58 protein-coding genes, 2 tRNA genes and 1 pseudogene (2 of these 61 running past the window's edge) are annotated in these 54,775 nt (G+C 65.9%); 51 read left to right on the top strand and 10 right to left on the bottom strand.

The window, feature by feature from the left end; translation table 11 throughout:
* From AC3WMR_RS22160 to AC3WMR_RS22040, 25 genes and pseudogenes are all read left to right on the top strand, one after another.
* Window positions 1-46 carry the 3' end of a tripartite tricarboxylate transporter substrate binding protein gene (locus AC3WMR_RS22160; RefSeq protein WP_175193307.1) on the top strand. It extends 932 nt beyond the left edge of the window, so only the last 46 of its 978 coding nucleotides appear in the window; the start codon falls outside the window, past its left edge; its stop codon occupies window positions 44-46.
* 18 nt (window positions 47-64) lie between these two features.
* The gene (locus tag AC3WMR_RS22155; protein WP_492264956.1) at window positions 65-1,126 is read left to right on the top strand and encodes an NAD(P)H-dependent flavin oxidoreductase; all 1,062 of its coding nucleotides are present in this window, start codon (window positions 65-67) and stop codon (window positions 1,124-1,126) included.
* Between the two features lie 263 nt (window positions 1,127-1,389).
* A complete protein-coding gene (locus AC3WMR_RS22150; RefSeq protein WP_025139925.1) occupies window positions 1,390-2,226 on the top strand; it encodes an ABC transporter ATP-binding protein in 837 nt (278 codons plus the stop codon).
* Complete coding sequence (gene mlaE / locus AC3WMR_RS22145; RefSeq protein ID WP_025139926.1) at window positions 2,223-3,011, top strand: lipid asymmetry maintenance ABC transporter permease subunit MlaE; 789 nt, start codon at window positions 2,223-2,225, stop codon at window positions 3,009-3,011. The genes AC3WMR_RS22150 and mlaE overlap by 4 nt, the downstream gene beginning before the upstream one ends.
* A gap of 12 nt (window positions 3,012-3,023) precedes the next feature.
* Window positions 3,024-3,524 carry an outer membrane lipid asymmetry maintenance protein MlaD gene (mlaD, locus tag AC3WMR_RS22140; RefSeq protein ID WP_025139927.1) on the top strand — a complete coding sequence of 167 codons (501 nt, stop codon included), beginning with the start codon at window positions 3,024-3,026 and terminating at the stop codon, window positions 3,522-3,524.
* 84 nt (window positions 3,525-3,608) lie between these two features.
* The gene (locus AC3WMR_RS22135; RefSeq protein ID WP_492264955.1) at window positions 3,609-4,418 is read left to right on the top strand and encodes an MlaA family lipoprotein; all 810 of its coding nucleotides are present in this window, start codon (window positions 3,609-3,611) and stop codon (window positions 4,416-4,418) included.
* Window positions 4,419-4,455: 37 nt separating this feature from the next.
* Window positions 4,456-5,085 (top strand): MlaC/ttg2D family ABC transporter substrate-binding protein, encoded by a 630-nt coding sequence (locus AC3WMR_RS22130; RefSeq protein WP_492264954.1) that lies wholly within the window; start codon window positions 4,456-4,458, stop codon window positions 5,083-5,085.
* Window positions 5,086-5,258: 173 nt separating this feature from the next.
* Window positions 5,259-6,062, top strand: a complete 804-nt coding sequence (locus AC3WMR_RS22125; protein WP_025139930.1) for an ABC transporter ATP-binding protein — start codon at window positions 5,259-5,261, stop codon at window positions 6,060-6,062.
* A complete protein-coding gene (locus AC3WMR_RS22120) occupies window positions 6,059-6,871 on the top strand; it encodes an ABC transporter permease (RefSeq protein ID WP_006392336.1) in 813 nt (270 codons plus the stop codon). The genes AC3WMR_RS22125 and AC3WMR_RS22120 overlap by 4 nt, the downstream gene beginning before the upstream one ends.
* Window positions 6,872-6,876: 5 nt before the next feature.
* Window positions 6,877-7,122: a BolA family protein gene (locus tag AC3WMR_RS22115; protein WP_025139931.1), complete on the top strand. Its 246-nt coding sequence runs from the start codon at window positions 6,877-6,879 to the stop codon at window positions 7,120-7,122.
* A 2-nt stretch (window positions 7,123-7,124) separates the two neighbouring features.
* On the top strand, window positions 7,125-8,393 hold the full coding sequence (gene murA, locus AC3WMR_RS22110) for a UDP-N-acetylglucosamine 1-carboxyvinyltransferase (RefSeq protein WP_492264953.1): 1,269 nt from the start codon (window positions 7,125-7,127) through the stop codon (window positions 8,391-8,393).
* Entirely contained in the window at window positions 8,390-9,064 is a 675-nt protein-coding gene (gene hisG / locus AC3WMR_RS22105) for an ATP phosphoribosyltransferase (RefSeq protein ID WP_025139933.1), read from the top strand. The genes murA and hisG overlap by 4 nt, the downstream gene beginning before the upstream one ends.
* A 55-nt stretch (window positions 9,065-9,119) precedes the next feature.
* Window positions 9,120-10,424, top strand: a complete 1,305-nt coding sequence (gene hisD / locus AC3WMR_RS22100) for a histidinol dehydrogenase (protein ID WP_492264952.1) — start codon at window positions 9,120-9,122, stop codon at window positions 10,422-10,424.
* On the top strand, window positions 10,421-11,512 hold the full coding sequence (hisC, locus tag AC3WMR_RS22095) for a histidinol-phosphate transaminase (RefSeq protein WP_492264951.1): 1,092 nt from the start codon (window positions 10,421-10,423) through the stop codon (window positions 11,510-11,512). The genes hisD and hisC overlap by 4 nt, the downstream gene beginning before the upstream one ends.
* A 12-nt stretch (window positions 11,513-11,524) precedes the next feature.
* On the top strand, window positions 11,525-12,112 hold the full coding sequence (hisB, locus tag AC3WMR_RS22090; RefSeq protein WP_006388056.1) for an imidazoleglycerol-phosphate dehydratase HisB: 588 nt from the start codon (window positions 11,525-11,527) through the stop codon (window positions 12,110-12,112).
* Window positions 12,113-12,149: 37 nt separating this feature from the next.
* Window positions 12,150-12,848, top strand: coding sequence for an imidazole glycerol phosphate synthase subunit HisH (hisH, locus tag AC3WMR_RS22085; RefSeq protein ID WP_492264950.1), 699 nt, complete (start codon window positions 12,150-12,152; stop codon window positions 12,846-12,848).
* Window positions 12,849-12,904: 56 nt separating this feature from the next.
* Window positions 12,905-13,645 (top strand): 1-(5-phosphoribosyl)-5-[(5-phosphoribosylamino)methylideneamino]imidazole-4-carboxamide isomerase, encoded by a 741-nt coding sequence (gene hisA, locus AC3WMR_RS22080; RefSeq protein WP_025139938.1) that lies wholly within the window; start codon window positions 12,905-12,907, stop codon window positions 13,643-13,645.
* Entirely contained in the window at window positions 13,642-14,460 is an 819-nt protein-coding gene (hisF, locus tag AC3WMR_RS22075; protein ID WP_492264949.1) for an imidazole glycerol phosphate synthase subunit HisF, read from the top strand. The genes hisA and hisF overlap by 4 nt, the downstream gene beginning before the upstream one ends.
* 2 nt (window positions 14,461-14,462) lie before the next feature.
* Window positions 14,463-14,867, top strand: coding sequence for a phosphoribosyl-AMP cyclohydrolase (gene hisI / locus AC3WMR_RS22070; protein ID WP_492264948.1), 405 nt, complete (start codon window positions 14,463-14,465; stop codon window positions 14,865-14,867).
* A complete protein-coding gene (locus AC3WMR_RS22065; protein WP_025139941.1) occupies window positions 14,864-15,214 on the top strand; it encodes a phosphoribosyl-ATP diphosphatase in 351 nt (116 codons plus the stop codon). Before hisI ends, AC3WMR_RS22065 begins: the two co-directional genes overlap by 4 nt.
* A 16-nt stretch (window positions 15,215-15,230) precedes the next feature.
* Window positions 15,231-15,599 carry a histidine triad nucleotide-binding protein gene (locus AC3WMR_RS22060; RefSeq protein ID WP_492264947.1) on the top strand — a complete coding sequence of 123 codons (369 nt, stop codon included), beginning with the start codon at window positions 15,231-15,233 and terminating at the stop codon, window positions 15,597-15,599.
* 14 nt (window positions 15,600-15,613) lie between these two features.
* On the top strand, window positions 15,614-15,841 hold the full coding sequence (gene tatA, locus AC3WMR_RS22055; RefSeq protein ID WP_492264946.1) for a Sec-independent protein translocase subunit TatA: 228 nt from the start codon (window positions 15,614-15,616) through the stop codon (window positions 15,839-15,841).
* A 72-nt stretch (window positions 15,842-15,913) separates the two neighbouring features.
* Window positions 15,914-16,390, top strand: a pseudogene (gene tatB, locus AC3WMR_RS22050) (Sec-independent protein translocase protein TatB); the annotation flags it as partial.
* A gap of 218 nt (window positions 16,391-16,608) precedes the next feature.
* Window positions 16,609-17,400 carry a twin-arginine translocase subunit TatC gene (gene tatC, locus AC3WMR_RS22045; RefSeq protein WP_025139945.1) on the top strand — a complete coding sequence of 264 codons (792 nt, stop codon included), beginning with the start codon at window positions 16,609-16,611 and terminating at the stop codon, window positions 17,398-17,400.
* A gap of 122 nt (window positions 17,401-17,522) precedes the next feature.
* Window positions 17,523-17,960, top strand: a complete 438-nt coding sequence (locus AC3WMR_RS22040; protein WP_492264945.1) for a helix-turn-helix domain-containing protein — start codon at window positions 17,523-17,525, stop codon at window positions 17,958-17,960.
* A 120-nt stretch (window positions 17,961-18,080) separates the two neighbouring features.
* Here AC3WMR_RS22040 and AC3WMR_RS22035 read toward each other — a convergent pair whose 3' ends face one another.
* Window positions 18,081-19,235, bottom strand: a complete 1,155-nt coding sequence (locus AC3WMR_RS22035; RefSeq protein WP_492264944.1) for a trypsin-like peptidase domain-containing protein — start codon at window positions 19,233-19,235, stop codon at window positions 18,081-18,083.
* A 19-nt stretch (window positions 19,236-19,254) separates the two neighbouring features.
* On the opposite strand from AC3WMR_RS22035, the gene AC3WMR_RS22030 reads away from it, so the two are divergent.
* Window positions 19,255-20,031 carry a Nif3-like dinuclear metal center hexameric protein gene (locus AC3WMR_RS22030; RefSeq protein WP_492264943.1) on the top strand — a complete coding sequence of 259 codons (777 nt, stop codon included), beginning with the start codon at window positions 19,255-19,257 and terminating at the stop codon, window positions 20,029-20,031.
* Window positions 20,032-20,100: 69 nt separating this feature from the next.
* Here the strand turns inward: AC3WMR_RS22030 and mscL are convergent, their stop codons facing one another.
* On the bottom strand, window positions 20,101-20,550 hold the full coding sequence (gene mscL / locus AC3WMR_RS22025) for a large conductance mechanosensitive channel protein MscL (RefSeq protein ID WP_025139949.1): 450 nt from the start codon (window positions 20,548-20,550) through the stop codon (window positions 20,101-20,103).
* Window positions 20,551-20,690: 140 nt separating this feature from the next.
* Between mscL and petA the strand changes: the two genes are divergently transcribed.
* The 8 genes from petA to AC3WMR_RS21985 all read left to right on the top strand — a co-directional run bounded on the left by petA (window position 20,691) and on the right by AC3WMR_RS21985 (window position 26,590).
* Window positions 20,691-21,332, top strand: a complete 642-nt coding sequence (gene petA, locus AC3WMR_RS22020) for a ubiquinol-cytochrome c reductase iron-sulfur subunit (protein ID WP_492264942.1) — start codon at window positions 20,691-20,693, stop codon at window positions 21,330-21,332.
* A gap of 74 nt (window positions 21,333-21,406) precedes the next feature.
* Window positions 21,407-22,795, top strand: coding sequence for a cytochrome b (locus AC3WMR_RS22015; RefSeq protein WP_025139951.1), 1,389 nt, complete (start codon window positions 21,407-21,409; stop codon window positions 22,793-22,795).
* 24 nt (window positions 22,796-22,819) lie between these two features.
* Window positions 22,820-23,671 (top strand): cytochrome c1, encoded by an 852-nt coding sequence (locus AC3WMR_RS22010; protein ID WP_025139952.1) that lies wholly within the window; start codon window positions 22,820-22,822, stop codon window positions 23,669-23,671.
* Between the two features lie 151 nt (window positions 23,672-23,822).
* Window positions 23,823-24,434 (top strand): glutathione S-transferase N-terminal domain-containing protein, encoded by a 612-nt coding sequence (locus AC3WMR_RS22005; protein WP_006388039.1) that lies wholly within the window; start codon window positions 23,823-23,825, stop codon window positions 24,432-24,434.
* A 12-nt stretch (window positions 24,435-24,446) separates the two neighbouring features.
* On the top strand, window positions 24,447-24,890 hold the full coding sequence (locus tag AC3WMR_RS22000; protein ID WP_025139953.1) for a ClpXP protease specificity-enhancing factor: 444 nt from the start codon (window positions 24,447-24,449) through the stop codon (window positions 24,888-24,890).
* 466 nt (window positions 24,891-25,356) lie between these two features.
* Window positions 25,357-25,432: transfer RNA gene (locus tag AC3WMR_RS21995), tRNA-Thr, on the top strand.
* A 192-nt stretch (window positions 25,433-25,624) separates the two neighbouring features.
* On the top strand, window positions 25,625-26,383 hold the full coding sequence (locus AC3WMR_RS21990; protein WP_492264941.1) for a GAF domain-containing protein: 759 nt from the start codon (window positions 25,625-25,627) through the stop codon (window positions 26,381-26,383).
* Window positions 26,384-26,590, top strand: coding sequence for a sulfatase (locus tag AC3WMR_RS21985; RefSeq protein WP_492264940.1), 207 nt, complete (start codon window positions 26,384-26,386; stop codon window positions 26,588-26,590).
* A 74-nt stretch (window positions 26,591-26,664) separates the two neighbouring features.
* Here AC3WMR_RS21985 and AC3WMR_RS21980 read toward each other — a convergent pair whose 3' ends face one another.
* The gene (locus AC3WMR_RS21980; RefSeq protein ID WP_492264939.1) at window positions 26,665-28,053 is read right to left on the bottom strand and encodes a GntP family permease; all 1,389 of its coding nucleotides are present in this window, start codon (window positions 28,051-28,053) and stop codon (window positions 26,665-26,667) included.
* Window positions 28,054-28,309: 256 nt separating this feature from the next.
* Between AC3WMR_RS21980 and AC3WMR_RS21975 the strand changes: the two genes are divergently transcribed.
* The 4 genes from AC3WMR_RS21975 to AC3WMR_RS21960 all read left to right on the top strand — a co-directional run bounded on the left by AC3WMR_RS21975 (window position 28,310) and on the right by AC3WMR_RS21960 (window position 31,265).
* Window positions 28,310-28,385 (top strand) — tRNA-Asn (locus AC3WMR_RS21975).
* A 137-nt stretch (window positions 28,386-28,522) separates the two neighbouring features.
* Entirely contained in the window at window positions 28,523-29,425 is a 903-nt protein-coding gene (gene gcvA / locus AC3WMR_RS21970; protein ID WP_492264938.1) for a transcriptional regulator GcvA, read from the top strand.
* Window positions 29,426-29,536: 111 nt separating this feature from the next.
* On the top strand, window positions 29,537-30,010 hold the full coding sequence (locus AC3WMR_RS21965) for a RidA family protein (protein ID WP_492264937.1): 474 nt from the start codon (window positions 29,537-29,539) through the stop codon (window positions 30,008-30,010).
* Window positions 30,011-30,056: 46 nt separating this feature from the next.
* Window positions 30,057-31,265, top strand: a complete 1,209-nt coding sequence (locus tag AC3WMR_RS21960; RefSeq protein ID WP_492264936.1) for an aminotransferase class V-fold PLP-dependent enzyme — start codon at window positions 30,057-30,059, stop codon at window positions 31,263-31,265.
* Between the two features lie 18 nt (window positions 31,266-31,283).
* Here the strand turns inward: AC3WMR_RS21960 and AC3WMR_RS21955 are convergent, their stop codons facing one another.
* Window positions 31,284-32,177 carry a DMT family transporter gene (locus AC3WMR_RS21955; RefSeq protein ID WP_492264935.1) on the bottom strand — a complete coding sequence of 298 codons (894 nt, stop codon included), beginning with the start codon at window positions 32,175-32,177 and terminating at the stop codon, window positions 31,284-31,286.
* A 171-nt stretch (window positions 32,178-32,348) separates the two neighbouring features.
* Here AC3WMR_RS21955 and AC3WMR_RS21950 point away from each other — a divergent pair, with 171 nt between their 5' ends.
* The 8 genes from AC3WMR_RS21950 to AC3WMR_RS21915 all read left to right on the top strand — a co-directional run bounded on the left by AC3WMR_RS21950 (window position 32,349) and on the right by AC3WMR_RS21915 (window position 43,054).
* Window positions 32,349-33,236, top strand: coding sequence for a helix-turn-helix domain-containing protein (locus AC3WMR_RS21950; protein WP_492264934.1), 888 nt, complete (start codon window positions 32,349-32,351; stop codon window positions 33,234-33,236).
* Window positions 33,237-33,324: 88 nt separating this feature from the next.
* Window positions 33,325-34,755 (top strand): DUF2868 domain-containing protein, encoded by a 1,431-nt coding sequence (locus AC3WMR_RS21945; RefSeq protein WP_492264933.1) that lies wholly within the window; start codon window positions 33,325-33,327, stop codon window positions 34,753-34,755.
* A complete protein-coding gene (locus AC3WMR_RS21940; RefSeq protein ID WP_492264932.1) occupies window positions 34,748-36,136 on the top strand; it encodes a GTPase/DUF3482 domain-containing protein in 1,389 nt (462 codons plus the stop codon). The genes AC3WMR_RS21945 and AC3WMR_RS21940 overlap by 8 nt, the downstream gene beginning before the upstream one ends.
* A gap of 275 nt (window positions 36,137-36,411) precedes the next feature.
* Window positions 36,412-38,019 carry an ABC transporter substrate-binding protein gene (locus tag AC3WMR_RS21935; RefSeq protein ID WP_025139964.1) on the top strand — a complete coding sequence of 536 codons (1,608 nt, stop codon included), beginning with the start codon at window positions 36,412-36,414 and terminating at the stop codon, window positions 38,017-38,019.
* Window positions 38,020-38,174: 155 nt separating this feature from the next.
* Entirely contained in the window at window positions 38,175-39,146 is a 972-nt protein-coding gene (locus tag AC3WMR_RS21930) for an ABC transporter permease (RefSeq protein ID WP_025139965.1), read from the top strand.
* An 11-nt stretch (window positions 39,147-39,157) separates the two neighbouring features.
* A complete protein-coding gene (locus AC3WMR_RS21925; RefSeq protein ID WP_492264931.1) occupies window positions 39,158-40,084 on the top strand; it encodes an ABC transporter permease in 927 nt (308 codons plus the stop codon).
* Window positions 40,085-40,091: 7 nt separating this feature from the next.
* On the top strand, window positions 40,092-41,819 hold the full coding sequence (locus tag AC3WMR_RS21920) for a dipeptide ABC transporter ATP-binding protein (RefSeq protein WP_492264930.1): 1,728 nt from the start codon (window positions 40,092-40,094) through the stop codon (window positions 41,817-41,819).
* A gap of 26 nt (window positions 41,820-41,845) precedes the next feature.
* Window positions 41,846-43,054: a metal-dependent hydrolase family protein gene (locus AC3WMR_RS21915; protein ID WP_492264929.1), complete on the top strand. Its 1,209-nt coding sequence runs from the start codon at window positions 41,846-41,848 to the stop codon at window positions 43,052-43,054.
* Window positions 43,055-43,094: 40 nt separating this feature from the next.
* Here AC3WMR_RS21915 and AC3WMR_RS21910 read toward each other — a convergent pair whose 3' ends face one another.
* Window positions 43,095-44,531, bottom strand: a complete 1,437-nt coding sequence (locus tag AC3WMR_RS21910) for a YdgA family protein (RefSeq protein ID WP_492264928.1) — start codon at window positions 44,529-44,531, stop codon at window positions 43,095-43,097.
* 120 nt (window positions 44,532-44,651) lie between these two features.
* Entirely contained in the window at window positions 44,652-46,124 is a 1,473-nt protein-coding gene (locus AC3WMR_RS21905) for a YdgA family protein (protein WP_492264927.1), read from the bottom strand.
* 306 nt (window positions 46,125-46,430) lie between these two features.
* Here AC3WMR_RS21905 and AC3WMR_RS21900 point away from each other — a divergent pair, with 306 nt between their 5' ends.
* The 4 genes from AC3WMR_RS21900 to AC3WMR_RS21885 all read left to right on the top strand — a co-directional run bounded on the left by AC3WMR_RS21900 (window position 46,431) and on the right by AC3WMR_RS21885 (window position 51,067).
* Window positions 46,431-47,948 (top strand): DEAD/DEAH box helicase, encoded by a 1,518-nt coding sequence (locus AC3WMR_RS21900; protein WP_492264926.1) that lies wholly within the window; start codon window positions 46,431-46,433, stop codon window positions 47,946-47,948.
* 45 nt (window positions 47,949-47,993) lie between these two features.
* Window positions 47,994-48,623 (top strand): LysE family translocator, encoded by a 630-nt coding sequence (locus AC3WMR_RS21895; RefSeq protein WP_006386996.1) that lies wholly within the window; start codon window positions 47,994-47,996, stop codon window positions 48,621-48,623.
* Between the two features lie 110 nt (window positions 48,624-48,733).
* Window positions 48,734-50,341, top strand: coding sequence for a peptide chain release factor 3 (locus AC3WMR_RS21890; protein ID WP_492264925.1), 1,608 nt, complete (start codon window positions 48,734-48,736; stop codon window positions 50,339-50,341).
* Between the two features lie 24 nt (window positions 50,342-50,365).
* The gene (locus AC3WMR_RS21885; RefSeq protein ID WP_492264924.1) at window positions 50,366-51,067 is read left to right on the top strand and encodes a hypothetical protein; all 702 of its coding nucleotides are present in this window, start codon (window positions 50,366-50,368) and stop codon (window positions 51,065-51,067) included.
* 81 nt (window positions 51,068-51,148) lie between these two features.
* Here AC3WMR_RS21885 and bfr read toward each other — a convergent pair whose 3' ends face one another.
* Window positions 51,149-51,625, bottom strand: a complete 477-nt coding sequence (gene bfr, locus AC3WMR_RS21880; protein WP_025139974.1) for a bacterioferritin — start codon at window positions 51,623-51,625, stop codon at window positions 51,149-51,151.
* Window positions 51,626-51,992: 367 nt separating this feature from the next.
* Complete coding sequence (locus tag AC3WMR_RS21875) at window positions 51,993-52,856, bottom strand: DMT family transporter (RefSeq protein WP_492264983.1); 864 nt, start codon at window positions 52,854-52,856, stop codon at window positions 51,993-51,995.
* A 179-nt stretch (window positions 52,857-53,035) separates the two neighbouring features.
* Here AC3WMR_RS21875 and AC3WMR_RS21870 point away from each other — a divergent pair, with 179 nt between their 5' ends.
* Complete coding sequence (locus tag AC3WMR_RS21870) at window positions 53,036-53,953, top strand: LysR substrate-binding domain-containing protein (RefSeq protein WP_492264923.1); 918 nt, start codon at window positions 53,036-53,038, stop codon at window positions 53,951-53,953.
* Here AC3WMR_RS21870 and AC3WMR_RS21865 read toward each other — a convergent pair.
* A complete protein-coding gene (locus tag AC3WMR_RS21865; protein WP_006392288.1) occupies window positions 53,923-54,204 on the bottom strand; it encodes a (2Fe-2S)-binding protein in 282 nt (93 codons plus the stop codon). The two genes, AC3WMR_RS21870 and AC3WMR_RS21865, sit on opposite strands and share 31 nt — an antisense overlap.
* 121 nt (window positions 54,205-54,325) lie before the next feature.
* A protein-coding gene (gene rpoN / locus AC3WMR_RS21860) for an RNA polymerase factor sigma-54 (protein ID WP_492264922.1) crosses the window boundary here: on the bottom strand, window positions 54,326-54,775 show its end. Its footprint extends 978 nt past the window's final position; the window shows 450 of its 1,428 coding nt (coding positions 979-1,428); its start codon lies off the right edge, out of view — the gene reads right to left on this strand; its stop codon occupies window positions 54,326-54,328.

The raw sequence follows: 54,775 nt of genomic DNA, 5'->3' as shown, positions 1-54,775 counted from the left end.
CAAGTGGGCCCACGTCATCAAGGCTGGAAACATCCAGCTTCAGTAAACCAACCAGGAGACTTCCATGGCATCCCGCCTTCTCGATCAGCTCAAGCTCGACCACCCCATCATCCAGGCGCCCATGGCAGGCGGCGCGACGACGGTCGAGCTGGTGTCCGAGGCGTCGAAGGCGGGCGTCCTGGGGTCCCTTGGGGCGGCTTACCTCACCCCCGAACAGATTGACGCGGCCGCGCGCGCGATCCGCGAACGTACCGACCGGCCATTCGCGATCAATCTGTTCGCCTCGGTCCCCGAGCAGCCCTACCACGGCGATGCCGCCCGCATGCTGGACCTGATGGCCCGCTACCACGCGCAGTTGGGCCTGCCGACGCCCGCGGCCCCCGGCCCCCAGGCCGACCCGTTGCCCGGCCAGATCGACGCGGTGCTGCGCGCGCGGCCGGCGGTCTTCAGCTTCACCTTCGGCCGCATGCCCGCCGATGCACTGGCTCGCTGCCGCGAGCTGGGCATTCTGACGGTCGGCACCGCCACCACGGTGCGCGAGGCCGTGGCGCTGGAGCAGGACGGGGTAGACGCCATCGTGGCCCAGGGCGCCGAAGCGGGCGGCCATCGGGGCACTTTCCTGGACGATTTCGAGCATTCGTTGATCGGCACCATGGCGCTGGTACCGCAGATCGCCGACGCGGTGTCGGTGCCTGTGATTGCGTCCGGCGGCATCATGGACGGCCGCGGCATTGCGGCCGCGCTGGCCCTGGGCGCCCAGGTCGCACAAATGGGGACGGCCTTCCTGACCACCGACGAAGCCGGCATCAACGACGCCTACAAGGCGGTGCTACCCGCCTCGCGCGCCGAGCAATCCCGGGTGACCCGGGCGTTTTCCGGACGTCCGGCCCGGGGGATCGTCAATTCCTTCATGCGCGACGCGGACCAATTATCAGACGACATCCTGCCGTACCCCCTGCAGAATGCGCTGACGCGTCCGATGCGCACGGCGGGCGGCAAAGCCGGCAACGTGGCCGTTCTGTCCCTTTGGGCCGGCCAGGGCGCCCCGCTGGCCCGGCGCGAAAGCACGGCCGCGCTGGTCGCCCGGCTGGTCCGCGAGACCGCAACGGCGCGCTCTGGCGGCTGACGCGGGGGACCGCCGGCGGCCCGTCGATTGTTCCCCGGGGCGAAAACACTGTTCCACGGACAGCCATACCGCACTGCGGTGACAAATCATCGGGCTACAATGGCCCCTCGCCGCTGGGTGCAACAGTTTGTCTTCCTGCACCCGGCATATGAGTAACAGGGCGCTTCCCGACGCAGCCTGTCTCGCTCGCGCCGGCCGCTCTTTGCGCCCGCCCACGAGCGCGGCAGCAGGGCATTCGCCACCGAAACACCCGTTCGTTGCCCATGCCCGCTCAAACCAGCAGCCCCCCGGAATTTGCCCTGCACCTGCAAGGCGTGGCGCTCGGCTACGGTGATTTCACCGTCCTGCGCGACATTTCCATGGAAGCGCGCCCGGGCCAGGTGGTCGCCATCATGGGCGGCTCCGGTTCCGGCAAGACGACCCTGCTGCGTGCCGCCACCGGACAGCTCGTGGCCAAGGAAGGCACGGTACTGGCCTTCGGCCAGGACATCGCCCGCGCCACGCCCGCCGAACTGCAAGCCCTGCGCAAGCGCATGGGGGTGCTGTTCCAGCAAGGCGCGCTGTTCACCGACCTGAATGTCTTCGAAAACGTGGCGTTTCCGCTACGCGAGCACACGCGGTTGACCGAATCCGACATCACCGAACGCGTGCTGGACAAGCTCGATGCCGTGGGCCTGCGCGCCGCGGCCCACCTGAAGGTGGCCGAGGTGTCTGGCGGCATGGCCCGCCGAGTGGCGCTGGCCCGCGCGGTGGTGCTCGAACCCGAACTCATCCTGTACGACGAGCCCTTCGCCGGGCTGGACCCGATCTCGCTGGGCATCACCGCCCGCCTGATCCGCAGCCTGGCCGACCGCCTGGGCTGCGCCTCGGTGCTGATCACCCACGACGTGCACGAATCCTTCGCCATCGCCGACCAGGTCTACCTGGTGGGGCAGGGCGAACTCAAGGCCGCCGGCAGCCCCGAGAGCCTGTCGGCCTCGCAAGACCCCTACGTGCAGCAATTCCTGAAAGGCGAACCCGACGGCCCGGTCGCGTTCCAGTACCCCGAGACGCCGGCTTTCCAGAAATGGCTGTCGCAACAACAAGGGCGCCGCGCATGAACGCATCGAACAACGCCATCGGCGCGCTGGGCGGCTGGCTGCGCAACCGCATCACCGGCATCGGCGGCTTCACCCGTTTCTTCGGCGCCATGCTGGCGCGCAGCGGCATCGCGCTGTCGCGTCCCCGGCTGGTGTCGCAGCAGGTCCATTTCATCGGCAACTACTCGCTGCTGATCATTGCCGTCTCCGGCATGTTCGTGGGTTTCGTGCTGGGCCTGCAGGGCTACTACACGCTGAACCGCTATGGCGCCTCGGAATCGCTGGGCCTGCTGGTCGCGCTATCGCTGGTGCGCGAGCTGGGCCCCGTGGTCACGGCGCTGCTGTTCGCCGGCCGGGCCGGCACCTCGCTCACCGCTGAAATCGGCCTGATGAAGGCCGGTGAACAACTATCCGCCATGGAAGTCATGGCGGTCGACCCCGTGCGGCGCGTCCTGGTGCCGCGCCTGTGGGGCGGCATCATCGCCATGCCGATCCTGGCCGCCGTGTTCTCCATGGTCGGCATCCTGGGCGGCTGGGTCGTGGGCGTCCTGATGATTGGCGTTGACGCAGGCGCCTTCTGGTCGCAGATGCAGGGCGGCGTCGATGTCTGGAACGACGTCCTGAACGGCGTCCTCAAAAGCCTGGTGTTCGGCGTCACGGTGACGCTGGTTGCGCTTTACGAAGGCTGGCAGGCCAAACCCACTCCCGAAGGCGTCGCCCGCGCCACCACCCGCACGGTCGTGGTGGGCTCGCTGGCGGTGCTGGGGCTGGACTTCCTGCTTACTGCCTTGATGTTTGGAAACTGATACGGATCGATCATGTCACGCGAAAAAACCGACTTCTGGGTAGGCCTGTTCGTATTGCTGGGCGCGGCCGCGCTGGCGTTCCTGGCGTTGCGCGCCGGCAACTTGAGCACCTTTTCTTTTGCCCCCACCTATACGCTCACGGCCAATTTCGATAACGTAGGCGGCCTCAAGGTCCGCGCGCCCGTGAAAAGCGCGGGCGTGGTGGTCGGCCGGATTGCCAAGATTTCCTTCGACGACAAGACCTTCCAGGCCGTCGTGGCGATCAACCTGGAAACGGCCTACCAGTTCCCCAAGGACTCGTCCGCGGCCATCCTCACGTCCGGCCTGCTGGGCGAACAGTACCTGGGCTTGACCCCGGGCAGCGAAGAAGACAACTTTGCCGATGGCGGAAAAATCCGCTATACCCAAAGCGCCGTCGTGCTGGAACAGCTGATCAGCAAGTTCCTGTACGGCTCGGCCGAGAAAGAAGGCTCGAATGCGGCCGCCGCCCCTGAAGCGAAAGCCCCGAATTAAAGACCATCCGTCGCGTGCGGCCATCGCCGCGCGAGGCATGCGCTGCAATAAGAATAGAACTCTGCTGATAGGGATGCCCTGATCATGAACACGAAAGCTCTTTCCCGTATCGCCACCGTGGCCGCCGCCGGCGCGCTGATGGCGGGTTGCGCCGCCCCGCAGCATCCGGACCCGCGCGACCCCTGGGAAGGCTTCAACCGCGGTGTCTACAAGTTCAACGACACCGTCGACCGCGCCGTCTTCAAGCCGGTGGCGCAGGCCTACACCTACGTCACGCCGCAACCGGTGCGCAGCTGTGTCCACAACATCTTCAGCAACGTCGGCGACCTCTGGTCGGGCACCAACAGCTTCCTGCAAGGCCGTGGCCACGACTTCGTCAACACGCTGGGCCGCTTCCTGTTCAACACCACCATGGGCGTGGGCGGCTGCTTCGACGTCGCCTCGGCCAACGGCGCCCGCAAGATCCCGAACGACTTCGGCACCACGCTGGGCGTGTGGGGACTGGGCCAGGGTCCGTACCTGGTGCTGCCGTTCTTCGGCTCGTCCAGCGTGCGCGACGGCGTCGGCCTGATCGGCGACTGGCAAGGCCGCCAGTACGGCTACATGGGCGTGAGCGCCATCGACAACGTGCCGCTGCGCAACTCGCTGTGGGGCCTGGAAGTGGTTGATACCCGCGCCAGCCTGCTGAGCGCCACCGACACCATCGACCGCGTCGCGCTCGACCCCTACAGCTTCATTCGCGACGCCTACCTGCAACGCCGTGCCGCCATGGTCAACGGCCAGCGCGTGGACGACGAATCCAGCCTGCCCAACTACGAAGACGACGAGGGCGACGCCCCCACCACCAAGGACAAGGGCGCCGCCGCGCCTGCACCGATGCCCGCAACCAAGTAAGCTGTTGGATTGCGTTTCAGTACAGCAAGGAGTTTCCATGCGGTTTTCTTTCTTTTCCCTGCTCCAGCGCCTGGCCTTGGCCGGCCTGCTGGGCCTGGCGGCATCCGCCGCCGTGCAGGCGCAACCCGACGCCAACGGTGCGCCCGACCAGTTCGTGCTGGGCGTGGCCAATGAAGCCCTGGACGTCCTGAAGGCCGACGGCGCGATCAAGGCGGGCAATACCACCCGCATCAACCAGGTCGTCAACGAGCACATCCTGCCCTACGTCAACTTCCAGAAGACCACGCGCCTGGCCGCCGGCCGCTACTGGCGCCAGGCCAGCGACGCCCAGAAAAAGGCCCTGGCCGATGCCTTCCGCGGCACGCTGGTGCGCACGTACAGCGGCGCGCTGACCCGCGTCACGTCCAGCACCAAGGTCACGGCGTTGCCGTTCCGCGGCGACGCCAAGGCCGACGACGTGGTCGTGCGCACGCTCATCAGCCAGGCCAACGGTCAGCCGACCGGCGTGGACTACCGCCTGGAAAAAACGCCCCAGGGCTGGAAAATCTACGACATGAACGTCGAAGGCATCTGGCTGATCGAGAACTACCGCAATCAGTTCGCCCAGCAGATCAACCAGAACGGCATTGACGGCCTGATCCAGGCCCTGAACCAGCGCAACCAGTAACGTCCTGTCCGGTTGCCTGCCGGCCCGGCGCGCCCTTGCGGCCCGCCGGGCCTGTTATTTTGGGGACACATTACAGCTCATGCCCTACGGTCGCCGGGGCTATCAGCGTGCCGCAAGGCGGGCCGCTTATATAATGATCAATTCGCTCTTTTCCGGGCAACCTCCCCGCCGTCATGTCTGCCGTTAGTCTAGAGAACGTCTCCAAAATCTACTCGCCGCGCCGTAGCGGCTGGGGCAAGCTCACCGGCCGCGCGCCTGGGGCCGGCTTCCAGGCGCTCGACAACGTCAGCCTGAACATCGAGCACGGCGAGTTCTTCGGCCTGCTCGGCCCCAACGGCGCGGGCAAGACCACCCTGATTTCCATCCTGGCCGGATTGGCGCACGCCAGCGCCGGCCGAGCCACCGTCTGTGGGTACGACGTCGTGGCCGACTACAAGTCGGCACGGCGGGCCCTGGGCGTGGTGCCACAAGAGCTGGTCTACGACCCGTTCTTCACGGTGCGCGAAACGCTGCGCATCCAGTCGGGTTATTTCGGCCTGCGCAAGAACGATGACTGGATCGACGAAATCCTCTTCAATCTCGGGCTGGCCGACAAGGCCAATTCGAACATGCGGGCGCTATCCGGCGGCATGAAGCGCCGCGTGCTGGTGGCGCAGGCGCTGGTGCACCGCCCACCGGTGATCGTGCTGGACGAGCCCACCGCGGGCGTGGACGTCGATCTGCGCCGCACGCTGTGGGAATTCATCTCGCGCCTGAACAAGGCCGGCCACACCATCATGCTCACCACCCACTACCTGGAAGAAGCGGAAGCCCTGTGCGGCCGCATCGCCATGCTCAAGGGTGGCCGCATCGTGGCGCTGGACACCACCCAGGCGCTGCTGGCGCGCGTCGGTGGCGTCGACCTCGAAGACGCCTTCGTGCGCATCATGCACCAGGACGACAAGCCCGCCCCGCAACCCGAAGAGATGTCCCAATGACGCAGCCCGCCGCCAACGCCAGCCAGCCGCTGGTGCAACCCCGCCTGGATGCGGGGTCGGGCTTTCCGACCCTGCTGCGCAAGGAATTGCTGCGCTTCTGGAAGGTCAGCTTCCAGACCATCGCCGCGCCCGTCATCACCGCGCTGCTGTACCTGCTGGTGTTCGCCCACGTGCTGGAAGGGCGCGTCATGGTGTACGGCAGCGTGCCCTACACCGCGTTCCTGATCCCCGGGCTCATGATGATGAGCATGCTGCAGAACGCCTTCGCCAACCCGTCCTCGTCACTGATCCAGAGCCGCATCACCGGCAACCTGGTGTTCATGCTGCTGCCGCCGCTGTCGCACCGCGACATCTTCGCCGCCTACGTACTGGCGGCCGTGGTGCGCGGCCTGGCGGTGGGCCTGTGCGTGTGGGTCGTGGCGCTGTTCTTCGTGTCGCTGGTGCCCGCCAACCCGCTGTGGCTGCTGGTGTTTGCCGTGCTGGCTTGCGGCATCATGGGCGTGCTGGGCCTGATCGCCGGCCTGTGGTCCGAGAAATTCGACCAGCTCGCGGCCTTCCAGAACTTCCTGATCATGCCGGCCACCTTCCTGTCCGGCGTGTTCTATTCCATCCATACGCTCCCCGCCTTCTGGCAGGGCGTGTCCCACTGGAACCCCATTTTCTACACCATCGACGGCTTCCGTTACGGATTCTTCTCGGTGTCGGACGTCTCCCCCTGGCGCAGCCTGGCGGTGGTGACGGGGGTGTTCCTCGCACTGTCGATCTATGCGCTGCGGCTTCTGGCCAGCGGCTACAAACTCAGGAACTGACGTCCATGCTTCCCACTCCCGCGCAAGTCCGCCAATACATCGCGGACGGCCTGCCCTGTGAACATCTCGACGTGCAAGGCGACGGCTCGCATTTCGACGCGGTCATCGTCAGCGCCGCTTTCGAAGGCAAGCGCCTGATCCAGCGCCACCAACTGGTCTACGCCGCCCTGGGTGACCGCATGAAAGCCGAGATCCACGCCCTGTCGATGCGCACGCTGACCCCTGGCGAGTACACCCAGGCGGGCAAGTGACCATGGACAAGCTACGTATTACCGGCGGCGCGCAACTGCACGGCGAAATCACCATTTCCGGCGCCAAGAACTCGGCCCTGCCGATCCTGTGCGCCGGCCTGCTGACGGCCGACCCGCTGTCCCTGTCCAACGTACCGCACCTGAACGACACGGCCACCATGCTGCGCCTGCTGGGCCGCATGGGTGTGCGCGCCGAACGCGCCACCGACGGCATGGTCACGCTGCAGGCCGACCGCGTCGACAGCCTGGAAGCGCCGTACGACCTGGTCAAGACCATGCGCGCGTCCATCCTGGTGCTGGGTCCGCTGGTGGCGCGCTTCGGCGAAGCCCGCGTCAGCCTGCCGGGCGGCTGCACCATCGGCCAACGGCCGGTGGACCAGCACATCAAGGGCCTGGCCGCGCTGGGCGCTGAAATCAGCATCGAACATGGCTTCGTGGTGGCGCGCGCCAAGCGCCTGAAGGGCGCCTCCATCCGCACCGACATGGTCACCGTCACCGGCACCGAGAACCTGCTGATGGCCGCCGTGCTGGCCGAAGGCCGCACCGTGCTGGAAAACGCCGCCCGCGAGCCCGAGGTGGTGGACCTGGCCGAGCTGCTCATCAAGATGGGTGCCCGCATCCAGGGCCACGGCACCGACCGCATCGTGATCGAGGGCGTCGAGCGCCTGCACGGCGCCGAGCACCGCGTCATTTCCGACCGCATCGAAGCCGGCACCTTCCTGTGCGCCGTCGGCGCGGCCGGTGGCGACATCCTGCTCAAGAACGCCGACGCAAGCATCCTGGGCGCCACGCTGGACAAGCTGGTCGAGGCCGGCCTGACCATCGAAACCGGCCCCGACTGGATTCGCGGCGCCATGTCCACGCGGCCCAAGGCCGTGGGGTTCCGCACCCACGAGTACCCAGGTTTCGCCACCGACATGCAGGCCCAGCTCATGACCCTGAACACCGTCGCCGACGGCACCAGCGTCATCGTCGAGAACATCTTCGAAAACCGCTACATGCACGTGCAGGAACTGCGCCGCATGGGCGCCGACATCGACATCGACGGCCATACCGCCGTCGTGCGCGGCATCAAGCGCCTGTCGGGCGCCACGGTCATGGCGACCGACCTGCGGGCCTCGGCCAGCCTGGTCATTGCCGGCCTGGCCGCCGACGGCGAAACCGTGGTCGACCGCATCTATCACCTGGACCGCGGCTACGACCGCATGGAAGTCAAGCTGCGCGCCCTGGGCGCCAACATTCAACGCGCAACCGGCAAGGAATCGGCATGAGCAATGCCCAACTCGCGCCCCTGACCCTGGCTTTGTCCAAGGGGCGAATCTTCGAAGAAACCATGCCGTTGCTGGCGGAAGCCGGCATCGAAGTGCCCGAGAACCCCGAAAGCTCGCGCAAGCTGATCCTGCCCACCAGCGATCCCGGCCTGCGCCTGATCATCGTGCGCGCCTCCGACGTGCCGACGTACGTGCAGTACGGCGCGGCCGACCTGGGCATCGCCGGCAAGGACGTGCTGATCGAGCATGCCGCGGAACAGCCCGGCGGCCTGTACCAGCCCATCGACCTGAACATCGCCAAGTGCCGCCTGGCCGTGGCCGTGCGCAACGGTTTCGACTACCAGGCCGCGGTGCACCAGGGCGCGCGGCTGCGCGTGGCCACCAAGTACGTGCAGTCAGCCCGTGAACACTTTGCGTCCAAGGGTGTGTACGTCGACATCATCAAGCTGTATGGTTCGATGGAACTGGCGCCGCTGGTAGGCTTGGCCGACTGCATCGTGGACCTGGTCTCCACCGGCGGCACGTTGCGCGCCAACGACCTGGTCGCCGTCGAAGACATCATGCCGATCTCATCGCGCCTGATCGTCAACCAGGCCGCCCTGAAAACCCGCGGCGACCGCCTGCAGCCGCTGCTGGATGCCTTCGCAAGAGCCGCCACCCGCAACGCCTGACTCCCGCCCGCCGCGCCCCGCGCGGCGGCCGCTCCTTTGCTTGAACCATGACGCCATGGCCCTGATCAACCGTCTCGATTCCCGCGATCCCGGATTCCAATCCGCCCTGTCCAAGCTGCTGGCCTTCGAGGCCACCGAAGACGAATCCATCGACCGCGCCGCCGCCAGCATCCTGGCCGACGTGCGTACCCGCGGCGACGCGGCGCTGGTGGAATACACCCAGCGCTTTGACCGCATGCCCGGCGCCTCGGCGGCCACGCTCGAAATTCCCAAGGCCGAATGGCACGCCGCCCTGGCCGCACTGCCGGCGGCCCAGCGCCATGCGCTGGAAGCCGCCGCCGAACGCGTGCGCAGCTACCACGAGCGCCAACGCGCCGAGACCTGGACCTACACCGATGCCGAAGGCACGATGCTGGGCCAGCAGGTCACGCCGCTGGACCGCGTCGGCCTGTACGTGCCGGGCGGCAAGGCGGCCTACCCGTCGTCGGTGCTGATGAACGCCATTCCGGCCAAGGTGGCCGGCGTCGAAGAACTGATCATGGTCACGCCCACGCCCGACGGCGTGCGCAACCCCATCGTGCTGGCCGCGGCCGCCATCGGCGGCGTCGACCGCGTGTTCGCCATCGGCGGCGCGCAGGCCGTGGGCGCGCTGGCCTACGGCACCGCCACCGTGCCCGCCGTGGACAAGATCGTCGGCCCCGGCAACGCCTACGTGGCCGCCGCCAAGCGCCGCGTGTTCGGCGTGGTCGGCATCGACATGATCGCCGGCCCCAGCGAAATCCTGGTCATCTGCGACGGCAAGACGCCGGCCGACTGGATCGCCATGGACCTGTTCTCGCAGGCCGAACACGACGAACTGGCCCAGTCCATCCTGCTGTGCCCGGACGCCGCCTTCATCGCCGAGGTCGAGGCCGCCATCGCGCGCCTGTTGCCCACCATGCCGCGCGCCGACATCCTGCGCGTCAGCCTGGCCAACCGCGGCGCGCTGATCCAGGTTCGCGACCTGGACGAAGCCTGCCGCATCGCCAACGACATCGCCCCCGAGCACTTGGAAATCTCCACCGAGCAGCCCGAAACCTGGACCGCCAAGATCCGCCACGCTGGCGCGATCTTCATGGGCCGTTTCAGCTCGGAAGCCCTGGGCGACTACTGCGCCGGCCCGAACCACGTGCTGCCCACCTCGCGTACGGCCCGCTTCTCGTCGCCGCTGGGCGTCTACGACTTCCAGAAACGCTCCAGCCTGATCCAGGTCTCGCACCAGGGCGCCCAGACGTTGGGCCGCATCGCCGCCGAACTGGCGCTGGGCGAAGGTCTGCAGGCCCACGCCGCCAGCGCCCAGTACCGGATCGACAAGCCATGAGCGCCGTCGCCGGCCGCATCGCCGGCACGGTCCGGCCCGACATCCTGGCGCTGGCCGCTTACCCGGTGGCGCATGCCGACGGCTGCATCAAGCTGGACGCCATGGAATGCCCGTACGAGCTGCCCGAGGCGGTTCGCGACGACCTGGCCCGCGTGCTGCGCGACACGCCGCTGAACCGCTATCCGGCCGCCGACCTGTCCGAGCTGCAGCAGGCGGTCAAGACAGCGTTCGGCGTGCCAGCCGACGCCGACGTGCTGTTCGGCAACGGCTCGGACGAACTCATCCACATCGCGGTGCAGGCCTGCTGCAATCCGGGCGACGTGGTGCTGTCGCCCTGGCCGTCGTTCGTCTATTTCGACATGGCGGCCCGCTTCGATCACGCCCGCTTCGTCGGCGTGCCGCTGGAAGACGATCTGTCCCTGGATATTTCCGCGATGCTGGCCGCCATTCGCGAGCACCAGCCCAAGGTGGTGTTCCTGGCCGTACCCAACAACCCCACCGGCGGCGCCTGGTCCGACGCGGACATCGCCGCCATCATCGCCGCGGCCCCGGGCCTGGTGGTGGTGGACGAGGCCTACCAGCCCTTCACGGACCGCAGCTGGATGCCCCAGGTGCTGGCCGCGCCCAACGTGGTGGTGATGCGCACGGTCTCCAAGATCGGCCTGGCGGGCCTGCGCTTTGGCTACCTGGCGGGCCACCCTGACTGGATCGCCCAACTCAACAAGGTGCGCCCGCCGTACAACCTGGACGTGCTGACCCAGGCCGCGGTGCTGACCGTGCTACGCCACAAGCCGGTGCTGGACGAACAGGCCGCCCGCCTGCGCGCCGACCGCGAACCGCTGGCCGCCGCCCTGGCCGCATTGCCGGGCGTCAGGGTATTCCCTTCCGCTGCCAACTTCGTACTCGCCCGCTTTTCCGGCAAGCTGGACGGCAACGCCGTGCATCTTGCCCTGAAAACGCGCAAAATATTGGTTCGTAACTTCTCCAACGCCCATCCGCTCCTGGCCGACTGCCTCCGCATCTCGGTGGGCACCCCGGCCGAGAACGCCGCTTTGCTATCGGCACTGCAAGACATCCTGAGTGCCTAATCGAGTTCTGACATGCGTACCGCAGAGATCACCCGCAACACCAACGAAACCCGCATCCGCGTGGCCATCAACCTCGATGGCACCGGCAAGCAGACGATCGACACGGGCGTGCCCTTCCTGGACCACATGCTGGACCAGATCGCACGCCACGGCCTGATCGACCTCGACATCAAGGCCGAGGGCGACCTGCACATCGATGCGCATCACACGGTGGAAGACGTGGGCATCACCCTGGGCATGGCCATCGCCAAGGCGGTGGGCACCAAGGCCGGCCTGCGCCGCTACGGCCACGCCTACGTGCCGCTGGACGAAGCGCTGTCGCGCGTGGTGGTCGACTTCTCCGGCCGTCCCGGCCTGGAATATCACATCCCCTTCACGCGTTCGCACATCGGCGCCTTCGACGTCGACCTGACCCGCGAATTCTTCCAGGGCCTGGTCAACCATGCCCTGATCACGCTGCACATCGACAACCTGCGCGGCACCAACGCACACCACCAGTGCGAAACGGTATTCAAGGCCTGTGGCCGCGCGCTGCGCATGGCCATCGAAGTCGACCCCCGCATGGGCGACGTCGTGCCCTCCACCAAGGGCGTGCTGTAACCGCCGCGACCTTCCGCCACGCACCAGGTAAATCGAAGTGACCACTATCGCCATCGTCGACTACGGAATGGGCAACTTCCACTCCGTCGCGCGCGCGCTCAAGTACGCCGCCCCCGACGCGGACATCCGCATCTGCAGCCAGCCCCAGGACATCGACGCGGCCGACCGCGTCGTCTTTCCCGGGCAGGGCGCCATGGCGGACTGCATGCGTACCCTGAATGAATCCGGCCTGCGCGAAGCGGTCGTCAAAGCCGCGCGCAGCAAGCCGCTGCTGGGCGTCTGCGTCGGCGAACAGATGCTGTTCGACGCCAGCGAAGAGGGCGGCACGTCGTGCCTGGGGCTGTTCCCCGGCGTGGTGCGCCGCTTCTCGGGCCCGCGCTTTGCCGACCCGGTTCCGGCCGACGACGAAGCCTGCCTGGCCGACACCGGCGCCGCGGGCCGGGTCGACGGCCGCCCCGAACGCCTCAAAGTCCCGCACATGGGATGGAACAAAGTCCGCCAGACGCGCTCTCACCCTATCTGGGACGGCATTCCGGACGACACGCATTTCTATTTCGTCCATAGTTATTACGCCGACCCGGTCGATGCAAGCCTGACCGTCGGTGAAACCGATTACGGCGTTGCCTTTACCTGCGCGGTGGCGGCAGCTAACATTTTCGCGGTGCAGTTCCACCCGGAAAAGAGCGCCGAGCACGGTTTGCGCCTGTATCGCAATTTTGTAGACTGGCAGCCGTAGGCCGCTTCGGCCCACGCGTTCCAGACCATTCAACCTATATTTTCCCGCTGCCCACCATGCTGCTGATCCCCGCCATCGATCTCAAAGACGGACGCTGCGTGCGTCTGCGCCAGGGCGACCTGGACGATGCAACGGTGTTCTCCGAAGACCCCGCTTCCATGGCCACCCGCTGGCTCGAGCAAGGCGCCCGCCGCCTGCATCTGGTCGACCTGAACGGCGCCGTCGCCGGCAAGCCCAAGAACGAAGCGCCCATCAAGGCCATCCTGGACGCCGTCGGCGACGACATCCCCGTCCAGATCGGCGGCGGCATCCGCGATCTCGACACCATCGAACGCTACCTCGACGCCGGCATTTCGTACGTCATCATCGGCACCGCCGCGGTCAAGAACCCGGGCTTCCTGCAGGACGCCTGCGGCGCCTTCCCGGGCCAGATCATCGTCGGCCTGGACGCCCGCGACGGCAAGATCGCCACCGACGGCTGGAGCAAGCTGACCCGCCACGACGTGCTCGACCTGGCCAAGAAGTTCGAAGACTACGGCTGCGAAGCCATCATCTACACCGACATCGGCCGTGACGGCATGCTGTCGGGCGTGAACGTCGAAGCCACCGTGCGCCTGGCGCAGCACGTGCGCATCCCCGTGTACGCCTCGGGCGGCATCGCCGGCATCCAGGACATCGAAGCGCTGTGCGCCGTCGAGGAAGAGGGCGTCGAAGGCGCCATCCTGGGCCGCAGCATCTACGAAGGCACGCTCGACTTCCAAGCGGCCCAGGCCCGCGCCGACGAATTGGCAAAATGACCACTCCCAGCAGGTCCCCCGAGGCCGGCGCGCCCGCCCAGAGCGCGCTGACCCGCCGCATCATCCCTTGCCTTGACGTCACCGCCGGCCGGGTCGTCAAGGGTGTCAATTTCGTCAACCTGCTCGATGCGGGCGACCCCGTCGAGATCGCCCGCCGCTACAACGAGCAGGGCGCCGACGAACTCACGTTCCTGGACATCACCGCCACCAGCGACGGCCGCGACCTGATCCTGCCCATCATCGAGCAGGTGGCCTCGCAGGTCTTCATTCCGCTGACCGTGGGCGGCGGCGTGCGCCAGGTGTCCGATATCCAGCGCCTGCTCAATGCCGGCGCCGACAAGATCAGCATCAACAGCGCCGCCGTGGCCAACCCGGACCTGGTGCGCGCCGCGTCCGATTACCACGGCTCGCAATGCGTGGTGGTCGCCATCGACGCACGCCGGGTATCCGCTCCCGGCGAAGCCCCGCGCTGGGAAGTCTTCACCCACGGCGGCCGCAAGGCCACCGGGCTGGACGCCGTGGCCTGGGCGCGCCGCATGGCCGCCTATGGCGCCGGCGAAATCCTGCTCACCAGCATGGACCGCGACGGCACCAAGTCGGGCTTCGACCTGGAACTGACGCGCACCGTCTCGGACGCCGTGCCGGTACCCGTCATCGCCTCCGGCGGCGTCGGCAACCTGCAACACCTGGCCGACGGCGTCACCACCGGCCGGGCCAGCGCCGTGCTGGCCGCCAGCATTTTCCACTTCGGCCAGCACACGGTCGGCGAATGCAAGCGCTTCATGGCCGAGCAAGGCATTGCAGTGAGGTTATAGAAATGAGCAACGAACCCAGCTGGATGGCCGACGTCGTCTTCGACGAAAACGGCCTGATCCCCGCCATCGCGCAGGACGCCGACAACGGCCAGATCATGATGTTTGCCTGGATGAACCGCGAATCGCTCGCCGAAACGGCCGCCACCGGCCGCGCGGTGTACTGGTCGCGTTCGCGCCAGCGCCTGTGGCGCAAGGGCGAAGAATCGGGCCACGTGCAGCAGGTGCATGAATTGCGCCTGGACTGCGATGGCGACGTGGTGCTGCTCAAGGTGCACCAGGAAGGCGGCATCGCCTGCCACACCGGCCGCGCCAGCTGCTTCTATCGCCGCCTGGAAGGGCAGACCGACCAGGCCGCCTGGGTCACCGTCGACCCGGTGCTGAAAGACCCCGAACTGATCTACAAATGACCGATACGCCCCTTAGCGCCCACGACGTCCTGGCCCGCATCGCCGACACCCTGGAGACCCGCCGCCCCGAAAACGGCGGCGATCCCAAGGCGTCGTACGCGGCCAAGCTGCTGTCCAAGGGCCCTGACGCCTTTCTCAAGAAGATCGGCGAAGAGGCCACCGAACTGGTCATGGCCGCCAAGGACGGCGTGCCCGACCGCATCGTCAGCGAAACCGCCGACCTGTGGTTTCACTGCCTGGTCGCGCTGACGCACTTCAACCTGCGCCCCGACGACGTGCTGGCCGAACTGGCCCGCCGCGAGGGCCTGTCGGGCCTGGCCGAGAAGGCCAGCCGTCCCCAAGACTGACACGGAACCCGCAAAAATGAGCGCCAACTGTCTTTTCTGCAAGATCGCCGCTGGCGAAATCCCGTCCAGGAAGGTCTACGAGGACGAGGACTTTGTTGCATTCCACGATATCAATCCGGCCGCGCCGGTGCATTTGCTGCTCATCCCTCGACGTCATGTCACATCCATGCAGGATATTACGGGTGAGGACGCAGGTTGGTTGGGTAGAATGATGTCGTTGGCGCCGCGGCTTGCCGCTGAAAACGGATGCCGTCCGGGCCCTGATGGCGGATTTCGCATCATGATCAACTCTGGCGTCGAAGGCGGCCAGGAAGTCCCGCATCTGCATTTCCACATCATCGGCGGCTCGCGACCCTGGAAAGGGCGCGTGGCCCCCACCGCGTAATACGGAGAACCGTCATGGGTAGCTTTAGCATTTGGCATTGGTTGGTCGTTCTGGTCATCGTGGCGCTGATTTTCGGCACCAAGAAACTGCGCAACATCGGTTCCGACCTCGGCGGCGCCGTCAAGGGCTTCAAGGAAGGCATGAAAGACGCCAACGGCGACAAACCCGCCGAACCGATCGCGCAACAACGCGTGGCCGGCGAAACCATCGATGTGCAGGCCAAGGAAAAGTCCAACCCCTGAGCGCCTGCTCGCCCCCCGGGCCCGGCCTGAACCGGCCGGCCCTCATAGCCTCAATTCCCGAGCGGCCGTCGAATGTTTGATGTCAGCCTCACTGAACTGATGGTGATCGGCGTCGTCGCGCTGATCGTCATCGGCCCCGAACGCCTGCCCAAGGTCGCCCGCACGGTCGGCCACCTGCTGGGCCGCGCGCAGCGTTACGTCAACGACGTGAAATCCGATATCCAGCGCGAAATCGAGCTGGACGAACTGCGCAAGTTCAAAAGCGAAATGGAAGACGCCGCCCAAGGCGTGCAGCAGTCGCTGAACGACACCCACGCCGCGCTGCAAGAACCCGTCCAGCAATTCCGCGCCGAGCTTGACGAGGTTGCTCGCGAAGCCAGCGGCAAGCCGGCCGCCGTTGCAGCCACCGACGCTGCCGCTGCCCCCGCCGAACCCCTGATGCAACCGCTGGCCGGCCAACCCGCCACGACGCCCTCGGCCAACGTTGCGACGACGGCTGATGCACCTGCCACGGGTTCGCCTGCCGCAGGGTCGCCTGCCGCAGGGTCGCCTGCCGCCCCCGACGCGCCGCGCACCATCGCGCCGCCCAGCCCGAACCTGAGCCTGGATCTGGATACGCCCGCCCCCGTGCCGGCTGCTCCACCCGCGCCCGCCCCGCAACTCGCCCAGGCGCCCAGCGCGCCCGCCGCGGGATCGCCCGCCGCGGGTTCGCCCGCCGCTAGCGACACCCCCCCGGCCAAGCCCGCCACGCCCTCCGGAACGACAACGTGACCCAGGACGCCTCCCAAGAAGACGGCCAGCAGGAAAGCTTCATCTCCCACCTGGTCGAACTGCGTACCCGTCTGCTGCGCGCCGTCGCCGCCGTGGTGGTCGTGTTCATCATCCTGTTCATCTACCCCGGCGCCTCGGCCATCTACGACGTGCTGGCCCAGCCCATGCTGGCCTCGCTGCCGCAAGGCACCCGCATGATCGCCACCGGCGTCATCACGCCCTTCATGGTGCCGGTCAAGGTCACCATGATGGCCGCCTTCATCGTGGCGCTGCCCGTGGTCCTGTACCAGGCCTGGGCTTTCGTCGCGCCCGGCCTGTACAAGCACGAGAAGCGCCTGGCGCTGCCGCTGATCATCTCCAGCACGCTGCTCTTCATCGCGGGCATGGCGTTCTGCTATTTCGTGGTGTTCCGCACGGTCTTTCACTTCATCGCCACCTTCGCCCCGCAGTCCATCACCCCGGCGCCTGACATCGAGGCCTACCTCAGCTTCGTCATGACGATGTTCATGGCCTTCGGCATCACCTTCGAAGTTCCCGTGGCCGTCGTGCTGCTGGTGCGCATGGGCGTGGTCGAGCTGTCCAAGCTCAAGAGCGCGCGCGGCTACGTGGTCGTCGGCGCCTTCATCATCGCCGCCGTCGTCACGCCGCCCGACGTGGTCAGCCAGTTCATGCTGGCCGTGCCGCTATGCCTGCTGTATGAAATCGGGTTGATCTGCGCGCGCATGGTCACTCCCAAGCCAGGCGCCGAAGACGCTCCGGCCGACGGCTCGCTGACCGAGCGCCACTAAGCCGGCGCCTTCGCGATGACACCGGGGGCCCCGCGCCCCCGGCATCCAATTCCTGCCAAAGCGACTCAACAAGCGGACCGTTTCCGCTTGTTGGAAGCCGGCTGCAATCCTACATTGCAACCATGTCGCTCGCCCTTCGGCTGCGCGCCCTGATGCGGCGTCGCGGCATCAAAAGCCAGAACCAATTGGCGCGCCTTTCCGGCGTGCCGCAGTCCTGCATCCACCGCATCCTCACTCGCGAAGAGCGCTACTCGCCCACCCGCGGCACCTTGCTGCGGCTGGCCCAGGCACTGGACACCCACGTGCCCTGGCTGACCGACGGCGTGGCCAGTCCCGCGGTGCCTGGCGCCACGCCGGCCGCGCCTGATGCTGCGGCGGCCGAAAACGTGACGGCCGGCTGCTGCAGCGAAATCTGCGCACTGCTGCGCCGTCAGCCAGAAACCACCCAAAGGAAAATACTGAAAGTCGTGCGCCTGATGCTCGAAGACCCGGGCACAAGCCGGGCCACCAAGGCGCAGCGGCCTTTGCGACGCGCGGGCATCACCCGAGGTATGTCATGAGCAGGGGCGACGCACCGCGCCCCACGGCCCGGCCACCGAACCACACACCCCCTGCCAGCGGCCACCGCAGATCAACAGCCCCAAGCCCAACGTCAGGCCTGCGCTTGCCACTCGCGCCCGCTAGCGCGGCAGCCCAGGGCGCGTGCCCACCACCACCGCCACGTCGGTCGCCTTGCCGCCGCGCAATACGCCCAGCGTGGCGCGCTGCCCCGGCGGCAGCTGCGCAATCTCGGCCAAGAGCCCCGACGTATCCATCATCGGCTTGCCGTTCACCGTCTGCACAATGTCGCCCACCCGCAGCCCGCCCTTGGCGGCCGGACCGTCGCGCATCACGCCCGCGATGATCACCCCGCGCGCGTTCGCATCCATCTGGAATGCCCGCGCCAGTTCCGCCGTCAGGTCCTGCGGTTCCACGCCCAGCCAACCGCGCTTCACGCCGCCCGTCTTGACGATCTCGTCCATCACCTTGCGCGCGATATCGATCGGCGTGGCAAAGCCGATGCCCAGCGATCCGCCCGATTCCGAATAGATCGCCGTATTGATGCCCACCAGGTTGCCCTGCGCATCCACCAGCGCGCCGCCCGAATTGCCTGGATTGATCGCCGCGTCCGTCTGAATGAAATTCTCGTACGTGTTCAGGCCCAGCCCGTTGCGCCCCAACGCCGACACGATGCCTTGCGTGGTCGTCTGCCCCACGCCAAACGGATTGCCGATCGCCAGCACCACATCGCCCACCCGCAGGCCGCGATCCGGCGCCAGCGTTGCCGCCGGCAGATTGCGCAGCGTCGCCAGCTTCAGCACCGCCAGATCCGTGTCCGGGTCGGCGCCCACCACCTTCGCCGTATCCTTGCGCCCATCGGCCAACGCCACCTCGATCGCGTCCGCCGCCTGCACCACGTGATAGTTCGTCAGCACGAAGCCATCGTGGTTCACCACCACCCCCGACCCCAGGCTGGTGCTAGGCTGGCGCCGGCTCACCCCCGGCACCTGCCCGAACAACTGGCGCAGGATCGGGTCGTCCGGCAGCGGCACCAACGGCACATTCACGTGCTTGGTCGTGTACACATTCACCACCGACGGTGCGGCGCGCGCCACCCCGTCCGCATACGACACCGCTCCAGCCAACGGCCGCGCACTCACCGCCTGCGCGGGCGCGGGCGGCGACACTGCCGGTCCGCCCAGCCGCAGCAGATCGGGCCGCAAAGTGGTCACCACGAATAGAATACCCAGGCAGACCGTGACGGCCTGAGCGAATATCAGCCAATATCGGCGCATGTTTCTGATAGGACTAGCAATGAGTAAAGTGGACTCCCACGTCCTGGCCAACTGGCTGGACAACACCCTGCAAGCCCCCCGTTTCAAGGACTACTGCCCCAACGGGCTGCAGGTGGAAGGCCGTTCCGAAGTCGGACACATTATCACCGGTGTCACCGCCAGCGAAGCCCTGCTGCGCATCGCCGTCGAACGCGGCGCCGACGCCGTGCTCGTCCACCACGGCTGGATGTGGCGCAACGAAGACCGCCGCGTCATCGGCACCCGCCGCACCCGCATGGCTCTGGCCCTGAAAAACGACCTGAACCTCTACGCTTACCACCTGCCCCTGGACGCCCACCCCACGCTGGGCAACAACGCCCAACTCGCACGCATCCTGGGCCTTGCCCCCGAACGCCGCGACGACGGCACGCCCCGCACCTGTGGCGCCGACAACCTTGTCTGGCTGGGCACCGCCCCCGACCTGCCCACCCTGGGCGACCTTGCCGCCCGCGTCCAGCAACGCCTGGGCCGCCAGCCCCTCGTCGTCGGCAACCCCGACCAGCCCCTGGCCCGCATCGCCTGGTGCACCGGCGGCGCCCAAGGCATGCTCGCCGACGCCATCGACGCCGGCGCCACCGCCTACATCACCGGCGAAGCCTCGGAATCCACCTTCCACCTCGCCCAGGAAACCGGCGTCGCCTTCATCGGCGCCGGCCACCACGCCACTGAACGCTACGGCGTCCAGGCCCTGGGCCAAGCCGTCGCCGACCGCTTCGGCATCCAGGTCGACTTTGTCGACCTGGATAACCCGGTCTAAAGGTAGCGGGGCGCCGCAGCGCCCCGATAGCGACATTCAAAAGAAAGCGCCCCGCAGGGCGCCTTGTCTTTACGGCCGCTTGAGCAGATCCCGGATCTCGCGCAGCAGCGCCACATCCTCGGGCGTCGCAGCCGGCGCGGCCGGCGCTTCCTCGGCCTTCGTGCGAGCCTTGTAGATCGCCTTCACCATCCAGAAAATCACAAACGCCAGCAACACGAAGTTGATGATAATCGTGACGAAATTGCCCCAGGCGAACACGTTCGCGCCCGCCTTCGTCAGATCCGCATAAGTCATCGGCCCGTTGTATCCCGCAGGCATCGACAGCACCAGGAACTTGTTCGAGAAATCGACAGACCCGCCAAGCACGAAATTGACCAATGGCATGACGATGTCCTTGACCAGCGAATCGACAATCCTGCCGAATGCTGCGCCGATGATCACACCGACCGCCAAGTCAACCGCATTACCTTTAACCGCGAAATCTCGGAATTCTTTGACGAAACCAGTCGCTTTGCTCATAAAAGCACTCCATTCGTGATACGCCCGCCAGTGGGCTGGCGCTATAATACGCGGTTGCTATGTTGTTACACATTCCCGCGAACCCGATGCCGCAGAAGTGATGCTACTCGTAGAGCGGGCGCATCAACAAGGATAGGAAGATGAGTCAGGATACGCTGGTGCATGACGATGACGGTGCGGTTGATCCCAACCTGCCACCTGATCCTTCGCGACGTTTCTGGGTTACCACCGCCTGTGCTGTGGGTGGCGTAGCAGGTGTCGCAACGGCAATACCCCTAGTAAGCACGTTTTCCCCCTCCGAAAAAGCCCGCGCCGCCGGAGCCCCTGTCGAAGTCGACATCGGCGACATTCCCATCGGCACAATGAAAACGGTGGAATGGCGCGGAAAACCTGTCTGGATCATCCACCGCTCTCCCGAGCAGCTCGCCGGCCTCAAAAGCCAGGACGCCCTCCTGGCGGACCCTGACTCCAAACGCGCCGGGTTCACCCCCAAATACGCCGAAAACGAAGGCCGGTCGCGCAAGCCCGAAATCTTCGTCTGTGTCGGTATCTGTACTCATCTGGGCTGCTCGCCCACCGCGCACTTCGAGACAGGTGGCGGTGGCGGCATGGGCGCCTCATGGCAAGGCGGATTCCTCTGTCCGTGCCACGGCTCCACGTTCGACCTGGCTGGCCGGGTCTACAAGAACAAGCCTGCTCCCGATAATCTCGAAGTTCCGCCGTACCAGTATCTCACCGACACCCGCATCATCGTGGGCGTTGATGAAGACAACAAGGCCTGACGCTCGCGTCGCGCTTTTTTCCCGAATTACGTAAGTAAAACAAATACGCCACGTATTAGAGAAGGAGCCGTTACATGGCTGGCGAGAAAACCGTCGAGACGACAGGCCTGTTGGGCTGGCTGGACCGGCGCTTCCCGGTGACTTCCACCTGGAAAGCCCATCTGTCCGAGTACTACGCACCGAAGAACTTCAACTTCTGGTATTTCTTTGGCTCACTGGCGCTACTGGTGCTGGTGCTGCAGATCGTGACCGGCATTTTCCTGGTCATGCATTACAAGCCGGACGCCGAACGCGCGTTCCAATCCGTCGAATACATCATGCGCGAGGTCCCGTGGGGCTGGCTGGTGCGCTACATGCATTCCACCGGCGCGTCGATGTTCTTCGTCGTCGTCTACCTGCACATGCTGCGCGGGCTGCTCTACGGTTCGTACCGCAAGCCGCGTGAACTGGTGTGGATCTTCGGCGTCGCGATCTTCCTCTGTCTGATGGCCGAAGCCTTCTTCGGCTACCTCCTGCCGTGGGGCCAGATGTCCTACTGGGGCGCACAGGTGATCGTGAACCTGTTCGCGGCCATCCCGTTCATCGGCCCCGAGCTGTCGATCTGGATCCGCGGCGACTACGTCGTGTCCGACGCCACGCTGAACCGCTTCTTCGCCTTCCACGTCATCGCCATTCCGCTGGTGCTGGTGGGCCTGGTGGCCGCTCACCTGGTGGCGCTGCACGAAGTCGGCTCGAACAACCCGGACGGCATCGAGATCAAGGAAGGCCCGAAAGACAAGTACGGCCGGCCCAAAGACGGTATCCCGTTCCACCCGTTCTACACGGTGCACGACCTGGTCGGCGTTGCGGGGTTCCTGCTCGTCTTTGCCTTCATCGTGTTCTTCGCGCCGGAAATGGGCGGGTACTTCCTCGAGTTCAACAACTTCATCCCTGCCGACTCGCTGAAGACGCCGCCGCACATCGCCCCGGTCTGGTATTTCACCCCGTTCTACTCGATGCTGCGCGCCACCACCGATGAATTCACGTGGGTCCTGGCCGGCGCTTCGGTGCTGGGCGCCATCGCGCTGCTCGTCAAGAGCAACCTGAAGGGCTTCATGCGCATCGCCATCCCCGCGATCCTGATCATCGTGGCCGTGCTGCTGCGCGCCATCGATGCCAAGTTCTGGGGCGTGGTCGCCATGGGCGGCACGGTGGTCATCCTGTTCTTCCTGCCGTGGCTGGACCATTCTCCGGTCAAGTCGATCCGCTACCGCCCCACCTGGCACAAGTGGATCTACGGCATCTTCATGGTCAACTTCCTGGTGCTCGGCTACATCGGTACGCAGCCGCCCAGCCCGCCGTTGAACATCACGTCGCAGATCGGCACGCTGCTGTACCTGGCATTTTTCTTCCTGATGCCGGTCTGGAGCCGCCTGGGCACCTTCAAGAAAGTGCCCGACCGCGTCACGTTCCACGCCCACTGAGCCCACGAGAATAACGGACTAACCATGATCAAGAAGCTGATTGGTGCCGTGGCCTTGATGCTCACGTGTACCGCCACTTACGCCGCTGAAGGCGGCTTTCCGCTGGACAAGGCGCCTTACCGCGTCAACGACGTCGCGTCGCTGCAGAACGGCGCCAAGCTGTTCGTCAACTACTGTCTGAACTGCCATAGCGCGTCATCGATGCGCTACAACAAGCTCAAGGACATCGGGCTGACCGACCAGCAAATCAAGGAAAGCCTGCTGTTCACCGGCGAAAAGGTGGGCGATATGATGAATATCGCCATGACGCCCAAGGACGCCAAGAAGTGGTTTGGCACGACGCCCCCGGACCTGTCCGTGATCGCCCGTGCCAAATCCGTCAACGCCGGCCCCTCGGGTTCAGACTACATCTACACCTACCTGCGCACGTTCTACCGCGACACGTCGCGCGCCACGGGCTGGAACAACCTGGTGTTTCCGTCGGTCGGCATGCCCCACGCCCTCTGGGAACGGCAGGGTCCGCGCGAGCTGACCACCGTCGCCATGCACGAGGTCGAGGGCAAGGAAGGCACCCCGAATACCTGGGAACGGGTCACGACGGTGTACGATGCTCAAGGTTTTTCCACGGTCAAGGCCGAACCGGTAGACAAATACCACGGCCATGCCACCTTCGATGCCAAATTTAAGGCCGCCAACCCGGCCCAAGTCGCAACATACGACAACGACGTCGCTGACCTGACCGCGTTCATGTCCTGGATGGCCGAGCCCGTCCAGACATTCCGCGTCAAGCTCGGCGTCGGTGTCATGTTGTTCCTGCTGTTGTTTTTCCTGGTGATGTGGCGTTTGAACGCCTCTTACTGGAAACACGTGCGCTAACCGCAACGCCCCGCCAGGCACAACTTCCGTCCCCAATATCGGAGCCGGAAGCGGCGGATAGGGCTGTACGCCTATCCCCGCCTGGCAATCGGGGCCAGCGCCTGCTAGATTAAGGCGCTGGCCTTTCGTTTTTCATAAAGGACTTACCGCCATGATGGTGCTCTATTCCGGAACCACGTGTCCGTTTTCGCAACGCTGCCGCTTCGTGTTGTTCGAAAAGGGCATGGATTTCGAGATCCGCGACATCGACCTGTACAACAAGCCCGAAGACATCTCGGTGATGAACCCGTACGGTCAAGTGCCCATTCTGGTCGAGCGTGACCTGGTCCTGTACGAGTCGAACATCATCAACGAGTACATCGACGAACGCTTCCCGCACCCGCAGCTCATGCCCGCCGACCCGGTCATGCGCGCCCGCACGCGCCTGTTCCTGTACAACTTCGAGAAAGAACTGTTCGTTCACGTCTCGACGCTGGAAGACCGCAGCGCCAAGCCGGACGAGAAGAAGCTGGCCAACGCCCGCCAGAACATCCGCGACCGCCTGGCCCAGCTGGCCCCCATGCTGCTCAAGAACAAGTACATGCTGGGCGAGGAATTCTCCATGCTCGACGTGGCCGTGGCGCCGCTGCTGTGGCGCCTGGATCACTACGGCATCGAACTGCCCAAGAACGCAGCGCCGCTGCAAAAGTACGCCGAACGCATCTTCTCGCGTCCGGCCTACATCGAAGCGCTGACGCCTTCGGAAAAAGTGATGCGTCGCTAAGGTTGTTGCGTGATGGGTGAAACTTCGACCAAACCGTACCTGATCCGCGCGCTGCACGAATGGTGCACCGATAACGGCTACACGCCGTACATCACCGTGCAGGTCGACGAGCACACGATGGTGCCCGTCGCCCACGTGCGCGACGGACAGATCACACTGAACGTCGGCACGCTGGCCACCAACCGTCTGGTGCTGGGCAATGAATTCATCGAATTCCAGGCCCGCTTCAGCGGCGTGACCGAAAACGTCTACGTGCCGGTGGGCGCCGTCAGCGCCATCTACGCGCGCGAAACTGGCGCAGGCATGGGCTTCGAAGTGCAGCCCTACGAACCGCCGGCGCCGGGCACGCAGAACGCGTCCGACACCGCCACGCCCGAAGCCGACGCGGATGCCGCGCCGGACGACGACGGCGGCGACGACGAACCCAAGCGTCCGCGCCTGACGATCGTCAAATGACGCACCGCGCGGGGATCGGGCTCTCTTGAATCGACAGACCTTCCCCGCGTGCCGCACCAGCCGATCACGCCGGTGCGGCATGGCCGAACTTGCACGCCCCTGTTCCAGGGGCGTTTCTTTTTTTCTCGCCGTTCTGGACTCGTCGACCTGGCAGCGGACCACCGCATGTATTTCCGTCCGTTTTCGATGTGATCTCCAATCGGCAGGAATGATGAAATACATCGCGGCAGCCGAACGCGGCTATGGCCCGGCCCGTGACTGGCTCGCGGCCAACCCCGCGCCTTAGCCGCCTCGCGGCACGCCGGTCGGGGCCAGGAAAAGCCCCGCAAAGCGACACGGCGCCATGCGGTAGCCGCTCCGATACCATGATCAAGCCGCGCACCGTCCGGCAAAGCCGCCGGGACCCGGTAAGGATCTTCTTTTTTCATTACAATGCAGTCCCTGCGCGTGCCCCCGGGCGCGCCGTGCCGGTGTAGCTCAGTTGGTAGAGCAGCTCACTTGTAATGAGAAGGTCGAGGGTTCGATTCCTTTCACCGGCACCAATTCAAATCTGGCCAGCGCTACACGATCGCTTGCAATCCCGCCGCGTCAGTCTGGGCTGCGCTTTTTTTGCGGACCGGAATTCGACACCGGACCTTGTCTGACTTGCTCATTTCGGCGTGTTCGCCTGCCTTTTCCCAAAGAGCGCGACGCTACAATCGAGCGTACTCTCAGGCGCGACGAGGCTCCGCGGCATGAATGCAAATCATCTTCCAGGAGCGCAACGAAAGCGCTTCTGGCAAAAGAAATGGCCTAGAGAAGTTCTATTCAATGGCCCTCCAATCATCGTGGCAGGATCCGCCGCGATCAAGAGCTGGCGTGAACCCACGTTCGATCCATGGATATTCGGTTTCGCCACCGCTGCATGCATATGGCTCGCAATCGCGACAATCGTACGCGTTGCAACGGCCCGCGCTGAAGACCAGAAAGCAGGCCCAGATGTCGTCCACGAGGGGCTATACGCTGCAGTATCCACCGTGCACACCATGCTTTCGGAATGGTGCGACAAACGAGGCTGTGGCGCCGACATCCGTGCGACCTTTCATCGAGTTGTTCCTCCCATCCATGACCCGCAACAGATTGAACAGATCATCAACTACGCAGGCTCGGGGGGTGAAGGAGTCGGCCGGACGTTTCCGATCCATACGGGCATAACAGGCAGAGCCATTCGCAGCAAAAAGCCCTTGGTGATGTCGAGTCAACACGGCACTGAAGAACAACTCCGCACCGAACTAGTGCAGGAATGGGGCTACACAGAATCAGAAGCACGAAAACTGGGGCCAGGGCGCTACTCCGCGATGGCCGTGCCTGTCCTGGACCGATCTGGACAGCACCCCATCGGCGTGATCTACTTGGACTCAAGTGACCGGTCGCTATTTGAACGCAACGATGTCGTGGAAATTGTTGGTGCGGGAACCAAGGCCATCAGCCACTTTGTCACCCAGAGGTATTGAATGAACACTGCCACCAGAAAGCCGTCCGAGGCGTTCGTCAAAGAGTCCAAGCTCATTTCGAAGCCGGGTGCAGTCATCAAGGTTCGTGAGCTGACACTTACCGACGTAGGCGTACGTGCCATTACCAGCGGCAGCGCAGGAATCAGGCAGGGCGCGCACGAAGATGCCGGTCCGCCATCGCCTTTGAAAAAAATGGTCCCCGCCTAAGTCCCAAATTCGGCGGCAAGCAAAAGGCCCAACCAATAGGTTGGGCCTTTTGCATTTCATACCAACAGAGGGGCTTACCCCAACGCCGGCAGCATATTGAACAGCAACACCATGATCAGCCCCACGACCGACACGATGGACTGCACCACCGAAATCGTCTTGGTGGCTTCGCCCATGGTCATGCCGAAGGATTCCTTGACCATCCAGAAGCCCGCGTGATTGGCGTAGTTGAAGAACAGCGAGCCGCAGCCGATCGACAGCGCCAACAGGGGCAGGTTCAGGTTGGGGTCGGCGCCGGCCAGCGGGGCCAGCAGGCCCGCGGCACCGACGATGCCGACCGTGGCCGAACCGGTGGATACCGACAGCAGCATGGCGATCAGCCAGCCCAGGATCAGCGGCGGAAAGGCAAACTGCTGGGTCAGGTGCACGATGGCGTCGCCGACCTTGGCGCTGGTCAGCACCTGCTGGAACGCGCCGCCGCCGGCGATGATCAGCATGATGCCGGCGATGGGCTTGAGGCTCTGGCCCAGTGCGCCGCGCAGTTTTTCGGCATCGCCGCCGCGCGGCAGGGCCAGCGTGGCCATGGCGAACAGCACGCCCAGCAACATGGCAACGAGCGGGTTGCCCAGGAAGGCAGCCGCGTGCAGCAAGCCCGAGCCCTTGGGCAGCAGCATCTCGGCCACCGCATGCACCAACATCAGCAGCGCCGGCAGCAAGGCCGCCAGCACGCCCAGGCCCACGCTGGCCGGTGCGCGGCCATTGGCGGCTTCCTGGGTGGCGGTGAACTGCTCAAGCAGGGCGTCATCGGGCCGGGTGGTCATGCGCGGTGCGATGAAGGCGCCGTACAGGGGGCCGCCCAGGATCATGGCGGGCAGGGCGGCAATGAAGCCGTAGATCATGGTCGGACCGACCGTGGTCTTCAGGCTGGCGATGGCGGTCAGCGGCCCCGGGTGGGGCGGCACCATGCCATGCATGGCCGCCAGGGCCGAAATGACGGGCACGCCCACATAGACGTAGGCCGAGCCCTTGAAGCGTTCCTGGCTTTCGAGCTTGCGCGCCACGCTGAAGATCAGCGGCAGCATCACCACCAGGCCCACTTCGAAGAACATGGGAATGCCGATGACAAAGGCTACCAGCGTCATGGCCCAGGGAATCAGGCGGACCGAGGTACGGGCCAGGATGGCGTTGGCCAGGCGCTCAGTGGTGCCGGAATCGGCCAGGATCTTGCCCAGCATGGCGCCCAGCGCGATCACCACGCCTACCGCGCCCAGCGTCTTGCCGGCGCCGTCGGTGAGGCTTTTGACGATGGCGGTGGGTTCCATGCCGGTGGCAAAACCCACACCCAGGGAAACGATCAGCAACGCCAGCAGCGGATGCATGCGGACGCGCGAGACGATGAGAGCGACCAGCACCAGAACGCTCACCAGGGCGGTGAGCAGCAATTGAATGTCGAACGAAGACATGGATAAACCCAGAAAAAACGAGAGAGGTCGCGAACCTTCTGGGTGCCATGATAAGGGATCAGCCGGCGCCGTCCTGAAATACCCCTGTCACTCGGGACGAATCCCCGCTGCCTTGATGATGGCCACGTTGCGGTTCCGCTCCGATGGGTGCAATTGTTCCGCACCGCACAGGCCATCCAGCAGGGATAAAGCGCGTCGCGCGCACCCGTTTTGCATTCCCCGCAAAATTTGTGCATAATTCGGCCCCTCTACCTGTTCCCCGATAGCTCAGTCGGTAGAGCGACGGACTGTTAATCCGCAGGTCGCTGGTTCGAGCCCAGCTCGGGGAGCCAAAGAATGCAGTACTGAAGGGCCCGCAACTTTGTTGCGGGCCTTTTGCATTGGCGGGCCCCATTTGAAGGGTTTTTTGCATTGCGCCCACCACCCGGCGTAGGATGACGCGCATCCCTGGTTCCACTTGCCGCCCCCCATGCGTTCCCACCGATCCCTGCCCGCCCTGGTCTCGCTGCGCGCCTTCGAGGCCGCGGCGCGGCGCCTGAGCTTCAGCCTGGCGGGGGAAGAACTGTTCGTCACGCAAAGCGCCATCAGCCATCACATCCAGCGGCTGGAGACCGAGCTGGGCGTGGCGCTGTTCGAACGCCGTACCCGCGCCGTGGCGCTGACGCCGGCCGGGCAGGCCTACTACCAGCGAGTGCATGCCGCCTTTGAACTGCTGCGCCAGGGCACGGAGGCGATCCGCGCGCCGGCTACCGAACGGCGCGTGCTCAAGGTGGGACTGCTGGCCTCGTTCGCGACCCGTTGGCTGGCGCCACGCTTGCCGGATTTTGCCGCCGCCCATCCCGAGATCGACCTGCAGTTGCTGCCCGATATCGGCCTGGCTGATGTGGCGGGCGGCGAGGTCGACGTGGCGATCCGCTACGGCCGCGGCACGTGGCCTGGCGTCCGAGCGCGGCGTCTGATGCCCGAACGGCTGTCCGTGGTCTGCGCACCGGCGCTGGTGGCTGGCAAACGGCGTCCGCGCACGCCCGACGACCTGCTGCGCTATCCGCTTCTGGCCTCGCACACCAAACACCCTTTCGAATGGGATGCCTGGGCCCGCCGTTTCGGCCTGGACCTGGGGCGCGCCCAGACGGTTCGCCTGCACGACTACAACATCGTGGTCGAAGCCGCGCTGGCCGGGCAGGGCCTGGCGATGGGCCGTCACCGGATGATCGCCGCGCAGTTGGCCAGCGGTGCATTGGTCCAGGCCCTGCCGGATACGGTTCTGGAAGACGCCCGCATCGGCTGGTGGTTCATCAGCCCGCGCGGCAAAACCAACGATACGGCGCAGGCCTTCCATGCCTGGTTGACAGATGTCGCGGCATCGGACTGAACGCATTAGTTTTACTCATATATACCCAGCAAGAATTGATTGGTCAGGGGCGGCCTCGGCCGATAGCATCAGGGGGTGCGATTTCCCCTTCCCGTTTCAGAGGTGACCCCCATGACCCGTTCGATCTCCGGCCGCGTGGCCGAACTTGGCTTGACGCTGGAAGCCGCGTCCGCGCCCGCCGCCAACTACGTGCCTTTCGTCCAGGAAGGCAATCTGCTCTATATCTCGGGCCAGATCTCCCGCCAGAACGGCAAGGCCGCGTTCCTGGGCCAACTGGGCAATCAGATATCCGATGAAGATGGCGTGGCTGCCGCGCGCCTGTCGGGCCTGGGCATCCTGTCGCAAATCGCCGCCGCCACCGGAGACCGCCTGGACCGCGTGGCCCGCGTGGTGCGCCTGGGCGTGTTCGTAGCCAGCACGCCGGACTTCAACCGCCAGAGCGCGGTCGCCAACGGCGCCTCGGACCTGATGGTCGAGGTGTTCGGCGATGCGGGCCGTCACTCGCGCAGCGCCGTCGGCGTGGCGTCGCTGCCGCAAGGCGTGGCCGTGGAAGTCGAAGCGGTCATCGCGCTGACCCCCGCCTGATGCCTTGGCGCCGGGCCGCGGTCCGGCGCCGCTTTCTGGAACTGCCATGCCCGCTGCCCCGTTGACCCCTGACTCCTTGCAGGCGCTGCGCGCCGCCACGCCCGGCACGCGCACTACCGTGCACTTCAACCATGCGGGCGCATCACTGCCGTCCGCCGCCACGCTGGACGCCATCCAGGCCCACCTGCGTCGCGAGGCCGAGCAGGGGCCCATGGAGGCGGGCGTGGCTGCCCGCGCGCTGACCGGCAAGGCCCGCGACCTGGCGGCCCGGCTGCTCAACGCCCAGCCCGATGAAATCGCGCTGACGGGCGGCAATTCACCCGGCTGGGGCGCGGCGTTCGCGGCATTGGGCCCATGGCGCGACGGCGACCGCATCCTGGTTGGCCGCCACGAATGGGGCGGCAACCTGGCGGCCATGCGGCTGGCGACGCGTGGCGTGGACGTGTCGATCGAAACCATTCCGTCCGATGACAGCGGCTGCGTCGACCCCGCGGCCTTGCAGGCCATGCTGGATGCGCGGGTGCGCCTGGTGGCGCTGACCTGGCTGCCCGCCAACGGCGGCCTGATCAACCCCGCTGCCGCCGTGGGCCGGGTGACGCGTGCAGCCGGCGTGCCGTACTACCTGGACGCCGCGCAAGCGGTGGGACAATTGCCGGTGGACGTGGCCGAAGTCGGCTGCGACGTGCTCAGCGGCGCGGGCCGCAAGGCGCTGCGCGGCCCGCGCGGCACCGGCCTGTTGTACGTGCGACGCGAATTTCTGGCCCAACTGACGCCCGCTTTCGTCGACACCTATTCCGCGCCGCTCGATGCTGACGGCGAGCCCCGGCTGCGCGCCGACGCGGCGCGCTTCGAATCCGCCGAGGCGTCGCTGGCGCTGCGTTGCGGCCAGGCCAATGCGTTGCAGGAAGCGCTGGATATCGGCCTGGATACCATCCGCGCCCAGGTCGACGCCACCGCCCAGGCGCTGCGCGCCGAATTGGCTGCCATCCCCGGCATCGAGGTGCTGGACCAGGGGCGCGAACTTTCGGGGTTGGTGTCGTTCAACCTGGCGGGCCAGGAAGCGACTGCCGTGCAGCACGCGCTGGCGGCGCAGGGCATCGTCATCGGCAGCAACGGCGTGCCGTACACGCCGCTGGACATGAATGCGCGCGGGCTGACGCAGATCGCGCGCGCCTCGGTCAGCTACCTGACGCATCCGGACGAAATCGACCGGCTGGTGCAAGCGCTGCGCACCTTGGCCGGCCAGGGCAGATAAGCCCGATGGTCTGGGCTGCTAAGCCGCCGCCCGACGCATGAACGGCGTCCATTTCGTGAAGACCAGCAGGTTGCCGAACATGACCAGCGCCAGGCCCAGCAATGCGGGCGGCGTCCACTGGTAGCCTTCGGCGAACGTGGACACGCTCAGCGCCACCACGGGGAACAGCACGGTGCAGTAGGCGGCGCGCGCCGGCCCCATGCGTCCGACCAGCGTCAGGTAGGCGGTGAAGCCGATCACCGACCCCGGAATCGCCAGGTAGAGCAGGGCGCCCACGTAGGCTGAGGACGTGTCGAAACGGAACGGCACGCCCGCCACGACGCAGCCCGCCAACAGCACCGCGGCGCCGTACAACATGCTGTAGGCATTGCCCGTCAATGGGCGAATGCCTGCGCGCTGCTGCAGCGACGACAGCATGTTGCCGGTGGAAAAGCAGAACGTGCCCAGCAACGCAAAGCCCAGGCCCAGCAGGGTCTCGTGGCTGGCCTGCTGGCCCGACAGTTCCGGCCAGAACAACAACACCAGGCCGGAAAAACCCACCAGGCCGGCGACCATCACGCGCGGGGCGATGCGGGTGCCGAACCACAGCCGCGCGTTCAACGCGTTCCACAGCGTCGCGGCCGAGAACACCACCGACACCAGCCCGCTGGGGATCCATTGCGTGGCCGTGTAGAAGCACAGGAAGTTCAAACAGAACAGGCACAAGCCCTGGCCCAGGCACAACCAGTGCCCGCGCCGATCCAGGCGTTGCAGTTTGCGCGTCAGCAGCAGCATGGCGAACAGCACGAGGCCGGCCAGCGCGAAGCGGTAGAAAATGGACACCGGAATGGCCACCACGCCCAGTTGCAGCTTGATGGCGATCCAGGTGGTGCCCCAGATGACGACGGTCAGGAAATACAGGAAAAGGTTCACTTTGAGACACCCCGCAGGGCAGAAAAAGACATGAGAGCCAGACCTGCGGATAGCGGCCGGCAGCAAGGCCCAGTCTGCCTCGGACGCCGGCGCAGAAATTGCCGGTTCTTGCGGTTTTTTCTTTGTTTGCACATGCCGCAGGCGCGTGGATCGCAGTAGCATTTCGGTTCCATGGGCACCACCGCTTCGGCTCCGTCCGACTTCTCCGTCTTTCGCACCCTGTCCGCGTCCACCGCCACGCTGGAACGCGCGGCCTCGCTGGGCGAGGGCATCGCCATCTCGCAATGGGGCCGCAGCGCCTGCGAGACGCTGGGCTACGACATGCCGGGGCACCACACGCTGTCGCTCTATCTGCACGGCGGTGAAAAATCGTTCCGCGTCGGCAACCCGCTACATGGCGGCGCCGGCAAGTTCTGCGTGCTGCCCGCCGAACACTATTCGCGCTGGAGCATGAACGACACGGTGCATTTCCTGCACCTGTACATCGCGCCGGAACGGCTGGCACGTGAAACCGTGATGCGACTGGACTGTGAACCGCGCACGCTGGAACTGCGTGACCGCACTTACATCCACGACGATTCCCTGACCGATGTCTGCCGGACGCTGCTGGGCACCGACTGGGCCGCGCCCGCCGACCGGCTGGCTGCCAGCAGCGCGGCCGAAACCGTGCTGCACCACCTGCTGAACCAGGGCGTGACGCGCCGCGCCGCCGTCCCCGCGCGCGGCGGCCTGGCGCCTGCCGTGCGGCGGCGCGTGATGGACTACGTCGATGCGCACCTGACGGACGCCCTGACGCTGGACGAGCTGGCCCGCGTGGCTGCGCTGTCCACCTATCACTTCGCCCGCATGTTCCACGCGTCTTTCGGCGAACCGCCGCACGCCTGGGTGCGCGCGCGCCGGCTGGCCCATGCGCGCGGCCTGCTGGCCACGGGCAAGGGCGACCTGGCCGGCATCGCGCAGGCCTCGGGCTTTGGCAATGCCAGCCACCTGTCACGCGTGTTCCGCGATGCCGTGGGCGTCACGCCCGGGCAGTACCGCGCCGCCCGTCGCCGCCACTGAAGCCATCTCTGCGTGGCCACGGCCAGCCCCCTGGGCGGTCTACAATGGCCCATCGCCCTTCGCGGCCTGATCGCCTGCCCTGCCCGCGATGCCATTGCCGACTTCCCGCGACCTTTCCTTCCCCCTCGACGCCCCTGGCCAGTCGCCCGTGCGCGCCCACTGGCTGGCCGAACTCATCCGGCTGCGCGAAGCCCATTGGGGGCCGCTGGAAGACGCCAGCGTGGTGCGGCAGGTGCGCCAGCGGGATGTCCCGCTGCCGGACCGCATCCTGGCCCGCGCCCAACTGCTGGCCCAACGCGAAAACCTGATTCCCCTGGTCGATGGCTGGCGCCGCAGCGCGCTCGCCGTGCTGGCTGTCTTGCTGCTGCTGGCGCTGGTGTCCGGCGTGGGCGTGGCAGCGGGCGCCCTGGGTGACGGCACGCGGCCGGTGAACGTGTTGTGGGCACTGGGCGCCTTGCTCGGCCTGCATGCATTGACCTTTCTGCTGTGGCTGGCCAGCTTTCTGCTGCGGCCCGCGGCCATGACGCCACTGGGGCGGCTGTGGCTCTGGACCACGCGCAAGCTGGCGCGCGGCCCGGACGGCGCGCTGGTGCCCCAAGCCTTCCTGAACCTGATGGCGCGCGCCGGCGCCCTGCGCGGGCTGTTCGGCGCCGTCAGCCACGGCCTGTGGCTGGCCGGGCTGGGCGCGGCGCTGGCAACCCTGCTGATATTGCTGTCCACCGCCAGCTATCGCTTCATCTGGGCCACCACGCTGCTGGCGCCCGACACCTTCGTCTGGCTGACGCAGGCCATCGGCTGGCTGCCATCCAAGCTGGGCTTTGCCCTGCCTGACGCCGCCATGGTGCGCGCCAGCGACGGCGCCCAGGCGCTGGCCGCCGACGCCCAGGTGCAATGGTCGGTATGGCTGATCGGCGTGGTCGTGGTCTACGGCATCCTGCCGCGCCTCGCGGCCTGGCTGGCCTGCCTGGCCGTTGCCCGCCGGGCCGTGCGAACCCTGGCCATCGACCCCACGCTGGCGGGCCATGCGGCGCTGCGCGACCGGCTGGACCCACCGGTCCAGTCCACCGGCATCGACCGGCCGGTAGACCCGTTGCACGAACCGCGTGTCGCGCCGGCCGCGCCGCTTGTCCTGGGCGGCCAGCCCGTGCTGCTGGGGCTCGAGCTGCCCGCGGATCTGCCCTGGCCGCCGGCCGAGCTGCCCGCCACCATCCGCGATGCAGGCAAGCTGGATACCCGCGAACAGCGCCACCGCGTGCTGGATGCCCTGGCTCAGGCCGCTGCCTCGCGCCTGCTGATTGCCTGCGATGCCCGCCAGACCCCCGACCGGGGCACGCTGGCGCTGATTGCGGAACTGGCCGCGCACGCCAGCCAGACACGCGTCTGGCTGCTGGCCCCGGCCAACGCCGACACGCGCGAACCGCTGTGGCGCGAACGCCTGGCCGCCCTGGGGCTGGCCGCGGGCGCCATCCTGGACAGCACCGGCGCCCCCTTGGCCTGGCTGGAGCACGACCATGCCTGATCACGTCATCGGCATCGCGGTGGTGGGGCACACCAACACCGGCAAGACGTCCCTGCTGCGCACGCTGACGCGCGACACCACCTTTGGCGAGGTCGCCGACCGCCCCGGCACCACCCGCCATGTCGAAGGCGCCCGCCTGCGGCTGGACGGCCGCGCCGTGCTGGAATGGTTCGACACGCCCGGCATGGAAGACAGCATTGCCTTGCTCGAATACCTGGAACGCCTGGCGCCCCCCGAAGAACGGCTGGACGGCCCTGCGCGCATCCGGCGTTTTCTCGATACGCCCGAGGCCCATGGCCGCTACGAGCAGGAAGCCCGCGTTCTGAAGAAGATGCTGGACTGCGACGCCGCGCTGTACGTCATCGACGCGCGCGATCCCGTGCTCAGCAAGCACCGCGACGAACTCGCCATCCTGGCCGCCTGCGGCCGCCCCTTGCTGCCCGTACTGAACTTCGTCAATGCACCCGCCCACCGCGCCGCCGAATGGCGCGACGCCCTGGCGCGCCTGGGCCTGCACGCCGCAGTCGAATTCGATACCGTCGCGCCACCGCTGGATGGCGAGCAGCAGCTCTACACCAAGCTTGGCGTGCTGCTGGACCGCCACGCCGATACGCTCGCGCGCCTGGCCGACAGCCTGGCCCGGCAGCGGCGCGAACGCCACGCCGCCGCCTTCGAGCTGCTCGCCGACCTGCTGGTGGATGTGGCCGCGCTGCACATCGCCAGCGCGGGCGACGACACCGCGCTGGCCGAGGCGTCGCAACGCTTGCGCGAACAGGTGCGTCAACGCGAACAAGCCTGCGTCACCGCGCTGCTGGCGCTGTACAACTTCCGTGCGTCCGACTTTTCGGATGATGCGCTGCCGCTGCAGGGCGAACGCTGGGGCATGGACCTGTTCCACCCCCAGGCGCTCAAGGACATGGGCGTGCAGGTCGGCATGGGCGCCGCAGCGGGTGCCATGGCCGGCGCCGCCGTGGACCTGTTCAGCGCGGGCCTGAGCCTGGGCACCGGCATGCTGATCGGCGCCGCCGCCGGTGGCCTGTGGCAGGGCGTGGAAAAGCTCGGCAAGCGTGTGGCGGGCAAACTGCGCGGCTGGCGCGAGATCAGTGTGGACGACGCCGTGCTGCGCCTGTTGGCGCTGCGCCAGCGCCAATTGATCGACGCGCTGGAGCGCCGCGGCCACGCCGCCCGCGACCCGCTGCGGCTGCAACGTCCCGACGACGAATCCCTGCGTCGTGGCCCCTTGCCCGACGCGCTCAAGGAAGCGCGCAGCCGGCCCGAATGGTCGGCGCTGGCCAAAGGCCACGAAGACAGCGAACGCCGCAAGCAAGTGGTGCGCGAATTGGCGAAAACCCTTGCTTCGGACCCGACGCCAGCACCTTGAGTCCGCGCGCCCGCGCCACCCGCCAAACGCACCATTCCCAGCGTGAAGCAAGCAAGGACTAACCCCAATCCAAACCGATTGACGCTTAAACGAATGCGTCTATAAGATTCGATCTGCATCGGTGCGGTCCGTCCCCGCCAATGACAATCACAAGGGGTTGGATCTACCGTGAACCGCCTTTCGTCGTAAGCAGCAACGCCATGCCCCGGCTCCCGGTGGGGCCAGGGCCCTATCACTTCTGTCGCGCTATCCGCGCATTACGGAGCATGAGGGCTATGCGTACTTTTCCCCACATCAAACAAGCGGCGCTGGCGGCTGCACTGACTGCCTCGTTGGCATTCAGCGCCGGCGCGGCCGCCAAGACCTTCCACTGGTCGTATCAAGGCGACGCCACGTCGATGGATCCGATGGCGCTGAACGAAACCTTCACGCTGGGTTTCCAGGGCAACATCTACGAAACGCTGGCCGGCTACGACGGCAACCTGAAGCTGACGCCGCTGCTGGCCGAAAGCTGGGAAAACCCCGAGCCCACCAAGTGGGTCTTCAAGCTGCGCAAAGGCGTGAAGTTCCATGACGGCTCGCCCTTCACGGCCGACGACGTCATCTTCTCCTGGAAGCGCAGCCTCACGCCCGGCTCGGACATGAAGGGCTACGGCGCCAAGGCGTCCGACATCAAGAAGGTCGACGACTACACCATCGAAGTCACCACGCCCACGCCCAATCCCATCTTGCCGCGCGAATGGGTGTTCCTGTACATCATGAGCAAGTCGTGGTCGGAAAAGAACAAGACCACCGAAGCCACCAACGTCAAGGGCGACAACCAGGGCAACTATGCCAACCTGAACGCCAACGGCACCGGGCCGTTCATGCTGGTCTCGCGCCAGCCGGATGTGAAGACGGTGCTCAAGCGCTACGACGGCTACTGGAACAAGGACATCAAGACCAACGTCGACGAAGTCATCTTCCAGCCCATCACACAGGAAGCCACCCGCGTAGCCGCGCTGATTTCCGGCGAAATGGACCTGGTCCAGCCGGTGCCGGTGCAGGACTGGAAGCGCCTGGAAGATGCCAAGGGCGTGAAACCCCTGACCGCGCCCGAAGCCCGCGCCATCTTCATCGGCATGGACCAGGACCGCGACGAACTGCTGTTCTCGGATGTGAAGGGCAAGAACCCCTTCAAGGACCCGAAGGTGCGCGAAGCGGTCGTGCTGGCCGTGGACACCAAGGCCATCAACGAGAAGATCATGCGCAACGCGGCCAAGCCGCTGGGCTCGTTGATCGCCACGGCCATCAACGGCTACGACGAATCGTTCGGCGCCCCCTACAAGCCGGATCCCGAACGCGCCAAGAAGCTGCTGGCCGAAGCCGGCTATCCCAAGGGCTTCACGGTCACCATGGACTGCCCCAACGACCGTTACGTCAATGACGAAAAGGTCTGCCAGGCCGTGGCCGGCATGCTGGCGCGGGTCGGCATCAAGATCAACCTGCTGGCGCAGACCAAATCGAAGTACTTCGGCAAGATCCTGCTGCAGGCCGGCAACCAGACCAGCATGTACATGCTGGGGTGGACGCCCAGTTCGACCGACGCCCACAACACACTGCTGAACCTGACGTCGTGCCGCGATGCCAAGACGGCCGCGGGCCAGTTCAACCTGGGCGGCTACTGCAACAAGAAGGTCGACGACCTGACCAACAAAATCGGCGTTGAAACCGATCAGGCCAAGCGCAACGCGATGATCAAGGAAGCCTTCGGCATCGTGCGCAGCGACTTCGGTTACCTGCCGCTGCACCAGCAGCCGATGTCGTGGGGCGTGAAGGACAACATCAAGGTCATCCAGCGCGCCGACGACGTGCTGGACCTGCGCGACGTCGTCCTGCCGTAGCCCCAAAGGCCGGTAAGCGCCGAGAGGCGCCTGCCGGCCTTCGATGATGCGATCTCCGGGCGGCCGCATGCCGCCCGGGCGCGCCCGGCCCAGCCCCGCTTGCCGCCCCAGGCAACGCGCGGCCCGGCGTTATCCGACCAAGAGGGCATCCAACCATGCTTTCCTTTATTGCGCAGCGGCTGATCCAGTCGGTGCTGGTGATGTTGACGGTGGCGCTGATCGCGTTCTCCATGTTCCGCTATGTGGGCGACCCGATCGCCAGCATGGTCGGGCAGGACACTACGCCCGAACAGCGCGTACAGCTGCGTGAACAGCTCGGCCTGAATGACCCGTTCGTGGTGCAGTACGCGCATTTCGTCGCCAACGCGGTGCGCGGCGACTTCGGCATTTCGTACCGCCATCGTCGCCCCGTCAGCGAACTGCTCGAAGAACGCATGCCTGCCACGCTGGAGCTGTCCTTCGTGTCCGCCGTGATGGCGCTGGCACTCGGCATCCCCATGGGCATCTACACCGCGCTCAAGCGCCATGGCGTGCTGTCCAAGGCCTTCATGGCCATCTCGCTGGCCGGCATTTCGCTGCCCACCTTTCTCATTGGCATCCTGCTCATTCTGTTCTTCGGCGTGCAGCTGCGATGGCTGCCCAGCTTTGGCCGCGGCGACGTGGTGGGGCTGGGCTGGTGGACCACGGGCTTCTTGACCAAGTCCGGCCTGCTGGCGTTGATCATGCCGGCCATTACGCTGGCGCTGTTCCAGATGACCCTGATCATGCGGCTGGTGCGCGCCGAAATGCTGGAAGTGCTGCGCGCCGATTTCATCAAGTTCGCGCGCGCCCGCGGCCTGCCCGAACGGCTGATCAACTTTCGCCACGCACTCAAGAACACCATGGTGCCGGTCATCACCATCACCGGTCTGCAACTGGGTTCCATCATCGCGTTCGCCATCATCACCGAAACGGTGTTCCAGTGGCCGGGCATGGGCCTCTTGTTCATCCAGGCCATCAGCATGGTCGACATCCCCGTGATGGCCGCCTACCTGGTGCTGATCGCCTTCATGTTCGTCGTCATCAACCTGGTGGTCGATCTGCTGTATTTCGCCGTCGACCCGCGCCTGCGCGTGCAGAGCAAATAAGGGAACTCCCAATGATCGCCCGCATCGCTCCCTTTTTCTCGCGCGCCGCCGACAGCGACCTCTGGCACAGCTTCAAGCGTTCGCCAGGCGCCATCGTCGCCGCCGCCGTCACGCTGGTCATTTTGCTGGGTGCACTGGGCGCGCCCCTGATCGCCCCGCACAACCCGTTCGACCTCGCGTCCGTGAACATCATGGACGCCAACACGCCGCCCGCCTGGGAAGAGGGCGGCAGCCCGGATTTCCTGCTGGGCACCGACGACCAGGGCCGCGACATCCTGTCGGCCGTGATGTACGGCTCGCGGGTGTCGCTGCTGGTGGGGTTTGCCTCGGTGCTGTTCTCGATGGTGCTGGGCGTCACGCTGGGCCTCATCAGCGGCTATGCCGGCGGCCGCGTCGACAGCTTCATCATGCGCATCGCCGACGTGCAGCTGTCATTTCCCGCCATCCTGGTGGCGCTGCTGATCGACGGCGTGGCGCGCGGCCTGTTGCCGCGCGACATGCATGACCAGCTGGCGCTATACGTGCTGATCTTCGCCATCGGCATTTCCGGCTGGGTGCAATACGCGCGCACGGTGCGCGGCTCGACGCTGGTCGAGCGCAACAAGGAATACGTGCAGGCGGCGCGGCTCATCGGCATCGGCCGCATCACCATCCTGCGCCGGCACATCCTGCCCAACGTGATGGGGCCGGTGCTCGTCATCGCCACCATCCACCTGGCCATCGCGATCATCACCGAAGCCACCTTGTCGTTCCTGGGCGTGGGCCTGCCGCCCACCGCGCCCTCGCTGGGCACGCTGATCCGCATCGGCAACAGTTATCTTTTCTCGGGCATGTGGTGGATCTCCATCTTCCCCGGCATCGCGCTGGTAGCGTTGGTGCTGTCGGTCAACCTGCTGGGCGACTGGCTGCGCGACGCGCTCAACCCCAAGCTGCGCTGAGGACGTCATGGCCCTGCTCAACATCGAAGACATCCGCATTGAATTTCCCAGCCGCCGCGGCACCCTGGTGGCCGTGGACGGCGTGTCGCTGTCGCTGGAGAAAGGCGAAATCCTGGGCGTGGTCGGCGAGTCCGGCGCCGGCAAGTCCACCATCGGCAACGCCGTGATCGGCCTGCTCGAAGCACCCGGCCGCCTGGCGGGCGGCGCGGTGCTGCTCAACGGCGAACGCATCGACACGCTCACCCCGGCGCAACAGCGCAAAGTGCGCGGCCGCCGCATCGGCATGATCTTCCAGGACCCGCTGACCTCGCTGGACCCGCTGCAAACGGTGGAAAGCCAGCTGGTCGAGACCATGCTGGTACACCTGGACCTGACGCACGATGCCGCCAAGAAACGCGCCGTGCAGTTGCTGGCGCAGGTGGGCATCGACCAGCCCGAGCTGCGCGTGCAGCAGTATCCCCATCAGTTCTCGGGCGGTATGCGGCAACGCGTGGTGATCGCGCTGGCGCTGTGCTGCGAACCCGAAGTGATCATCGCGGACGAGCCCACCACGGCGCTGGATGTGTCCATCCAGGCGCAGATCCTGGACCTGCTGAAAAAGCTGTGCCGCCAGGAACAGGTGGGCATGATCATCATCACCCACGATATGGGCGTGATCGCCGACGTGACCGACCGGGTGGCCGTGCTGTACCACGGCAAGCTGGTCGAGCAAGGCCCCACCGCCAAGATCCTGGGCGACCCCGACCACCCCTACACCCGCAGCCTGATCTCGGCCGTGCCGCGGCCGGACATCAAACTCAAGCGCTTCCCGCTGGTCACCTACATCGAAGACGTCAAGACGCCCGCCAAGCCGCTGGATCTCGCCACGCACTGGCTGGGGCAGCGCCGCGACTTCGGCGCGGCCACCGGCGGCCCGCTGGTGCAGGTCAAGGACCTGTCCATGCGCTTCGTGCTCAAGGCCGCGCTGCTCAAACGCAACCAGCGCACGCTGGATGCCGTCAAGCGCATCAATTTCTCGATCGGCGAAGGCGAGGTCTTCGGCCTGGTGGGCGAATCCGGCTCGGGCAAGTCCACCGTGGCGCGGCTGATCTCGGGGCTGTATACGCCCAGCGAAGGATCGGTCAATTTCGGCGGCACCGACCTCACGGCGCTCAAGGGAGAAAAGCAGCTCAATCCCTTCCGCCGCCAGATCCAGATGATCTTCCAGGACCCGTTCTCGTCGCTCAATCCGCGCATGCGCGTGCTGGATATCGTGGCCGAACCGATCCGCTTCCACAAGCTGGCAGCCAACGAAGCCGAAACCCGCCAAGTGGTCGCCGACCTGCTCGACGTGGTGGGGCTGGGCGACCGCGCCGCCGAGCGTTTTCCGCATGAATTCTCGGGCGGGCAGCGCCAGCGCATCTGCATTGCGCGCGCCCTCGCTACGCGGCCGCGTTTTCTCATCTGCGACGAGCCCACCTCGGCGCTGGACGTGTCCATCCAGGCGCAGATCCTGAACCTGCTGAAAGACCTGCAGGAGCAGCTGGGCCTGACCATGCTGTTCATCAGCCACGACCTGCCGGTGATCCGCCAGATGTGCGATCGCGTCGGCGTGATGCGCTACGGCGAACTGCTCGAAGTGGCGGATACGGAAGCGCTGTTCGAACATCCCCAGCACCCCTATAGCCAGCACCTGCTGGGGCTGATGCCCCGATTGCAGGCCATGTCCCGCGAAGGGCTGGAAGTGATCGGCTAGGGGCAGTCCATACCAAGGAGCGAGACATGACGGCAACGCGGCAAACCCTGTTCATCGGCGGCAAAGTGTTCGACGGCCTGGGCAAAGTCCTGCCCAATCACGGCGTGCTGGTGGAAGGCGAGCGTATCGTGCGCGTGGCGCCGGCCGGTGAATTCACCGGCTTCGCGGGGCGACAGGTGGATACGAGCGGCATGACGCTGATGCCCAGCCTGGCCGATTGCCACGTGCACCTGGTCTATACCGGCGGCGCCGATCCGCAGACGCAGATGGCCAAGCAAGGACCTGCCCAGATCACGCTGACCGCACTGGAAAACGCGCAGGCGGCGCTGCGCGGCGGCTGCACGGCATTGCGTGATTGCGGCGGCAAGGACTACCTGGAATTCGGCGTGCGCGACGCCATTGCGCGGGGCGTCTTTCCCGGCCCGACCATCAAGGCCTCGGGCCGCATCATCTGCATGACGGGCGGCCACGGCAATCGCATCGGCCGCGTGGCCGACGGCTGCGAGGAAGTGGTCAAGGCCGTGCGCGAGCAGGTCCATGCCGGCTGCGACCTCGTCAAGATCATGGCCACCGGCGGCGTCATGACGCCAGGCGTCAGCCCCATGGATGCGCACTACAGCTTCGACGAAATGAAGGCCGGGGTACACGAGGCCAAGCGCTTTCGCAAAAGCACGGCCAGCCACGCGCAGGGCACCCAGGGCATCCTGAACGCCGTGCGCGCGGGCATCGACTCGATCGAGCACGGCATCTTCATGGACGACGACTGCCTGCGTGAAATGCTGGAGGCCCAGACCTACCTGGTCCCGACCATCGCGGCCGTGCGCAACATCGTGGCCAACGCCGACAACGGCATTCCCGCCTACGCGGTGGAAAAGGCCCGCGCGGTGGAACAGCGCCACCGCGAATCCATCCAGATGTACTACAAGGCCGGCGGCCGCATCGCGCTGGGCACCGACGCCGGCACGCCCTTCAACCTGCATGGCGACAACGCGATGGAACTGGCCTACATGGTCGAATTCGGCATGACGCCGATTGACGCGCTGATCGCCGGCACATCCCGCGGCCACGACCTGATGGGCATGGACCGGCATGGCGCCGTGCTGGAAGGCAACGTGGCCGACCTGCTGCTGGTGCAGGGCGACCCCACCGAAGACATCAAGAAGGCCGCCGACAAGCGCTTCCACGTGGCCGTGCTACGTAACGGCGATGTGGCGGCGGGGGCCTTGCCGGCGTGAGATCCCGCGGACGCGGACCCTGGCGCGGGTCCGCGGCGCCTCAGCGATCGCGCGGCATCAGCGGCCGGGCCATGAACGCATCGACCGTCATGCGTTCGCCGTTGATATCCACCTGACCACCCTCGAAGTTCAGATTGGTGACCAGCTTGTCGCCGTCCTGACGCCCCCATTGACTCTGCAGGAACCGGTCGCGGATGGCATCGGCCTGCTGACGCGCCGCGTCGCGCGCGACCTCGGCAGGCAGCCCCTCTGCCAGGCCACGCACCGAGATCAGGTCCACCAGGCTCCCGGCGGGCACGCTCAGGCGCAAGTCCAGCTTCTTCACGGTTTCCTTGATGATCGCGGCCGGCGCGCGATTCCACAGCGTAGGCGCATCCAATGCCACCTCCAGCCGCAGCGTCGCCGGGCCGCTGGGCGTGTCCACCTGCAAGGTGTCCACCGAGAAGGCCGGCTTGGCCAGCAGGAACTTCATCAGATGCGCCATGCCCTCCACTTTCTCGCCCATCGATGCGCCGCCCTCAGCCTGCTCCATCGTGCCGCGAAAGGCCTCGAACGAGGCCAGGTCCACGTTCGCTGCGCGGGCCGTCATGCGCACGCTGGCCACCTGCGTGCCGCGCACATCGATCCCTGCGACCTGCACCTTCAACGTGTTGTTCATGGCATTGCGCGTACCGCTGGCGTTGGCCGTCACGACCAGATCGCGCAACGTGACCGGCTGATCGTCGACCTCCACCGCCCAGTGCTTGATCGCCGCCTGGCTGGCGCTGGTCACCGCGCCATCGGCGGCCTGGGTCGATTCGTGCGAGAGGTCCAGCCCGCGCAGGGACAGCCGGCGCGTACGCGTGACGCCCTTTTCGTCGAACGGCTCGGTGGAATCCATCTTCTCGGCCGCAACGGCAAACGTCGTGTGCCTGCCATCCGGCGCCACGCTGGCCCGGGCCTGCAGGCCCGAGAAGCTGACCGTGGTGCCATCCTGCGCATAATCCACCGGCGCCAGCGTCAACGTGCCCGACACCACCCGGCCATAGCTGGCCACGGCCTCGGCCATTGCCGGCGCCGCGCCCTTGGCCCCACTGAACCATGCGGCGGTCGAGGGCGTCTCGGCCAATTGCACGCGAGCGGCGGCCATGGCGGGCATGAAATGGCCTTCGGCAAGCCGGAACAGGGGAAACGGGCCATGATCGATGCGCGCCACGAACTGGACGTCCTGCTCGTCGGCAACGCGGTCCTGCTCGGACGGCGCGGCCAGCACGCGGTAACGCGCGTGCGATGTGAACACGCCCCGCTCGAACGACATCTGTTCGAACGACACGGACTGACCCCTCACCGTCAAGCCGATCTGCTGCGCCTGCGCATTGACCGTCTCGGCCAACGGCCCCAGCCCAGCCTCCAGCTGCTTGCCCGTGTACCAGGCGGTGCCGGTCCAGATCGCACCCAGCGCCACCACCGCGCAGCCTGTCGATACCCACTTTCTCATGATGCCCCTTTTGGTGTTGTGATCGTCACATGAAAAACGGGCTGCCGCACCCGAAGGCGCCGCAGCCCGCAATGGGCGCCGGCATCACGCCGGCGCGTCCGATCGAGTGCCCTGAATGGCTTAGCGCATGCCACCCATCGCGCCGCTCATGACCATCATCATGAACTGCTGCAGCGGCATCTTCTTGCCGTTGAAGTCGACCTGGCCGTCGGCATAGTTCAGGTAGGAAACGATGTTGTCGTTTTCAACCTTGGCCACGCCCATGGCGGTCGCCATGGTGCCGATCATTTCGGCCTGGCCCTTGGCGGTCTGCGTGGCACGGTCGGCCGGCACGCCTTGCAGCTGCGGCTGGATCGACATCAGGTCGGCCATGTTGCCCTTGGACAGCACCAGCTTGGCGTCCAGCTTGCGGATCGCCTGCGAGGCTACGTCCCAGACGTTCTTATCAACCGAGGCCGGCTTGGTCAGGTCCACGTCCAGATTGAACGTGGACGTGCCGTTGGCAGTGCGCACCTGCAGGGGCGACACCGACAGGCTGGGGTTGCCGGCCATCAGCAGTTCGACGTTGGTCTTGAGCACTTGCTGTTCTTCAGGCGTGAAATCCGGCGTCGGCTTCTCGCTGCCGCTTTGCACCATGCGGCGCGATGCGGCTTCGTAGACGTCGTTCAGGGCCTTGAGCGCCTTGGGATCCAGATTCTTCAGGCCCAGGGCCAGCTGCATGCCCGCCATGTCCTTGTTCTCGACATTGATCATGCCGAAATCCAGCATCAGCTTGCCGCTGATTCCCGCGTCGGCTTCCGCCAGGTCCACGGCCACGGTGGTGTCCTTGAACTGCACGGGCGGACGGGTCTTGGACGAAATCGTCCAGTCCTTGAAGGTCAGCTTCTGGCTGCCCATGAGCATGTCGCTCTTGCCCGGGGTCAAGTCGCTGTTGAACGTGATGCCCTTGATGGCCATGCCCACGATGTCGCTTTCGTCGGCCGGACCCGACAGCGCCACGCTGTCGCTCTTCATGGCGAAGATGCCGTGCTTGGTGCCGGTTTCGTAGGTGACGTCACCCGTCATGCCCGCGAAGGTCAGCGTGGTGGCGTTGCTGGTGGCTTCGGCCGGGGCCAGGTTGAACGTGCCCGAGATGGTCTTGCCATAGCTGACGCTGTAGGCGCCAGACAGCGGGGTCACGCCCTTGGTGGCGGTGAACCAGCCCTTGACGGCGGGGGTTTCCTCGATCTTGAAGCGGCTGGCAACCATGGCCGGCGCCAGCTTGCCCGACGTCAGGTTCGACAGCGGGAAGGGGCCGTGATCCAGTTGCTCGGTGAACTGGACTTCGTGCTCTTCGGCCGGCTTGCCATCCTTGGCAGGCAACGTGAACTTCACGCGATAACGCTCGGACGAGGAAAACACGCCGCGCTCGAACGACATCAGTTCGATGACGGCGTTCACGCCCCATTTGTCGGCGACCTTCCTGAGTTCGACGTTGCCGTCGTCAATCGATTGCTTGACGAACGCTTCGGCCTTTTGACCGGTGTACCAGGCCGTGCCCGTCCAGATTGCGCCCAGCGCAACGACCAAACCCGCTACTGCCGCCTTTTTCATAGCAACCCTTTATTTCTTTATGTGGGAGATAAGCGCTCGGATTATAGGGAGCATCGCCCTAGGGATTACACCTAAATCGTAATAGCCGCTGCCAAATGTTACTTAGTTATACATCCCTCGGGAATCGCACGGGTGTTGCGGCGCGGCATCAGCTACAATCCACGGGTGTGCTTTGCCAATCTGCACACGTCCGCTAGGCACTTCGCCGCCAAGCTTCGCCCAATCAGGGCGCTTCCCTTTTCTCCTTATTCGTCCGCCTGGATTGGAGTCTCTCAACTTGAGCGACGGGCTGCCGCTGGAGTTGTTTTGACTACCTCTTCCTCTTTCGCCGACCTCGGGCTGGCTGATTCCCTGTTGCGCGCCATTGCCGACACCGGCTATACCGCACCCACCCCCATCCAGGCCCAGGCGATTCCGCAGGTCCTGAAAGGCGGCGACCTGCTCGCCGCCGCCCAGACCGGCACCGGCAAGACCGCTGGCTTCACGCTCCCCATCCTGCATCTGCTGATGCAGAAAAAGCTCGAGGCCCGCAAGCCCGGCCGCCCCCGTTGCCTGATCCTGACCCCGACGCGTGAACTGACCGCGCAGGTGGCCGAATCGGTGCAGACCTACGGCAAGCACACCTCGCTGACGTCCATGGTGATGTTCGGCGGCGTCAACATCAACCCCCAGATCTCCGCGCTGCGCAAGCCGCTGGACATCCTGGTGGCCACGCCCGGCCGTCTGCTGGATCACTGCGGCCAGAAAACGGTCGACCTGTCCGGCGTCGAGATCCTGGTGCTGGACGAAGCCGACCGCATGCTGGACATGGGCTTCATCCGCGACATCCGCAAGATCCTGGCCCTGCTGCCCAAGCAGCGCCAGAACCTGCTGTTCTCGGCTACGTTCTCGGACGAGATCCGTTCGCTGGCCCGCGGCGTGCTGAATGATCCGGGCGAGGTCTCGGTCACCCCGCGCAACACCGCCACCGAACTGGTCACCCAGACGGTGCACCTGGTCGAACAGCACCACAAACGCGACCTGATCAGCCACATCATCCGTGAAAGCGGCTGGCACCAGGTACTGGTGTTCACGCGCACCAAGCACGGCGCCAACCGCTTGGCTGAAAAGCTCGTGAAAGACGGCCTGACCGCCGCCGCCATCCACGGCAACAAGAGCCAATCGGCCCGCACCCGTGCGCTGGCCGGCTTCAAGGACGGCACCGTCACGGTGCTGGTGGCCACCGACATCGCTGCACGCGGCCTGGACATCGACCAGTTGCCCCAAGTGGTCAACTTCGAGCTGCCCAACGTGCCGGAAGACTACGTGCACCGCATCGGCCGCACGGGCCGCGCCGGCGCCACGGGCGCCGCGGTCTCGCTGGTGGACAACAGCGAAATCAAGCTGCTCAAGGACATCGAGCGCCTGATCAAGAAGACCATCGAGCGCAAGCCGGTGCTGGACTGGACGCCGCCCGCCACCAGCGCGGCAGCCTTTGACCGCCAGGAACGCGACGAAGACGCGCGCTCCCCGCGCGGCGGCAACCGCAACGGCGGCCGCGGTGGCAACGGCAACGGCGGCGACCGCCGCTCGCGCCCGGCCAACGCCGCGCCTCGCAGCGCCGGTGGCGGCCGTGCGCCGGCGCCGGCCCGCGCCGGCGGCGAAAGCCGTAGCGGCCAGGCCTCGCGCGATGGCAAGCCCGCCGAGCGTCCGGCCCACGCCGGCCGCAACGAGGCCCGCCCGCAGCAGAACCACCGCCGCCCCGAAGGCTCGGCACGTCCCGCCGGCAACGGCGGCTCGGGCCGTCCGGCAGGGTCCCCCCGCGCCGCGCTGCTGTCCAAGTAATATTCCAGGCAATCCTTCCAGAGCGATCCACGGACCCGCGCCATCATGCCCCTCTCAACCTGGTTGACGTTCTTCCTGGCCTCCTGGGCCATTTCGTTCTCTCCCGGCGCAGGGGCCATTTCGGCCATGTCTTCCGGCCTGAAATACGGGTTCGCGCGCGGCTACTGGAACACGGCCGGCCTCATCATGGGCATCCTGTTCCAGTTCGTCGTGGTCGCTGTCGGCCTGGGCGCAGTGCTGGCCACGTCCGAGATGGCCTTCAACGTGGTCAAGTACCTGGGCGTGGCCTACCTGATCTACCTGGGCGTGCGCCAGATCCGCACCGATGCCGCGCCCGTCGCGGTGGACGCGGGCGATCCCAAGCAGGCCTCGATCCGCGAGCTGGTGATGCGCGGCTTCCTGATCAACACCATGAACCCCAAGGGCACGGTGTTCCTCTTGGCAGTCGTGCCGCAGTTCGTCGATACTGCCTTGCCGCTGACGCCGCAATACGCGGCGCTGGCGGGCACGCTGGCCTTCACCGACCTGGTCGCGATGGGTGTCTACACCCTGCTGGCGGCCCGCGTGCTGCGCCTGCTGCGCGACGCCAAGCACATCCGCTGGATGAACCGCACCTTCGGTTCGCTGTTCATCCTGGCCGGCGTGTTCCTGGCGTCGTTCCGTCGCCATTCCTGAATTTTTTCGCGCGGGGCACGCGCCGGCAGCGGCGCGTGCCCCGCTTGTTTTGATGCACGATACCGGACCGCGCCGGACTGAAATGCGGCGTTGAGTAGAATCCTCCGATCATGAACATCCCTCAAGAAGTCGCGCGGCGCCGCACGTTCGCCATCATTTCCCACCCTGACGCGGGCAAGACCACGCTCACCGAAAAGCTGCTGCTGTTCGCAGGCGCGATCCAGATCGCCGGCAGCGTCAAGGCGCGCAAGGCGTCGCGCCACGCCTCGTCCGACTGGATGGAAATCGAAAAGCAGCGCGGCATTTCCGTGGCGTCCTCGGTGATGCAGATGGAATACCGCGACTGCGTCATCAACCTGCTCGACACCCCGGGCCACCAGGACTTCTCCGAAGACACCTACCGGGTGCTGACGGCCGTTGATGCCGCGCTGATGGTGATCGACGCCGCCAACGGCGTCGAGCCGCAGACGATCCGCCTGCTGCAGGTCTGCCGGGCCCGCAACACGCCCATCATCACGTTCATCAACAAGATGGACCGCGAAGTGCGCGAGCCGCTCGAACTGCTGTCCGAGATCGAAGGCCACCTCGGCATGGACGCCGTGCCGTTCTCGTGGCCCGTGGGCATGGGCAAGGCCTTCGGCGGCGTGTTCGACATTCGCCGCGACCGCATGCGCGTGTTCCGCCCCGGTCAGGAGCGCCGCTCGGACAACGACGACTTCATCGAAGGCCTGGCCAACCCCGAGATCGGCCGCCGCTTCGGCTCGGCCTTCGATCAGGCCAGCGGCGAGATCGAACTGATCAACGAAGCCGCCCCCGCGTTCGACCGCGCCCAGTTCCTGGCCGGCAAGCAGACCCCGGTGTTCTTCGGTTCGGCCATCAACAACTTCGGCGTGCAGGAAGTGCTGGACGCCCTGGTCGAGCAGGCCCCGCCGCCCGGCCCGCGCATGGCCCTGCAACGCGAGGTGCAACCGGAAGAGCCCAAGTTCACGGGCGTCGTCTTCAAGGTGCAGGCCAACATGGACCCGGCCCACCGCGACCGCGTCGCCTTCGTGCGCGTCAGCTCCGGCCGCTTCGAACGCGGCATGCGCCTGAAGGTTGCGCGCACCAACAAGGAAATGCGCCCCAACAACGTGGTGTCGTTCCTGTCGCAGCGCCGCGAGCTGCTCGACGAAGCCTATGCCGGCGACGTCATCGGCATCCCCAACCACGGCGTGCTGCAACTGGGCGACGTGCTGACCGAAGGCGAGACCCTGCAGTTCACCGGCCTGCCGTTCTTCGCGCCCGAGCTGTTCCAGGCGGTTGAAGTGAAAGACCCGCTGCGCACCAAGCAATTGCGCACCGGCCTGACCCAATTGGGCGAAGAGGGCGCCATCCAGGTGTTCCGCCCCGAGGCCGCCGGCGGCTCGCTGCTGCTTGGCGCAGTCGGCCAGCTGCAGTTCGAAGTCGTCGCCCACCGCCTGAAAACCGAGTACGGCGTAGACGCCCGGATGCTGCCTTCGCGCTACACAATGGCACGTTGGATTACGTCTGAAAACCCCAAGGCGCTGCGCAAGTTCATGGATGCCAATGCGGCTCATATCGCCTATGATGTGGTCGATGCGGCGGCGTTTTTGATCAGTTCTCCTGCGCAGTTGCGCGTAGCCGAAGAACTGTATCCGGATGTGAAATTCCACGCCATGCGAGAGCACGGCGGCAAGGTCTTCGGAGACAAGGCGTAGACCCGTTCGGGTACCGCACGGCACATGAGGGTAGCAATGTCTTGGCGTTTATTATTCGCAACGCTTCTGCTGGCGCTCGGCGCGTCGGCCTGGGGCGGTATTCAATTGGGTGACTGGCTGGTGGCACATGCGCCGCCCGCCGCGCCTGCGCCCGGCCAGGATGCGGCCGCGTCGCAGCAGCCCGTGCTCGACGCCAATGGGCGTCCCTACGTGGCCCAGCCGCCGCAGCCGCGCATCGACGGCACGCTCGGCGTGCCCGACAAACCCGCCGACCGCGAATGGGCCATCAACACGGTGTCCCTGTTCGACACCGTCAGCGACCCGGCCGTGAAGCTCTCGCGCGAACGCATCACCCAGGAACAGGCCCGCGAGATCGCTGCCGCTTCCGAAGTGCCGCTGCCGCAGGGCTCGTCCGACGTCAGCACGCTCGACCTGCAAGCCCCTGGCACCGGCACCGCCGTCAATGGCGGCCAAACCCAGCAGGCGCCCGCCCAGGCGCAGGCCGGCGGCTACGGCAACCCGCAACTGGTGCAGCCCCCCCCGCCCAACTCGTCGCCCGCACCGGGCGCACCCGGTTGGCAAGATGCGCTCAAGCGCGAACTGGCGCAGTGCGCATCCCAAGGCTTCTTCGAGCGCCCCTCGTGTTCCTGGGCGGCGCGCAACAAGTACTGTGCGCCCAACCGCGCCTGGGGCACGATGGCCGAATGCCCGGCTCGTCCGCAGTAAGCCGATTGACCTTGCCGCGCATGGCGCGCAGGTAAAAAAAATGGCGCCCCCAGGGGCGCCATTTTCATGCCTCGATGACAATCACTCGGGCACGGACATCTGGCTTTGCAGGTAGTTCTGCAGGCCGACCTTGTCGATCAGGTCGATCTGGGTTTCCAGATAGTCGATGTGTTCTTCCGTGTCGTCCAGGATGTCCTGGAACAGATCGCGCGACACGTAGTCACGCACGGATTCGCAGTGTGCAATGGCTTCACGCACAGTGGCGTGGGCGGCTTGTTCCAGCTTCAGGTCACAGGCCAGGAGCTCAGGCACGTCTTCGCCGATCAGCAGCTTATGCAGGTCTTGCAGGTTGGGCAGGCCGTCGAGCATGAAGATGCGCGCGATCAGGCGATCGGCATGCTTCATTTCGCCGATGGACTCTTCGTATTCGTGCTTGCCCAGCTTGTCGAAGCCCCAGTGGTTCAGCATGCGGGCATGCAGGAAATACTGGTTGATGGCCGTCAGTTCGTTGGTCAGTTGCTTGTTCAGGAACTGGATGACGGTTTTATCGCCTTTCATAATGGACTCCTTGCAGTCAGGCGCGACGCGCATCGCATCGCGACAAGAAGCGCACGATGCCGCGAGTACGCAACCCCGGCAGACTACCATCCGCGACAGGGCCGCGACTAGCCTTGGCGTGCATTTGGTAAACCGCTTTACGAGCGCTACAAGAAAGCGACAAACAAATGAGAATGAGTATGCGTGCTTGATGACGTGCAGGGGCAACGCAGGTTATTCGCGGCTTGCGAGCTTGCGCATGGCGCGAATCCGCCCACATTCACGGCGGTATCACGCGATACTCACATCATCACTGGGCGGCTTTGTGCATCGATGTCCGGCAACGCGCCACGTTGTGCCTGAACAACCCGCGGCAACGCCTTGCCCATCAAGGCGCGCGCCGCGTGGCCAGCCAGATGCCGAACGCGATCGGCACGATACCCAGCAGGTCCAGCCACGACACCGATTCGCGCAGCACCAGCCAGCCGAACAGCAGGCCTAGCGGCGGCATCAGGAAATGCAGCGCGCTGGCCGCGGTGGCGCTGGCGCGGCCCAGGATCATGAACCACAGGTAGTAGCCGCCGATGGACACCGCCACGATCATGTAGGCCATGCTCCAGAACAGGCTGGCCGTGAAACGCGCATCCCCGATGTTCTCGTGCAGTAGCGCGACGGGCAGCAAGGCCACGGCGCCCGCCAGGGATTGAATGCCGGTGGCAGTCCACAGGCCTGTCGTGGGCTTCAAACGCTTGTAGAGCAGGGTACCCGCCACCAGCGCCACCAGGCCACCCGTAACCAGCAACGTGCCATGCAGGTCCTCCTGCATGCCCGACAGGCGCGAGCGCAGCACCAGCGCCACGCCGGCCAGGCCCAGGCACAGGCCCAGCATCTTGCGCCAGCCCAGCCGCTCGCCCAGCACCGGCCCGGCCAGCACGCCGATCAGCAGCGGATTGGTGCTGATCAGCACGGCCGTGAAGGCCGATGACACCGTGGTCATGCCGCTCCAGCTCAAGCCCAGGTACAGCGCATTGTTCAACACGCCCAGCAGCACCAGCGATGCCACGTCGCGACCGCTGGGACGAGACCAGCGGCCGCTGGCCACGGCCACCCCCAACATCAACGCCCCCGCGATCAGGAAGCGCACCGTCAGCAGCGTCAGCGGCGGACAGTCACGGACCGCGATCTTGGCCGCCGCGAATGCCGAACTCCACAGAAAGCAGAAGGCCGCGATGGGGGCCCAGGCCACGCCCATGGGCGTGCTGTCGGGCGAAGCCGCGGGCAGGGAAGCGGGGAGAGTCGATGACGCCTTCATGGGCAGGTCCAAGGTAGACAGGCAGGAATGAAGAGCCCATTCTGGGCGCGGCCCTATCCATTGACAAACGCTTTATTTGGATCAAAAGTATTTGAAAAACCAATGGGAAGGCGATTGCCATGCTGGATCTCGATCTCTTGCACAGTTTTGTATCGGTGGTGGACGCAGGCGGCTTCACGCGTGCTGGCGAACGCGTGCACCGAAGCCAATCCACCGTCAGCCAGCAGATCCGCAAACTGGAGGAAACGCTGGAATGCGCCCTCTTCGTGCGCGATGGCCGCCAGGTGCACCTGACCGAAGACGGCGAACGCCTGCTCGGCTATGCGCGGCGCATGCTGGCGTTGTCCACCGAGGTGCGCGAGGCCGTCAGCGGGCGCAAGCGAGTCGAAGTGATTCGGCTAGGCATCCCGGACGATTTCGCGGCCGATACGCTGACGGCCGTCGTGGCGCAATTTGCCCGCGCCCGCCCAGCAGTGAGGCTGTCGGTCCGTTGCGACCTGACCGTCGCCCTGACGCGCGGCCTGGAACGCGGCGATCTGGACATCGCGCTGCTCAAGCGCGAACCGGGCGCGGGTGCGGCGCTGGCGGCGTGGCCCGAGCATCTGCACTGGATCACCGGCCCCGGCGAACTGCCGGCCGCCGGCGAACCCGTGCCGCTGGTGGCCTTTCCGCAGGGATGCATCTACCGCAACCGCGCCATTCACGCGCTGGAGCAGGCCGGACGCCGGTGGCGCATCGCCTACGAAAGCCCCAACCTGACGGGGTTGCAGGCCGCGCTGTCTGGAGGCTTGGGGGTGGCCTTGCTGGAGCGCCGCTGCATGGCGGCCGGCCATCGGCCGGTGGATGAGGCGTTTCCCGCCGTGCCGTCGTCCGAGCTGGCGCTATGCGTGGTGCAACCGGCGCGTGAACCGGTGCGCCACCTGGCGGAGACGATCAGGGAATTTTGTGAAACAGAAATGCGACGGCTCGCGGGGCAAAGCCTGCGAGCCGTGGAGGGCGACGCCGTTCAGGCGACGGCGACCTGGATGACCGGATAGCTGCTGTTCGCCGCGGCCGCACCCGGTTCGGCCATGGCGGCCGGCGGATTGACCGGAACGGCGATCGAGCGCACATCGCACACGCTGGAGCAGCGGCCGCCCGGCAGGTATTCGGCGGCGGTGGCCGCACAGCAGCCGCAGCACGTGGCTACGCCCAGCTCGAACTGCAGGTCGGAAAGCGACGTCGCGCCCGCGTCCACGCTGGCGCGGACTTGGCGTTCGGTGATGGCATTACATACGCAAATGTACATGAGAATAATTATCGAAAATTATTCCGGTACTGGCAAGTCCCCGCATGCAAAAAAATTTGCAACCGATTTGTCACGCAACCCGTTGAAATAAGGGACGTTTTCGAAAACGTCCGTCCCCGATTCAGCGGGCCGAAGCCTGCGCCTTGCGCAGCGCGGCAGGCGCAATTCGCAGGGCTTCGCGGTATTTGGCCACCGTCCGGCGAGCGATGACGATGCCCTGGTCGGCCAGTTTTTCCATGATCTGGCTGTCCGACAGGGGCTTGGCCCGGTTCTCGTCGGCCACCATCTGGCGGATGAAGGTCTGCACCGCCGTGGCCGACGTCACATCGCCGCCGTCCGTGGAGACCCCGGCGCCGAAGAAGCGCTTGAGTTCCAGCGTGCCGAACGGAGTGAGCATGTACTTCTGCGTCGTGGCCCGTGAAATGGTGGATTCGTGCAGGCCGAGCTCGCCCGCGATGTCTTTCAGGATGAGCGGCCGCATCGCCGCCGGCCCCTGGCTGAAAAAGGCGGTCTGACGTTCGACGATGGCCTGGGCGACACGCAGGATGGTGTCAAAGCGCTGCTCGACGTT

This window comes from Achromobacter sp. FW305-C-28, from assembly GCF_058783235.1.
The sequence above is the reverse complement of the archived record's forward strand: the minus strand, read 5'-3'. Positions and strand labels throughout refer to the sequence as shown.

Excerpts from the sequence above, each read along its gene's own strand:
- AC3WMR_RS22040 (WP_492264945.1), top strand. The coding sequence starts at position 17,523 with ATGTCGCTCGCCCTTCGGCTGCGCGCCCTGATGCGGCGTCGCGGCATC.
- hisF (WP_492264949.1), top strand. The coding sequence starts at position 13,642 with ATGACCACTCCCAGCAGGTCCCCCGAGGCCGGCGCGCCCGCCCAGAGC.
- AC3WMR_RS21930 (WP_025139965.1), top strand. The coding sequence starts at position 38,175 with ATGCTTTCCTTTATTGCGCAGCGGCTGATCCAGTCGGTGCTGGTGATG.
- AC3WMR_RS21945 (WP_492264933.1), top strand. The coding sequence starts at position 33,325 with ATGCCATTGCCGACTTCCCGCGACCTTTCCTTCCCCCTCGACGCCCCT.
- AC3WMR_RS22065 (WP_025139941.1), top strand. The coding sequence starts at position 14,864 with ATGACCGATACGCCCCTTAGCGCCCACGACGTCCTGGCCCGCATCGCC.
- petA (WP_492264942.1), top strand. The coding sequence starts at position 20,691 with ATGAGTCAGGATACGCTGGTGCATGACGATGACGGTGCGGTTGATCCC.
- hisI (WP_492264948.1), top strand. The coding sequence starts at position 14,463 with ATGAGCAACGAACCCAGCTGGATGGCCGACGTCGTCTTCGACGAAAAC.
- AC3WMR_RS21925 (WP_492264931.1), top strand. The coding sequence starts at position 39,158 with ATGATCGCCCGCATCGCTCCCTTTTTCTCGCGCGCCGCCGACAGCGAC.
- hisG (WP_025139933.1), top strand. The coding sequence starts at position 8,390 with ATGAGCAATGCCCAACTCGCGCCCCTGACCCTGGCTTTGTCCAAGGGG.
- AC3WMR_RS22125 (WP_025139930.1), top strand. The coding sequence starts at position 5,259 with ATGTCTGCCGTTAGTCTAGAGAACGTCTCCAAAATCTACTCGCCGCGC.
- AC3WMR_RS22135 (WP_492264955.1), top strand. The coding sequence starts at position 3,609 with ATGAACACGAAAGCTCTTTCCCGTATCGCCACCGTGGCCGCCGCCGGC.
- mlaD (WP_025139927.1), top strand. The coding sequence starts at position 3,024 with ATGTCACGCGAAAAAACCGACTTCTGGGTAGGCCTGTTCGTATTGCTG.
- AC3WMR_RS21985 (WP_492264940.1), top strand. The coding sequence starts at position 26,384 with ATGAACACTGCCACCAGAAAGCCGTCCGAGGCGTTCGTCAAAGAGTCC.
- AC3WMR_RS22005 (WP_006388039.1), top strand. The coding sequence starts at position 23,823 with ATGATGGTGCTCTATTCCGGAACCACGTGTCCGTTTTCGCAACGCTGC.
- AC3WMR_RS22155 (WP_492264956.1), top strand. The coding sequence starts at position 65 with ATGGCATCCCGCCTTCTCGATCAGCTCAAGCTCGACCACCCCATCATC.
- AC3WMR_RS22060 (WP_492264947.1), top strand. The coding sequence starts at position 15,231 with ATGAGCGCCAACTGTCTTTTCTGCAAGATCGCCGCTGGCGAAATCCCG.
- AC3WMR_RS22030 (WP_492264943.1), top strand. The coding sequence starts at position 19,255 with ATGAGTAAAGTGGACTCCCACGTCCTGGCCAACTGGCTGGACAACACC.
- hisB (WP_006388056.1), top strand. The coding sequence starts at position 11,525 with ATGCGTACCGCAGAGATCACCCGCAACACCAACGAAACCCGCATCCGC.
- AC3WMR_RS21905 (WP_492264927.1), bottom strand. The coding sequence starts at position 46,124 with ATGAAAAAGGCGGCAGTAGCGGGTTTGGTCGTTGCGCTGGGCGCAATC.
- AC3WMR_RS21990 (WP_492264941.1), top strand. The coding sequence starts at position 25,625 with ATGAATGCAAATCATCTTCCAGGAGCGCAACGAAAGCGCTTCTGGCAA.
- hisD (WP_492264952.1), top strand. The coding sequence starts at position 9,120 with ATGGCCCTGATCAACCGTCTCGATTCCCGCGATCCCGGATTCCAATCC.
- AC3WMR_RS21915 (WP_492264929.1), top strand. The coding sequence starts at position 41,846 with ATGACGGCAACGCGGCAAACCCTGTTCATCGGCGGCAAAGTGTTCGAC.
- murA (WP_492264953.1), top strand. The coding sequence starts at position 7,125 with ATGGACAAGCTACGTATTACCGGCGGCGCGCAACTGCACGGCGAAATC.
- AC3WMR_RS21920 (WP_492264930.1), top strand. The coding sequence starts at position 40,092 with ATGGCCCTGCTCAACATCGAAGACATCCGCATTGAATTTCCCAGCCGC.
- hisC (WP_492264951.1), top strand. The coding sequence starts at position 10,421 with ATGAGCGCCGTCGCCGGCCGCATCGCCGGCACGGTCCGGCCCGACATC.
- AC3WMR_RS21910 (WP_492264928.1), bottom strand. The coding sequence starts at position 44,531 with ATGAGAAAGTGGGTATCGACAGGCTGCGCGGTGGTGGCGCTGGGTGCG.
- AC3WMR_RS22120 (WP_006392336.1), top strand. The coding sequence starts at position 6,059 with ATGACGCAGCCCGCCGCCAACGCCAGCCAGCCGCTGGTGCAACCCCGC.
- tatA (WP_492264946.1), top strand. The coding sequence starts at position 15,614 with ATGGGTAGCTTTAGCATTTGGCATTGGTTGGTCGTTCTGGTCATCGTG.
- bfr (WP_025139974.1), bottom strand. The coding sequence starts at position 51,625 with ATGAAAGGCGATAAAACCGTCATCCAGTTCCTGAACAAGCAACTGACC.
- AC3WMR_RS22010 (WP_025139952.1), top strand. The coding sequence starts at position 22,820 with ATGATCAAGAAGCTGATTGGTGCCGTGGCCTTGATGCTCACGTGTACC.
- mscL (WP_025139949.1), bottom strand. The coding sequence starts at position 20,550 with ATGAGCAAAGCGACTGGTTTCGTCAAAGAATTCCGAGATTTCGCGGTT.
- AC3WMR_RS22000 (WP_025139953.1), top strand. The coding sequence starts at position 24,447 with ATGGGTGAAACTTCGACCAAACCGTACCTGATCCGCGCGCTGCACGAA.
- gcvA (WP_492264938.1), top strand. The coding sequence starts at position 28,523 with ATGCGTTCCCACCGATCCCTGCCCGCCCTGGTCTCGCTGCGCGCCTTC.
- AC3WMR_RS21895 (WP_006386996.1), top strand. The coding sequence starts at position 47,994 with ATGCCCCTCTCAACCTGGTTGACGTTCTTCCTGGCCTCCTGGGCCATT.
- AC3WMR_RS21865 (WP_006392288.1), bottom strand. The coding sequence starts at position 54,204 with ATGTACATTTGCGTATGTAATGCCATCACCGAACGCCAAGTCCGCGCC.
- AC3WMR_RS21980 (WP_492264939.1), bottom strand. The coding sequence starts at position 28,053 with ATGTCTTCGTTCGACATTCAATTGCTGCTCACCGCCCTGGTGAGCGTT.
- AC3WMR_RS21870 (WP_492264923.1), top strand. The coding sequence starts at position 53,036 with ATGCTGGATCTCGATCTCTTGCACAGTTTTGTATCGGTGGTGGACGCA.
- AC3WMR_RS21935 (WP_025139964.1), top strand. The coding sequence starts at position 36,412 with ATGCGTACTTTTCCCCACATCAAACAAGCGGCGCTGGCGGCTGCACTG.
- AC3WMR_RS21940 (WP_492264932.1), top strand. The coding sequence starts at position 34,748 with ATGCCTGATCACGTCATCGGCATCGCGGTGGTGGGGCACACCAACACC.
- AC3WMR_RS21960 (WP_492264936.1), top strand. The coding sequence starts at position 30,057 with ATGCCCGCTGCCCCGTTGACCCCTGACTCCTTGCAGGCGCTGCGCGCC.
- mlaE (WP_025139926.1), top strand. The coding sequence starts at position 2,223 with ATGAACGCATCGAACAACGCCATCGGCGCGCTGGGCGGCTGGCTGCGC.
- AC3WMR_RS21950 (WP_492264934.1), top strand. The coding sequence starts at position 32,349 with ATGGGCACCACCGCTTCGGCTCCGTCCGACTTCTCCGTCTTTCGCACC.
- AC3WMR_RS21965 (WP_492264937.1), top strand. The coding sequence starts at position 29,537 with ATGACCCGTTCGATCTCCGGCCGCGTGGCCGAACTTGGCTTGACGCTG.
- AC3WMR_RS21875 (WP_492264983.1), bottom strand. The coding sequence starts at position 52,856 with ATGGGCGTGGCCTGGGCCCCCATCGCGGCCTTCTGCTTTCTGTGGAGT.
- AC3WMR_RS22130 (WP_492264954.1), top strand. The coding sequence starts at position 4,456 with ATGCGGTTTTCTTTCTTTTCCCTGCTCCAGCGCCTGGCCTTGGCCGGC.
- AC3WMR_RS22015 (WP_025139951.1), top strand. The coding sequence starts at position 21,407 with ATGGCTGGCGAGAAAACCGTCGAGACGACAGGCCTGTTGGGCTGGCTG.
- AC3WMR_RS22115 (WP_025139931.1), top strand. The coding sequence starts at position 6,877 with ATGCTTCCCACTCCCGCGCAAGTCCGCCAATACATCGCGGACGGCCTG.
- AC3WMR_RS21890 (WP_492264925.1), top strand. The coding sequence starts at position 48,734 with ATGAACATCCCTCAAGAAGTCGCGCGGCGCCGCACGTTCGCCATCATT.
- hisA (WP_025139938.1), top strand. The coding sequence starts at position 12,905 with ATGCTGCTGATCCCCGCCATCGATCTCAAAGACGGACGCTGCGTGCGT.
- AC3WMR_RS22150 (WP_025139925.1), top strand. The coding sequence starts at position 1,390 with ATGCCCGCTCAAACCAGCAGCCCCCCGGAATTTGCCCTGCACCTGCAA.
- AC3WMR_RS21885 (WP_492264924.1), top strand. The coding sequence starts at position 50,366 with ATGAGGGTAGCAATGTCTTGGCGTTTATTATTCGCAACGCTTCTGCTG.
- AC3WMR_RS22035 (WP_492264944.1), bottom strand. The coding sequence starts at position 19,235 with ATGCGCCGATATTGGCTGATATTCGCTCAGGCCGTCACGGTCTGCCTG.